This is a genomic window from Allobosea sp. P4_H5 (genome assembly GCF_056400825.1).
In genome coordinates this window covers 111257-168927 of record NZ_JBFUKM010000015.1, presented here as the reverse complement: position 1 = coordinate 168927, position 57671 = coordinate 111257, and the positions used below count along the sequence as shown (strand labels likewise).

Genomic DNA, 57671 nt, shown 5'->3' with positions numbered 1-57671 from the left:
CGAGCTTGGCGGCAGCGTCCGCGACGGCCTTGGCGCCCAGGCCGGCGACCAGGACATGGACGGGCGCGCCGAGATCCTTCGCGGCGGTCAGGGCCTTGCGGGTGGCCTCGTTGAGGCTCTTGTTGTCGTGCTTGGCGAGCAGCAGCGTGGTCATCAGATCACCCCGGCGGTCTTGAGCTTGGAGACGAGTTCGGCGGCATTGGCCACCTTGACGCCGGCGGAGCGTCCGGCCGGCTCGGCCGTCTTCAGCACCTTGAGGCGCGGCGAGACATCGACGCCGAGCGTCTCGGGCGTGGTCTCGTCGAGCGGCTTCTTCTTCGCCTTCATGATGTTGGGCAGCGAGGCATAGCGCGGCTCGTTGAGGCGAAGGTCGGTGGTGACGATCGCCGGCAGCTTGAGCTGCACGGTCTGCAGGCCGCCATCGACCTCGCGGGTGACGTCGGCAGAGCCGCCATCCAGCACCACCTTCGAGGCGAACGTGCCCTGCGGCCAGCCGAGCAGGGCCGCCAGCATCTGGCCTGTCTGGTTGCAGTCGTCGTCGATCGCCTGCTTGCCGAGGATGACGAGTTCGGGCGTCTCCTGCTCGACGATCTTCTTCAGGAGCTTGGCCACCGCCAACGGCTCGACGGGAGCGTCGGTCTTCACCAGGATGCCGCGATCGGCGCCCATGGCGAGGCCCGTGCGGATCGTCTCGGCGGCCTGCGCCGGCCCGACCGAGACCACGATCACTTCCGTGGCCTTGCCCGCTTCCCTGAGCCGCAGCGCCTCTTCGACCGCGATCTCGTCGAACGGATTCATCGACATCTTCACATTGGCCAGCTCGACCCCGGAACCGTCGCCCTTCACGCGAATCTTCACGTTGAAGTCGACCACTCGCTTCACTGGCACAAGTATCTTCATAAGGGCGTCACCGGTTGTGGAGAGATGTGATCTGATGCCGACCCGCCGGCCAAGCGACGGCCAGCATCGCGGCACCCGGCTGAAATGCGGACGGACCGTAGCGACGGGGATTTGCGCTTGTCAACGCCACGAAAGTCACGGCAGCCCCTGCATGCCGCGGCCGAACAAGCGCAGCTCGCGCCGGATCAGCAGCGGTGTCAGCGCCGCGCCGGCGCCGAGCCCGCCGAGATGTGCCCACCAGCCGACGGCGCCCTGCTGGTCGAACAGCGCCGAGAGCAGCTGGAACAGAATCCAGGCGCCGAGCGCGTACATCGCCGGGATGTGCAGGGGAATCCATTTGAAGGCGAGCCCCCAGACGCGCACGCGCGGGTAGAGCATCAGATAGGAAGCGATCACGCCCGAGATCGCGCCGGAGGCGCCGATCAGCGGCTGCTCCGATTCGGGGTTCATCAGCGCATGCAGCAGCGCCCCGGCGATGCCGCAGAGCAGGAAGAAGACGAGGAAGCGCAGATGCCCCATCGCATCCTCGACATTGTCGCCGAAGACGAAGAGGAACAGCATGTTGCCGATCAGATGGGCGAAGCTGGCATGCAGCATGATGCCAGTCATCAGCGTCAGCCAAGGCGGCGCCTTGAGCAGTTCCGGCGGCAACTGCGCCTCGCCGAACAGCACCGCGGGAATCGTGCCGAAGCCGGCCAGGACCGCGACCTCGCTCGCTTCGCTGGTCCAGTACATCAGCATCAGGCGCAGCACGATGCAGAGCGCGATCAGCGCATAGGTGACGTAAGCGACGCGGATGAAGCGCATCGGCACGCCGTCATGCAGCGGCACGAACATGGAACTACCGGTTCTGGCCGGGCGTCCAGAGCACGTCGCCCCCAGCCCTGGCATTGAGGTGGCGCGAGGCGACGAAGAGGAAATCCGAGAGCCGGTTGATGAATTTCAGCGCCGGCTGGGCGACGCTCTCGCCCTCCTCCTGCGACAATTCGACCATCAGCCGTTCGGCCCGGCGGCTGATCGTACGGGCGAGATGCAGATGCGCCGCACCGGGCGTGCCGCCCGGCAGGACGAAGGAGCGCAGCGTCCCGAGCGGCCGGTTGAGCTGGTCGATCTCGGCCTCGAGCCGGTCGACCTGCGCCTGCACGATGCGCAGCGGCTCGAAGGCCAGCTTCTCGCCGGTATCGGGCGAGGCGAGCTCGGCGCCGAGGTCGAAGAGATCGTTCTGGATGCGGCCGAGCATCGCGTCGAGATCGGGATCCTCGCGGGCGCAATGCAAGCGCGCCATGCCGATGCAGGCATTGGTCTCGTCGACCGTGCCATAGGCGGAGACGCGCAGATCGAATTTCGGCCGGCGCGCGCCGGTGGCGAGCGCGGTGGTGCCGTCATCGCCGGTGCGAGTGTAGATGCGGTTGAGAACGACCATGACCGAGTTATAGCGCGCCGCAGCATCGGCGGAAGGGGCAATCTCACCCCATCGCCAAGGGCAAAAGCCCCGGCTCCTTCAGCGTCTCCAGCGCGATCTCGGAGCGCACCCGCGCGACGCTCTCATGCGGCAGCAGCACCTCGTTGACGAGGCGCGCCAGCTCCTTGAGGTCGCCGACCGCGACTTTCAGCATGTAGTCGGCCTCGCCGGTCAGCGCATGCGCTTCCAGCACCGCCGGCGTCAGCTTGACCAGATCGCGGAAGCGCCGGGCATTGTCGCGCGAATGGGTGTTGAGCGCGACATGGATGAAGACCGTCACGGAGAGCCCGATCGCCTCGGGATCGATCAGGGCGCGATAGCCGCGAATCACCCCCGCCCCCTCCAACGCCTGGCGCCGCCGCGAGACCTGGCTGGCGGAGAGGCCGACGCGCTCGGCGAGCGCGCCATTGGTCAGCGAGGCGTCCTGCTGGAGCGCTTCGAGCAGGCGCCAGTCGAAAGCGTCAAGCTGCGGCATTTCGTGAGCTCTTCTGCCATTTCATGCACGATCCGTGCAAATTCAATCCGAGAGCGCGCGACTTTGCAAACCCTTTGCCATCCGGATGCGTGAAGATCGGTCAACTACACATTTCAGGAGGACGCATATGGGACCGTTTCCGCACGACGCCGAGCCGCCGGCCATTTCCGCCGCCAACCCGATGGGCACCGACGGCTTCGAGTTCGTCGAATACGCCCATCCCGAGCCGGAAAAGCTCGGCGCTCTGTTCGAGATCATGGGCTTCACCAAGGTGGCGAAGCATCGCTCGAAGAAGGTGACGCTCTATCGCCAGGGCGACGTCAACTTCATCGTCAATGCCGAGCCGGAGTCCTTCGCTCAGGGCTTCGCCGCCGAGCACGGCCCCTGCGCCTGCGCCATGGCCTTCCGCGTCGTCGACGCCAAGCACGCCTTCGAGCGGGCGGTGTCGCTCGGCGCCGAGCCCTATGAGAGCAAGGTCGGCCCTGGCGAACTGCAGATCCCGGCCGTGAAGGGCATCGGCGGCTCGCTGCTCTATTTCGTCGACCGCTACGGCGAGAAGGGCTCGATCTACGATGTCGACTTCGAATGGCTCGCCGACAAGGACCCGCATCCCGAGCAGGCCGGGATGTATTACCTCGACCACCTCACCCACAACGTCATGCGCGGCCGCATGGACCATTGGGCCGACTGGTACGGCAATCTCTTCAACTTCCGCGAGATCCGCTTCTTCAACATCGAGGGCAAGCTCACCGGCCTGATCTCGCGGGCGCTGACCTCGCCCTGCGGCAAGATCCGCATCCCGATCAACGAATCCCTCGACGACAAGAGCCAGATCGAGGAGTACCTGCGCCAGTACAAGGGCGAAGGCATCCAGCACGTCGCGCTCGGCTCGCGCGACATCTACGCCAGCGTCGAGCAGCTCCGCCAGAACGGCCTGCCCTTCATGCCCTCGCCGCCCGAGACCTATTACGAGAAGGTCGATGGCCGCGTGCCGAACCATGGCGAGCCGGTGCCGCGGCTCAAGCAGAACGGCATCCTGATCGATGGCGAGGGCGCGGTCGCGCTCGGTTCCAAGGAAGGCCGGATGAGCAAGGTGCTGCTGCAGATCTTCTCGGCCACCGTGGTCGGCCCGATCTTCTTCGAGTTCATCCAGCGCAAGGGTGATGACGGCTTCGGCGAGGGCAATTTCCGCGCCTTGTTCGAGTCGATCGAGGAAGACCAGATCCGCCGCGGGGTACTGAAGCCGCAAGCGGCCGAGTAGCGTATTCGCCCTGCAATGACTTGCAGCCTTCTCCCGCGCACATGGGAGGAGGCTCTCGCTTTCAAGTGATCGTCATGGCTTTGACCTGATCTTGCCGCCTCCCGGGAATGGGCGTAGCCCTTTATGGACGCGCCGGCCCGACATGGCGCGCGACAAGGGGAAGCGACCATGGCGACAGCGTCGGCAGAGGTCTTGCGGGGCCATCAGGGCCCATGGTGGACCCATCTTTATGTCCAGGTGCTGACCGCGATCGCCATCGGCGTGCTGCTCGGCCATTTCTACCCCCAGACCGGCGAGGCGATGAAGCCGCTGGGCGACGCCTTCATCAAGGCGATCAAGATGATCATCGCGCCGATCATCTTCCTCACCGTCGTCCACGGCGTCGCCTCGATGGACGACATGAAGAAGGTCGGCCGGGTCGGCCTCAAGGCGCTGATCTATTTCGAGGCCGTCACCACGCTGGCGCTGATCGTCGGCCTCGTCGTGGTCAATCTCTGGAAGCCCGGCACGGGCATGAACGTCGATCCCTCGACGATCAACACCGCCGGCATTTCCGCCTTCACCGCCAAGGCGCATGACCAGAGCACCCTGGCGTTCCTCATGAACATCATCCCCGACACGGTGGTCGGCGCCTTCGCCAATGGCGAGATCCTGCAGGTGCTGTTCTTCGCCCTGCTCTTCGCCTTCGGCCTGCAGATGCTCGGCGAGCGCGGCAAGGCGGTGCTGCACTTCATCGACGACATCGCCCAGATCTTCTTCAAGATCGTCGGCATCATCATGAAGGCCGCCCCGATCGGCGCCTTCGGCGCAATGGCCTTCACCATCGGCAAGTTCGGTGTCGGGACCCTGCTCTCGCTCGGCTCCTTCATGGCGTCGTTCTACACGACCTGCCTGATCTTCATCTTCCTGGTGCTAGGCACGATCGCGCGGCTCGCCGGCTTCTCGATCCTGAAGTTCATCGCCTTCATCAAGGAAGAGCTGCTGATCGTGCTCGGCACCTCCTCTTCCGAGAGCGTGCTGCCGCGCATGATCGCCAAGATGACCCATCTCGGCTGCAAGGAGAGCGTCGTCGGCCTGGTCATCCCGACCGGCTACTCCTTCAATCTCGATGGCACCTGCATCTACCTGACCATGGCTGCCGTCTTCCTGGCGCAGGCGACCAACACCGACCTCTCGCTGTCGCAGGAAATCGGCATCATCGCCGTCTTGCTGCTGACCTCGAAGGGGGCGGCTGGCGTCACCGGCTCGGGCTTCATCGTGCTCGCGGCGACGCTCGCCACGGTCGGCCATATCCCGGTCGCCTCGATCGCGCTGATCCTCGGCATCGACCGCTTCATGTCGGAGGCGCGCGCCCTCACCAACCTGATCGGCAACGGCGTCGCCACCATCGTCGTCTCGAAATGGGAGAACTCACTCGACGAAGCCAGGATGCAGCGCATCCTCGCCAAGGAGACCGGCTTCGACGCCGACGAGCCGGAGCGGATCGCGGTCTGACCCTGCCCCTCAGGCTGCCAGCCGCGGCGACGCCATAGCCTCGCGCAGGGCCTGCGCAAAATGGCGCGCCGCGATGCCCGCTTGCGGCGCGATCACCAGCGCGACCGAAAGCTCGAACAGCGACGGCAGATTCTCGGATGGTTCCAGGCGACGCAAAGAGGCAGGCGCCGCGCTCTCGGTGATCGCGGTGACGCACAGGCCGGCCTCGACCGCCGAGAGCAGCCCGGCCATATGCGACGACGAGAACACCAGCCGGTGTGATCGCTCGGCCGCTTGCAATGCGTTCAGGATGCGCGGACGCGCCCGGCAGCCCTCGTTGAACAGGCCGAGCGGCAGGACCTCGCTGAGTTCCGGCCGATGACCGCGCGCTGCGACCCAGACCAGCGGCTCTCGCCTGAGGCGCTCGCCCTTCGGCCGGCCGGGGTCCTGGGTGATCACCGCAAGGTCGAGCTCGCCGGCGGCCACCGCCGGCTCGATCCGCTTCGAGAGCTCGCAATGCACTTCGATCTCGACGCGCGGATGCTCTTCAGCGAAGCGCACGATCAGCGGCCGCAGGTAAGCATCGACATAGTCGTCCGGCAGGCCGATCCGCAGCCGGCCCACCGCCTTGTCGCCGTCGAGCTCAGCTCTCGCCTCGCGCTCGATCGCGAGCAGGCGGCGCGCCTGGGCGAGCAGGCGCTCGCCGGCCTCGGTCGGCGTGACGCCGCGGCGCGAGCGCTCCAGCAACTGCTTGCCGAGCGCGGCCTCGAGATCCTGGATACGGCCTGAGACCGCCGATTGCGTGCGCCCGAGCTTCTGGCCGGCCGCGGTGAAGCCGCCGGTCTCGGCGACGGCGACGAGCATGGCGAGCGCATCGAGATCGAGATGGGTCGACATCACCAATCCATCGGAAACAGCAATAGATGAATCATGATAATCCGTTTTTCCGATTGCTGGAAGCGGGCTATGTTCGTGCAACAAAACAGCCCTCATCCTGAGGAGCGATCGCAGATCGCAGCTCCTCAGGATGAGGGCTGTGATTTCTCGACCCGAAAGCCTAACCCCATGTCCGCCCCGAGCCTGTCCTTGCCCGACCGTCCTGCCGCTCCTGCGCTCGGCATGTTCCTCGTGCTGATGACCGGCGCGACCTGCATCGGCTTCTCCGGCATCTTCGTGCGCTTCGCCGATGTCGGCCCGGCCGCCGCCGGCTTCTGGCGCATGGCCTTCGCGCTGCCGGTTCTGGCGGCCTGGATGGCGTTAGAGAACCGCCGTGACAGCGCTGGCGGAGTGAAGCCCGGCGCGATGCTGCCGATCGCGCTCGCCGGCCTCGCCTTCGGCGTCGATGTCGTGCTCTACAACGCCTCGCTCGGCTTCACCTCGATCGCCAATGCCTCGCTGCTCGGCAATCTGTCGCCGGTCGGCGTCATCCTCGGCGGCTGGCTGCTGTTCCGCGAGAAGCCGACGCGACGCATCCTCGGCGCCCTGCTGCTCGCCATCGGCGGCGCCGGCCTGCTGGTCCTGCCCAAGCTGTCGGGGAGTGCGGTGACGCCGCTCTCGGGCACCGGCCTGTTCGGCGACGGCCTCGCCATCGGCGCCGCCTTCTCCTACGCCGCCTATATCCTCGCCGTCCGCCGCGCCCGCAACCGCGCTGCCGCCGGCCGCATCGGCCTGATCTCCAGTGCCATCTGCGCCGTGTTCTGCGTCGTCGCTGCACTTGGCCTCGGCGAGACCATTCTGCCGCAGACGCTGACCGGCTGGCTCGCCGTCGCCGCGCTTGGCCTGGTCTCGCATGCGATGGGCCAGGGCCTGATCACGCTGGCGCTCGGCCATTACGGGGCGAACGCCGCCTCGCTGGTCATGGTCTGGCCGGCACTAGTCTCGGTGCTCGCCGCCTGGGCGATCTTCGCCGAGCAGCCCTCCCCTGCCCAGGCCTTCGGCGGCGTCGCGATCCTGGCCGCGGTGCTGATGGTGCGGAAGGGCTGAGTTCGGTTTCGTCGGGCGAGTGGGACCTAACTCATCCTGCGCGGCAGCCGACCAAGACAGCCGCAACCTCCCGACCTGTCGATGCAGGCATATCGAGCCGATTCCGGCGGCATTTGCCTCGGCCTGCCTACCCCCCGGGCCATTGCAGGAGATCGCCAATCCGGGCTGCGGAGTAGAGCCTCACGCCGCCGACCTCGGTGATCCTTCGGACCGCCAGATCGGGGACGACAACGTCGTCGAGCTCGATATGCGAGACCACGAAGACGGTGACGCCACGCGGCAGCCATGCCAGCTCCGCTGCGACATCGGCCAGTGTCTGGGATGTGGCCGGATCGGGTAATTGCGGGAGCTCCGGCGCCCGCTTCGCCCAGAAATTCAGGAAGACCTGCGTCGGCAGGACGTTCCGGCCCGCCAGATGCCTCAGCAGGAGATGGGGGTGCTCGACGAAGACATGCGCTTCGGCGGCAGGAACCGGCTGAAGCGCCGAGGCCAGCCTCGCAAAGCGCCAGGCGCGCTCGATCGCGTCCGGCCTGGTCTCTTCGACCGGCGGGGCGAAGAGCACGATCGCATTCGGAGGAATCTCCTTCGCGATCGCCGCATAGCTCGCATCGAGCCGCGTGAGCGGAGCCCAGAGATAGAACAGAAGCCCGACCTTCGCGGCTATGATGCCCGCAAGAAGCGCGGTCGCGGCCCTCTCCGATCCGGCCGGCTGTGACGGCGGACCCCGCAGGAAGATCGCCGCGATCGTCACGATCGCCGGAACGAGGCGTCGGTCGGCCGCCCCGACGCTCATCAGGTATTTCGGCATGACGAGGAACAGGAGGACGCAGGCGAGCAGCCCGGCCAGCTCATGGCGGCCGGCATTCAGACCCCGCCGCCAGGCCAGCCAGCCGAGCGCGCCCAGGACGAGCGCCGACAGGCCATATTCGAGCGACAGGTTCGTCGTCTTGCCGACCGAGAAGATGCCTGTGATCTTGGTGGCGAGGTGCCACTCGGTCGTCCCCGTCTGGCCGGGCTCCATGACCAGCACCAGTGCGGCCACCATGATCGCTGAAGGCCAATGCGACCTGAGGAGATCGGCGCTGTCGGCGAAGCGCCGCGCGCGCCAGTCGTCGCGAACCGTGACCGCGAACATACCGAGGCAGAAGCACACATAGAGCATCACCGGGAAGATGCTGATCAGGCACATCGCGCCCAGGACAAGAGCCTGGCAGACGCCGAAGCTGCCCGAGGGCGCCTTGCGCTGCTCGATCGCCCTGTGCAGCGCGACGAACATGACGCCGAGCCCGAGGATGTAGTTGAACAGCCCCCAATAGAGCGGCTCGGAATAGACGGCGAGAAGGATGATGAGAAGGATGGAAAGGTCCGTCTTTTGCCCTCGCGCCTGCCGGCACCAGACGGCGGCCGCGATATAGGCGCACACCGCCGTGCAGATGAACAATGTCAGCGCGGCGGACGGCGGCACGACCTTGCCGAGAACGCTGGTGAATACGTCGATGGCGAGATTCGGATAAAGCCTGTCGCCGGCCTGAAAGAATTGGGCGACCGCGTCGTCGGCCAGCAGCATCTCCCACAGGGTCACCCGGAAGAGATGGTTCGGCCCATCGACGAAGAAGGCGCCGCCCGACGCCAGGATGGGCAAGCTCGCCGCCAGCATGACGAGCGCCATCGGTCTGAGAGGTGCGCCCTTTACGGGCAGGGAAACGGCACCGCGACCATCCTGGTCCTGGCTGCTCGGCGCACTCGCTGCGAGGACCTGGTCTTCCATGGCGGGAGTGTAGGACGCCGCCTTCCGCCGACAGCAGCCGTGCAAAATAGGTAGCTCATCGGGACGCGGCACCACGCTCCTAAGCGCTACCAACCTGACCAAAGCGCGCCATAGCATCGGATCGAAAAGTGGGGTCCACTCTTCGATCCGATGCAGCAGCAACGAGATGGATCACCGTTGTCGCGCCTATTGGACGCGCGGTGATCTGGCGCCTCACTCCGCTGCCAGCCGCGGCGGCGGCAGCTTGCCGGCCATCGCCTTGGCGCTGGCTTCGCCCGGCGTCTCCTCCTCGCGGCTCGCTTCCCACTGGCTCTCATCCTCGGCCTTGCCAAGGAAGCGGCCGAAGACCCAGCCGGTCAGCCGTCCGAGATCGTCCATCACCACGTAGAAGGACGGCACGAAGACGAGGGAGAGCACGGTCGAGACGATCAGGCCGCCGATCACCGCGATCGCCATCGGCGCGCGGAACTCGCCGCCATCGCCGACGCCATAGGCGGAGGGCAGCATGCCGGCGGCCATGGCGATGGTGGTCATCACGATCGGCCGCGCCCGCTTGTGGCCGGCTTCGAGCAGCGCCGTCAGCCGGTCCTTGCCGCGCGCGACCTCCTCGACCGCGAAATCGACCAGCATGATCGCGTTCTTGGTGACGATGCCCATCAGCATCAGCAGGCCGATATAGACCGGCATCGAGACCGGGTTGTGGGTGGCAAGCAGCGCGATCACCACGCCGCCGAAGGAGAGCGGCAGCGAGAGCAGGATGGTGATCGGCTGGAAGACCGAGCCGAACAGCAGGATCAGAACGGCGAGCACCAGCATCAGGCCGGTGGTCATCGCGGTGATGAAGCCCTCGACCACCTCGCCCTGGATCTCGGCGTCACCGGTCGCGGCGATGCGCACGCCTTCCGGCAGGCCGACCTCCTTGACGATCTCCTGGAACTTCTCCTGCGCGGTGCCGAGCTCGAAGCCGCGCTTCAGGTCGGCGCCGATGGCGGCGCGCCGCACCCGGTCATAGCGGTCGATCGAGGACGGGCCCTCGCCGAAGCCGATCTCGGCCACGGCCGTGAGCGGGACCGAGACGCCGGACGTGCTGATGACGCGCAGCGCCGCGATATTGCGGATGTCGGTGCGGGCCTGCTCGTCGAGCTGGACGCGGATCGGCACCAGCCGGTCGCCGGCATTGAACTTGGCGAGGTTGGGGCCGATGTCGCCGATGGTGGCGACGCGCAGCGCCTCCGAGATCGCCTCGGGCGTGACGCCGAGATTGGCGGCCTGCTCCAGCTTCGGCGTGACGCGCATCTCCGGCCGGCTCAACGAGCCGGCGGTGGCGACGTTCAGGTAACCGTCGACCTGGCGCATGCGCGCCTCGATCTTCGCCACCGTCTCGTCGAGTGCGTCGCCGTCCTTGGACAGGATCGAGAACGCCATCTCGCGCTCGCCGCGTTCGTTGACGTACCAGGCGCGGACATCGGGCACGCCGGCCAGCTTCTCGGCGATGATGACCTTGAGTTCCTTCTGGGGAACGTCGCGCTCGGCCTTCGGCGTCAGCAGGATGAAGACCGCGGCGCGGCGGACCTCGCGCTGGCCGGTCGGCGATGCCCCGCCAAGCACGAAGACGTTCGTCACCTGCGGGATCTCGCGCAGCTTGTCGACGATCTTGTCGGTCGCGACGGTAGTGTCCTCAAGTGTCGCGCCGGGCGGCAATTCGACCGATGCGACGATGCGGGCGGTATCCTCCTCCGGGAAGAAACCGGTCGGCAGCAGCGCCGTCGCCTGGATCGAGACGAACAGGAAGCCGAAGCCGGCGATCAGCGTGAGATAGGCCGTGTTGAACGGCAGCTTCCGCCATGTCCCCGAACCGTCGAAGCGCGGCAGCACCGGGATGCGGCGCTTCCTGAGCGAGGCCTCGAGCAGCCAGGAATAGCCGCGCATCACGAAGCCGTCCTTGGCGTCGTGGTGCTTCACCGGCCTGAACAAATAGGCTGCCATCATCGGCGTGATCAGGCGCGCGACCAGGAGCGAGAACAGCACCGCGATTGCGACGGTGAGGCCGAACTGGCGGAAATACTGGCCGGCGATGCCGCCCATGAAGGACACCGGCGCAAAGATCGCAACGATGGTCAGCGTGATCGCGATGACCGCAAGGCCGATCTCGTCGGCAGCCTCCATCGCGGCGCGATAGGGCGATTTGCCCATCTTCATATGCCGGACGATGTTCTCGATCTCGACGATCGCGTCGTCGACCAGGATGCCGGTCACCAGGGTGATGCCGAGCAGGCTGACGAGATTGAGCGAGAAGCCGAGCAGCTCCATCGCCCAGAAGGTCGGGATGGCCGAGAGCGGCAATGCGATCGCCGTGATCAGTGTCGCCCGCCAGTTGCGCAGGAAGACGAAGACGACGAGCACGGCCAGCGCCGCGCCCTCCAGCAGCGTCTCCATCGCCGCCTTGTAGTTGCCGTGGGTGTAGGCGACGGCGTCGTCGATCGGCGCAAGCTTGATCGTCGGATAGCGCTTGTTGAGGTCGTCGATCTTGGCCGCGACGACGTCCTTGACCGAAAGCTCGCTCGACCCCTTCGAACGGAACACGGCGAAGGAGACGACCGGCTGCTTGTTCAGCCGGCCGAAGGCGCGCGGCTCGGAGCTGGCGTCCTCGACCCGGCCGAGCTCCTTCAGGCGCACTTCGCGCCCGCCGGTGAGCTGGATCTTGCTGTCGGCGAGCTCCGCGACGGTCTTGGCACTGGCGAGCGTGCGGATCGCCTGCTCCTGGCCGCCGACCTCGCCGCGCCCGCCGGCGAGGTCGACATTGGTGGCGCGGATCTGGCGGTTGACCTCACCGGCGGTGGTGCCGAGCGCCAGCAACCGGTCGGGATCGAGCGAGATACGGATCTCGCGATCGACGCCGCCATAACGCTCGACCCGGCCGACGCCCTTCAGGCCTTGGAGTTCGCGCGAGACGACGTCGTCGACATGCCAGGAGAGCTGCTCCAGCGTCAGGCCGGGCGAGGAAGCGCCATAGGTCAGGATCGACTGACCTTCGACGTCGATGCGCTGGATCACCGGCTCATCGATGGTACGAGGCAGCTCGGCCCGGATCTTGGCGATCGCATCCTTGACGTCGTTGACGGCGCGGTCGGTGTTGGTTTCGAGCCGGAACTCGACCAGCGTCACCGAGGAGCCGTCGGTCAGCGTCGACATCACATGCTTGACGCCCGTGATGTTGGCGACCGCGTCCTCGACGCGTTTCGAGACCTGGCTTTCGAGCTCGGCCGGAGCGGCGCCGGACTGGGTCACCGTCACCGAGACGAAGGGCACGTCGATATTCGGGAAGCGCGTCACCGGCAGCTTCGAGAACGAAAGCAGCCCGAGCACACAGAGCACGACGAAGAGCAGGATCGCCGGAACCGGCTTCCGGATCGACCAGGCGGAGAAATTGACGTTCACGCGAGGCTCCGTCAGTTCGTCGCGATCGGCGTGATCATGTCGCCGTCACGCACGAAGGTGCCGGCGCGGGCCACCACGCTCTCGCCCTCGGCAAGGCCTGACGCGATCTCGGCGCGCCCGCCGCCAATCAGTCCCAGCGTGACCTTCTTGGTCGTCACCTTGCCGTCCTTGACGGACTGGACCATGGCGCCACCGCGCGCATAGGTGATCGCCGAAAGCGGCAACACGATGCTGGTCTTGCGGCCGGTCTCGATCACGCCGCGTGCGAAGGAACCCACGGCGACCGGCGGGTTGCCCGTCAGCGTGATACGCAAGCGACCGAGCCGCGAGGCCTTGTCGACCTCGGGCGAGATCAGCCGGATCTGACCGGCGAGCGGCTTGTCGGAGCCGGCCGGCGTGACCGCGACCGCCTGCCCGATCTTGAGATTGGGAAGCTCGACCTCGGCGACATCGGCTTCGAGCTCGATCGCGCCGTCGGCGATGATCTTGAACAGCGGCTCAGCGGCCGCCATCGTCGCCATCGCGCCGAGCTTGGCGTTGCGGCGGCTGACGATACCAGCCTTTGGCGCCTTGATCTCGGTGCGGGCGAGCTTGACGTCGATGTCGCGTCCCTGGGCCTGGGCCAGCGTCAGGTCGGCGGTGGTGATCGCAAGCGCCTGCTTCATCGAGTTCAACCGCGCCTGCCCGCCCCGGGCCGCGGCGGCGCGCTGGTCGAAGGTCTCAAGGCTGGCATTGCCATTGTCGCGCAGCGCCTTGGTCCGGTCGAAGGCGTTGTTGGCCTGGACGAGATTGGCCTCGGCCTCGACGATCTGCGCCTTGGCCTGGTCGACCGCCGCCTCTGCACGCTTGATCTGCGCCTCGTTCTGGGAACGTTGCACTTCGAGCGTGGTGCGCGACAGTCGCGCCAGCACCTGACCGGCAGCGACGCGGTCGCCCTCCTCGGCGAGCAGCTCGGTGATGACGACGCCGTCGATCTCGGGCGCGACCATGATCTCGTCGCGCGCGATCATCGAGCCGGAGACGACGACGCTCTGCACGATCTCGTCGCGCTTGGCTGATGTCACCGTGATCGCGGGTCCAGCCGAGGGTTTCTGGGCGGTCGCGGCGGAGGCCGGCGCCTGGGCGAAGGCTATCCCGGGCGCGCATGCAAGCGCGACGAGCGGCAGCAGGATCAGTTTTTTGGTCGAGATGGGCATGGTCGGCCTTCTTACGAAGTTTGGCCGTCGGCGGGCGGCAGCAGCATGGTCTGCGCCAATCCCCGCATCGCGGCGAAGAGGGCTTCGGCGCCGGCGGCGGCGTCGAAATTCGGATCGACGGCACGCCGGCAGAAGAAGCCGTCCGCCATCATGAACAGCGCCGTCAGGAAACGCGCTTGATCGAGATTGCTTGGAAGTTCGCCGCTCGCCTTGGCGGCCGCGACGGCAGCACCGAGGCCTTGCTCGACCACCTCGTCAAAACCGGCACAGATCTGCGCCATCTCGGGCGTGCGTGACGCCTCGGCCCAGATCTGCAGCGCGATGATCGCCTTCTCGCGCGGCTTGCGCACCATGTGCTGGCGGCCGAGCTCCTCGAGCTGGTCGAGCAAGCCGCCTTTGCTTGGGTCGAGCTGGGCGAAATCGGCCGCGACCTCGGTCCGGTCGCGCTCGCTGATGCCACCGATGATCGCGTCCTTCGAGGAGAAGTAGCGGTAGAGGTTGCCCGGGCTCATCCCGGCCTCGGCGGCGATATCGTTCATCGTCGCCGCGTGGAAGCCGGCGCGCGCGAAGACGCGCTCGGCCGCATCGAGGATGCGGACATGGCGCTCAGAGAGGCCGCGTTCGGCCGAGAAGGAGGTGATGACCTGCGACATGCTTCTTTGGAATGATGAGAATGAATGTTCATTCTCATGCCTGAGCCTGGCTCGAAAGTCAACCGATGCGGTCACTGGAGGTTGCATTGCCAGAAGACTATTGATGGAAGATTGCACGGAGCATGCACGGCGCTGGCCTCCGCCATGCTGGCCATGGCGCATAATTTGCTTGCCGCGAGGGCCGGCAAACCGCATTTTAAGTGTTGTCCGGTATGGAGAATCCGGTCTCGGGAGCGCAATCGAACGCCGCGATGAACGATCTGTCCTATCGCTTCGAGACCCGTCGCCGGCTCCGCACTCGCCTCGACGCCCTGCCACCGCGCAAACCGGTGCTGATCGTGCTCCATCAGGAGCATTCGACGCCTGGTCGCGTCGGCCGCCTCATCGCCGAGCGCGGCCATACCCTCGATATCCGCAGGCCCCGTTTCGGCGATCCGCTGCCACAGACCATGCAGGGCCATGCCGGCGCGGTGATCTTCGGCGGGCCGATGAGCGCCAACGACCCTGATGATTTCGTCAAGGCGGAGATCGACTGGATCGGGGTCTGCCTCAAGGAGGAAGCACCCTTCCTTGGCCTTTGCCTTGGCGCTCAGATGCTGGCCCGCCATCTCGGCGCGACCGTCTACACTCACGCCGAAGGCCGGGCCGAGATCGGCTACTACCCGCTCAGCCTGACGGAGGCCGGCCGCGCTGATGCCGCCACGACCGGCAGCATCTGGCCTGGAACGGTCTATCAATGGCATCGCGAGGGCTTCGACTGCCCGACCGGCGCCGAATGCCTGGCGACCGGCGGCGATTTCCCGGTCCAGGCGGTCCGCGCCGGCCGCAAGGCCTATGGCCTGCAATTCCATCCCGAGGTGACGCTGGCGATGATGTGCCGCTGGTCGGTGCGCGCCCATGAGCGCACGCTGATGCCGGGCGCGCAGCTCCGCCATCAACATCTCGAGGGCTGGTATCAGTACGATCCGCCGGTGCGGGCCTGGCTCGACGGCTTCCTCGACCATTGGCTCGCCGAGCCGGCCCTCCCCCCGGACCTGTCCAGGTGAGTCGCAGCGTCATCGTCATCGGCGCCGGCATGGTCGGCGTCTCCTGTGCGCTTGCCCTGCAGAAGCGCGGCCTCAAGGTCACGCTGATCGACCGGCGCGAGCCCGGCCGCGAGACCTCCTATGGCAATGCCGGCGTGATCAGCCGCTCCTCGATCATGCCGCTCAACAATCCCGGCCTGTGGAAGAACCTGCCGAAATATCTCGGCAACCGGCACGCGGCGGTGCGCTATCGGCTCGGCCATCTCCTGGCCAATCCCGGCTGGATCCTCAGCTTCCTCAACCAGGCCAGGCCGGAGCGGCTCGGCCACCGCGTCGCGGCGCTGGAAAGCCTGATCATACCCTCCCTGCCGCTGCACAAGCGCCTGATGACCGAGGCCGGCATCGCCTGGCGCCTGCGCGACACCGGCTTCCTCGAGCTCTGGCGCAGCGAGGGCGGCCGGGCCTCCGCCGAAGCGCGCCGAACCTTCCTCGAGGATCACGGCGTCCGCGTCGAGGCGCTCGACCGCCAGGCGCTATCGGCGCTGGAGCCGAGCCTGAACCCGATCTTCTCGGCCGCCCTGCACCACAAGGACAGCGCCTCGGTCGATTGGCCGGGCGCCGTGGTCGAGGCCTATGCGGCCTTGTTCGCCGCCCGCGGCGGCACGGTCCTGCGCGACGAGGTCACCGCCCTGGGAAAGCAGGGCGAAGGCTGGCGCGTCACGGCCAAGGGCGCCCAGCACGACGCCGATCTCGCAGTCGTCGCGCTCGGACCGTGGAGCGCCGATCTGCTGCGACCGCTCGGTCTGAAGGTGCCGCTCAATGTCGAGCGCGGCTATCATCGCCATTACAAACCGGCGCAGGGGCGCTTCCTCAACCGGCCGATCTACGATGTCGAGGCGTCCTACATGCTGGCGCCGATGGAGCTCGGCCTGCGGCTGACCAGCGGCGTCGAGCTCGCCCATCGCGACGCGCCCGACGACCACGCCCAGATCGAGCAGGTATTGCCGCGGGCGCGCGAGGCCTTTCCGCTCACCGAGCCGGCCGAGGACACGACCTGGCGCGGCTCGCGTCCGACCTTGCCGGACTCCTTGCCGATGATCGGCGAGGCGCCGCGCAATCCCGGTCTCTGGCTCGCCTTCGGCAACCAGCATATCGGCTTCTCGACCGGGCCCGTGACGGGGGAGATCTTGGCCGCCCTGGTCTGCGGCGAAGCGGCTCCGGTCGACCCGGCGCCTTTCGCGCCGGGTCGCTATCTCTCCTGAATCTCACGCCGGGGCGCTCGGCTGCGCCGGATCACGGGTGACGCTCTTCGCCACGCCGTCACCAAGGCCGGACCAGTTGACCCTGGCCGTGCCGAGCATCAGTGCCGTCAGCGCAACGAAGGCGCCGATCGCCCCGGCGAGCAGGGCGAAGTCCTCGGATTTCAAGAGCGCGTAGACCAGCCCGTAGCCGGTGGCGAGGATCAGGCCGAGCACCGCACCGCGTGCGAAACTGCGCAGGACGAGGCCGATATAGAGTGCGATCAGCGCGGTCGTCGCCGCGGCTGCCGTGAGATAGGCCGTCAGGAAGCCGAGATGCTCGGCCAGCGACAGCAGCAGCACATAGAACAGCACCAGTGCGAAGCCGACGAGCGTGTACTGGACGGCGTGGAGGTTGTCGCGCGCCACCAGCTCCAGCCCGAACACGGCGAGGAAGACCGCACCGACGAACAGGATGCCGTATTTGATGGCGCGGCCGACGAGTTGGTAGAGATCGACCGGCTGGTAGAAGCGGGCCCCGACGCCGCCGGCGAGGAAGGTCACATCGGCACGCTTGTCGTGGGTGAAGGCGAGCGGCAGGTTGCGCGCCAGGTGAGAGACGCGCCAGGTGGCCGAGAAACCGTTTGCGTCGATCACCCGGTCATCCGGCAGATGTGCGCCGGAAAAGCTCGGATGCTGCCAGTTGGAGCTCATCCGGAGCGCGCTGTTCTTCGCCAGCGGCACGATCGACAGGCTGCGTGAGCCGTTGAGGTCGAGCCCGACCTCGACGGTGAGCGGCTTGGTCAGGTCGATGCCGCGCAAGGTCGCATGGATGCCGTTGCCGTCGCGGATGCCGGCGCCGAGCGTCGGCTCGAACTCGATCGCGGCTCCGTCGCGGATTTGCGCCGTGGCCCGGTTTTTCAGCCCGCGGACATCCGCGACGCCGACGGCGAGCACCGCCTCGTTCCAGAGCGGCAGTACCTCCTCCGAGGTGATCGCCTTGAAATCGGGCGGCAGGAAGCGCGCGGCCAGCGCGACCTTGCTGCGATAGACCGGGACGTCGAAGATCGAGCGCCGCCGGATTTCGGTCTGCGCCTCCGAGCTCGCCTGGAGATCGTCGGGCAGGAAGACCGCGACCTCGCGCGTCGGCGCCGAGACGGCGTTCTTGGGCGGAACCAGATAGGGCACCAGCAAGGCCGGGCCGCCGACGATCTGTTCACGGCCCCAGGCATCGCCGATCTCGCGGGCAGCCTGATTGGCGGTGGCCGAGCGCTCGCTGCGCAAGCTGGAGACGAACGTCAGCGGGATCAGCAGCAGCAGCGCCAGGAAGCCGATGACGAAGAATTTCAGGCCGGGACTGCGCCCGAAGCGCCTTGGGTTGATCCCTAACGGAAACGACGGCGGTTCAGCCTTGCTCTCGTTCTCTTGCTCTTGCGACATGATTCGCCCTCATGCAGTGACTTAGCGTCACTAGGAGAGCGCGGCGTCTTGTCGCGGACATGATCGATTGAGGGCTGAAAACGGCGGAATCGGCGGCGGAATTGCGGAAAGCCGCGCTGTGCGAAACCGACCCGCGCTGAGGCTTGGCGTCATTCTCGGGCGGAGCGAAGCGCAGACCCGAGAATCCCATGACGAGAAGATGCCGACCGGAGCCTCCTCCGGCCTGAGATGCTCGGGTCGAGCCCGAGCATGACGCTCTGCAGGCGGCAGGCTCAGACCTGGCGTGTCACCATCATCTTCTTGACCTCGGCAATCGCCTTGGCCGGATTGAGGCCCTTCGGGCAAGCATTGGCGCAGTTCATGATGGTGTGGCAGCGATAGAGCCGGAACGGGTCCTCGAGATCGTCGAGGCGCTCTCCGGTGGCCTCATCACGGCTGTCGATCAGCCAGCGATAGGCCTGCAGCAGCGCGGCCGGGCCGAGATAGCGGTCGCCGTTCCACCAGTAGCTCGGGCACGAGGTCGAGCAGCAGGCGCACAGGATGCACTCGTAGAGGCCGTCGAGCTTTTCGCGGTCGTCCTTGGCCTGCTTCCACTCTTTTTCGGGCGCCGGCGTGGTGGTCTTGAGCCAGGGCTCGATCGAGGCGTGCTGGGCGTAGAAGCGGGTCAAGTCGGGAACGAGGTCCTTGACCACCGGCATATGCGGCAGCGGATAGATCGCGACCTTGCCCTTACCGCCGCATTCGTCGATGCCGGTGGTGCAGGCGAGGCCGTTCTTGCCGTCCATGTTCATGGCGCAGGAGCCGCAAATGCCCTCGCGGCAGGAGCGCCGGAAGGTCAGCGTCGGATCGACCTTGTTCTTGATCCAGATCAGTGCGTCGAGCACCATCGGCCCGCAATCGTCGCGGTCGACATAATAGGTATCGGTGCGCGGATTGGCGGTGTCGTCGGGGTTCCAGCGGTAGACCTTGAACTCGGTGACCTTCTTGGCACCGGCCGGCTTCGGCCAGGCCTTGCCTTCGGTCAGGCGGGAGTTCTGCGGGAGATTGAATTCAGCCATCGGTCAGATCGTCCTCAGTACACCCGCGCCTTCGGCTTGATGTATTCGATGTCGTTCGAGAGCGTGTAGGTGTGCACCGGACGGTCATCGAGCGTGACGGTGCGCTTCTCGTCGTCGATCCAGGCGAGCGTGTGCTTCATCCAGTCCTTGTCGTCGCGGTCCGGATAGTCCTCGCGGGCATGGGCGCCGCGGCTCTCCGGACGCTGCAGCGCCGAATCCATGGTGACGACCGCCTGGGTGATCAGGTTCTCGAACTCGAGCGTCTCGATCAGGTCGGAATTCCAGATCAGCGAGCGATCGGTGGTGCCGATATCGGTGATGCCGCCCCAGACCTCGTGGATGAGCTTGTGGCCCTCTTCGAGCGTCTCGCCGGTGCGATAGACCGCGCAGTTGCTCTGCATGATCCGCTGCATCTTGTCGCGCAGCACCGCGGTCGGCGTGCCGCCCTTGGCGTTGCGGTACTTGTCGAGGCGGGTGAGCGAGAGGTCGGCCGAGTTCGCCGGCAGTTCCGGCTGCGTCTCGCCGGCCTTGACGGTCTCGGCGCAGCGCAGGCCCGCGGCGCGGCCGAAGACGACGAGGTCGATCAGCGAGTTCGAGCCGAGGCGGTTGGCGCCGTGGACGGAGACGCAAGCCGCTTCGCCGATCGCCATCAGGCCCGGCACGACCCGGTCCGGATCGCCGTCGACCTTGGTCAGCACCTCGCCGTGGAAGTTCGTGGGTATGCCGCCCATGTTGTAGTGCACGGTCGGGATCACCGGGATCGGCTCGCGGGTGACGTCGACGCCGGCGAAGATCTTGGCGCTCTCCGAGATGCCCGGCAGGCGCTCATGCAGGATCTTCGGGTCGAGATGGTCGAGATGCAGGTAGATGTGATCCTTGTCCTTGCCGACGCCGCGGCCGGCCCGGATCTCCATCGTCATCGAACGTGAGACGACGTCGCGCGAGGCGAGGTCCTTGGCGCTGGGGGCATAACGCTCCATGAAGCGCTCGCCCTCGGAATTGGTGAGGTAGCCGCCCTCGCCGCGGGCGCCCTCGGTGATCAGGCAGCCCGAGCCGTAGATGCCGGTCGGGTGGAACTGCACGAACTCCATGTCCTGCATCGGCAGGCCGGCGCGCAGCACCATGCCGCCGCCGTCGCCGGTGCAGGTGTGGGCCGAGGTCGCCGAGAAATAGGCACGGCCATAGCCGCCGGTCGCCAGAATCGTCTGCTGCGAGCGGAAGCGGTGCAGCGTGCCGTCATCGAGCTTGAGCGCGAGCACGCCGCGGCAATGACCGTCCTCGTCCATGATCAGGTCGATGGCGAAGTACTCGATGAAGAACTCGGTGTTGTAGCGCAGCGCCTGGCCATAGAGGGTGTGCAGCATGGCATGGCCGGTGCGGTCGGCGGCGGCGCAGGTGCGCTGGGCCGGCGGGCCGTTGCCGAAATCGGTGGTCATGCCGCCGAAGGGACGCTGGTAGATCTTGCCGTCCTCGGTGCGCGAGAAGGGCACGCCCCAATGCTCGAGCTCGTAGACGGCGGCCGGCGCATTGCGCACGAGATATTCGATCGCGTCCTGGTCGCCGAGCCAGTCCGACCCCTTGACGGTGTCGTACATGTGCCACTGCCAGGTGTCCTTGCCCATATTGCCGAGCGAGGCGGCGACGCCGCCCTGGGCCGCGACGGTGTGCGAGCGGGTCGGGAAGACCTTGCTGATGCAGGCGGTGCGCAGGCCGGCCTGCGAGCAGCCGACGGTGGCACGCAGACCCGCGCCGCCAGCGCCAACGACGACGACGTCGAAGGTATGGTCGGTGATGGCGTAGGCCTGGCCGGTATAGGCCGGGACGGGGCGGGCGCGGGTGATCGCCATGATCAGCCTCCGAACGAGATCTTCAGGAGCGCGAAGGCGCAGGCGGCGCCGACCGCGATCGCAAAGAAGGTGTTGGCCATCACGGCGAGGATCTTGAGCCCCTCATGATGGACATAGTCCTCGATGACGACCTGCATGCCCAGGCGCATGTGGACGACGCCGGAGACCACGAAGAGCAACATCAGGATCGCGACCTGCGGCTTGGCCAGCGTCGCGATCGCGGCGCCATAGGGCTTGCCGATCAGCGAGAGCACGACGCAGAGGAAGCCGATCGCCAGGATGAGGTTGGCGACGGCGGTGAGGCGCTGCAGCCAGAAATGGCCGGTGCCGGACCTGGCGGAGCCGAGGCCCCGGACGCGGCCGAGCGGAGTGCGCATCGAGGAGTTTGAGAGCATCGGCTTAGTTCCTCAGCGCGTCAGGGCGATGATCCAGACGAGCACGGTGAGCCCGCCGGAGACGACGACACTGTACTTCGCCAGGTTCGTGCGGGTCTGCGGGTCGAAGCCGTGGCCGAGATCCCAGACGAAATGGCGAAGGCCGCCGATCATGTGATGCAGCAGCACGAAGGTATAGCCGAACAGCACGAGCCGGCCGAGGAAGGAGCCGGCGATCCACTGCGCCGTCTCGTAGGCGGCCGGGCCGGAGGCGGCAGCGATCAGCCAGAGCGCGATCAGCAGGGTGCCGCCATAAAGCGCCGAGCCGGTGGCGCGGTGGGCGATCGACATCGCCATGGTCCAGGACCAGCGATAAATCTGCAGATGCGGTGAAAGCGGGCGTGCCGCCGGTCTGGACTCGGCCAAGTCTTGAACTCCCGACCCTTCAAGCTCACGAAGCGAAGATCGCTTGGTATCGTTCTAGAGTGAATGGTTGTCTAACGAAACCGCCCCCGTGCTGCAATGCGGCAGGCAATGGTGCGGTTACAGAAATCGAAATCTGTAACTTTCCTTGATCCGGGCGCCACCGGAGCGCGGTCTGCGAAAACCGCTTTAAGCCGGACAAGCGCTGCTCGCCACCCTTTCCTCAGGGCCGTACCGCAGGGCGAGAACATCCATGAAACTGGGCATGAGCCTCTCGCAGTTCGAAGCCGAACTGAACACGGACACTTGCGACCCCTACAACAATGCCGAATTGACGCTGACGCTGAAGCTCGGCTTCCGGCAGATCAATCCCGCCGCCGGCGCCGCCGATGGCACCTATCACGACTATGGCGACGCCGCCGAGACGAGCCGCAAGATCGTCAAATGGACCACCGGCAGCTGGAATCTCTGGAAAAAGAATTTCGTCGATACCGCGACCCGGTTTTGGAACGGCAAATTCTGGCTCTCCAACAATTTCCCGCTCTACGAGTTCGAGAAGAACGGCACGAAGTACCGGCCCAACATCTGGTGCCTGCTCAAGATCGAGGACCGCGACATCGCGCTTGGCGGCCACCATCATGTGATCGACGTGGTCAGGCTGCACAGAAGCGAAACCTGGTTCGGCTCGCATGCCAAGCTCTATGACAGCCTCGACACCAACCTGGTGAAGAAAGGTAAAGACAGCAAAGGCAAGCCGATCATGCAGCGCGCCCATGTCCACGAGGTCGGCCATCTGCTTGGCCTCGGCCATGTCGATATCGGCAAGGCGCATTGCCCGCCTGGCGGCAACACCAACGCCTCGAACTGCTACGGCGTCGCCGATGTCGACAAGTACTCGGTGATGGGGCAAGGCATGCAATTGCGCCTGACCCACGCTACCCCCTGGCGCAAGGCGATGGTGTCGCTCTCGGGCAAGGGCAATGTCCTGACGGCGACCGACTGGGAGGCCAAGACGCAGCGCATCTATCCGCGCATCCCGACAGAGGTCGCCTCGAACGCCATGCTCACGCACCGGCCCTTGCGCAAGTGATCTTCATCCAGCCACACCGGACAGCGATGATGCGCCGCCCTACCGCGCGAAACCTTCCCATGCTCATTCTCGTTCTCAGCGGGATGGCCGGCCTGCTCGGCCCCGCCCACGCCACAGGAAAGCGCTGCCAGATGAACGCGATCGAACGCTCCAAATGCATCATCGAGGCGATCCTCGCCGATATCAGCCGCAGCTACAGCCAGGTCGGCGGCGGCGGCATCAGCGCGATCAAGCAGAACTCGACGACCTCCTTCACCGTGTCGATCTCGCAGGAAGAGCGTGTCGACCTCCTGACCTATGAGGCGACGATCGACGCCAAGGGCAAGGTCAGCGTCAAGAAGACCGGCGAGGACACGAAGTCGCGCTGACGCGGCCTCAGCGCGGCAGCAGCGCCCAGTAGTCGAAGTCGAGGATCACCCCGTCGGCATACTGGTCGGCGTGCTTCAGCGGGTGCTCGTTGCAGGGCAGGTTCTTGGTCGCGACGAGGCGAAGCCTGAGCGCGCCGACATCCTCGCGTCCGGGCACTTCCGCCGCCTCGAGCACCTCGCTCCAGGCAAAGACGGTGTCGCCGGCAAACAGCGGCGAGACATGGCGACCCGCGTTGATCGCGGCGATATGGAAGGCGTTGCCGAGGCCGTTGAAGGACAGCGCCCGTGCCAGGCTGATGACGTGGCCGCCATAGATCAGGCGCTTGCCGAAGCGGGTCTCGCGGGCGCCATAGCCGTCGAAATGCACTTTTGCGGTGTTCTGGTAGAGCCGCGTCGCGATCTGATGCTCGGCCTCCTCGACGGTCATCCCGTCGACATGGTCGATGCGCTCGCCCGCCCGGTAGTCGCCCCAGCGGAAGGGCGAGCCCGAAAGCGCATCGTCATAGGCGGCAGGGTGCAGCGGCGGGCAGCCCTCGCCCAGCGCCTCCGGGGCGACGCTCTTCGGCAATTCCGGCACCAGCTCGACCTCCGCCGGCGTGCCGGGCCGACGCTTGCGCACCAGCACCCAGCGGGCATAGCTCAGCACGATCTCATTATGCTGGTTTCGGCCGATCGAGCGGACATAGACGATGCCGGCATCGCCGCCCGAGGTCTGCTTCAGTCCGATCACCTCCGACGTCGTCGAGAGCGTGTCACCCGGGAAGACCGGCCTGAGGAAGCGGCCATCGGCATAGCCGAGATTGGCGACGGCATTGAGCGAGATGTCCGGCACCGTCTTGCCGAAGACGATGTGGAAGACGAGGAGGTCGTCGACCGGCGCGACCGGATAGCCGATCGCCCTGGCGAAGGCATCCGAGGATTGCACGGCGAAGCGCGTCCCGTAGAGCGCGGTGTAGAGCGAGACGTCGCCGACCGTGACCGTGCGCGGCGTCGCGTGGACGATGGTCTCGCCGAGCCGGAAATCCTCGAAGAAGCGGCCGGTGTTGGTCTTGCTGATAATCTCGGACATCGGCTCGGCTCTCGCGGCGGGCCTTCATTGTGCGCTGCGGCGCGGCCCGCCGTAAAGCTGGCCCAATGGTGGAGAGCTAGCGGAAGTCGCGTGGCCGCAGGCCGGCATGGAACCAGGTAATCATCGAATAGATGTCGTAGACCGGTAAGCCCGTCGCCGCCTGCACCGCAGCCGCATAAGGCGGCATGTTGGTGCATTCGAGCACGATGGCGCCGACCTCGGGATGTTCTTTGACCAGCCGCAGCGCCGCCTCGACCACATCCTGTTCGGCGAGATCGATGTCCATCTCCTCTTTCTCGGCCTTGATCAGCACGCGGAAGAACTCGCGGCCGTTCTCGGTGCCGGTCACTGGGGTGTCGGCGGGGACGCCCACCGCCGCAAGGTGCTGCGGCGTCAGCGTCGCCGCCGAGACGGTGACGAGGCCGACGCGCTTGCCGGGCGGCAAGGTCGCCTGCACCCAGGGCACCTGCATCAGTGAGGAGGTCGCGACCGGCACGCCGACAGCCGCCGCGAGCTCCTGCTGAAACAATGAGAGGAAGCCGCAATTGGTGGTGATCGCCTCGGCGCCGAGCCGGACCAGCTCCTGCGCCGCCGTAACGAAATCCGGGAGCAGCCCGGCCGCTCCCTTCAGCACCACCATCTCCGGGCTCGCCCCGGAGACGACGCGGTAGAGCACCGGGAAAGGCCAGGTCGTGGCATTGCCCATATCGCCGAAGATGCGCGGAAAGCGCGCCTCCAGCATCAGCACGCCGAGCGGCGCGCCATAGAGCGCCTTGCCGCCCTTCGCGATGCCCCGCCGGCTCACGCGGTGATCTCGATCAGCTTGGCGAGATCGACATTGGCGCCGCAGACGAGGACGCCGAGGCGCTCGCCGGGCTGGGGCTTGTAGGTGCCGGCGATCAGCGCGCCCAGTGCCGCCGCACCACCGGGCTCGACCGCCAGACGGAAATCGCGCCAGAGCAGCGCTTGAGCCTCGGTGATCGCCGCATCCGGCACCAGCACGACATGGTCGACCGTGTCCTTGCAGACGTCATAGACCAGCTGGCCGACATTGCGGGCCCCCAGCGAATCGGCTGCGACCGAGGCGACGGTTACCGTCACCGGTCCCTTCGCCTCGAAGGCGGCCTGCAGCGAGCGCGAGCCTTCCGGCTCGACGCCGACGACCTTGACGCTGGTGCCGGCGAACCAGGCGGCGATGCCCGAGATCAACCCGCCGCCGCCGACTGCGACGAGGACGGTGTCGAGGTCAGGCTCCTGGCTTTGCCATTCGCGGCCGAGCGTGCCCTGGCCGGCGATCGTCTCCTTGGCCGAGAAGGGGTGGATCTTCAGCGCGCCGGTTTCGGCCACGAACTTGTCGCAGGCAGCCTGGGCGTCGTCATATTGCGCGCCGCCGATCCGGACCTCGGCGCCGAAGCGGCGGATCGCCTCGACCTTGGCGGCCGGCGAAATCTCCGGCACAAAGATCGTCGCCTTCACGCCGCGCTTGCCGGCGGCATAGGCGACGGCAGCCCCGTGATTGCCGCCCGAGGCCGCGGCGACGCCAGCGGCCGGCACATCGAACGAGAGCAGATTGTTGAAGGCGCCGCGCGTCTTGAACGAGCCGGCATGCTGCAGGCATTCGAGCTTGAGCGAAACATCGGCGCGCGAGCCGAAGGCCCCGGTGCCGAGCCGCATCACCGGAGTGGTGCGGGCATGGCCGGCAATGCGGTCAGCCGCAGCCTCGATCATCGAGCGCGGCACAGGCTTGTCTGTCATGGCTGGATCCTGGACGAGGGAGCGATCCGCGACATAGGTCCAGATCGCGATAGGTAGACCGTGGCTATCGCGTCCCGGCGGATCGGGAAAGGGCTTCCCGCGCCCGGCGGCAATGTGTCCGGCGACGACCAGCGCCGCGAGCGCATCGAGCGCATCATCGGCGGCGGCACCGCGCGGCGGTTTCGCATGGACGATGGCCTCCGGCAGTCCCGCGGCCAGCAGCAAAGCGCGGCGCTCGGCCATTCCCGCCGGGTTGACCACGCCCTTGATCTTCTTCGGGTGCACCAGCGGCGCCCCGCGCATGGTCGCGAAGGCAAGCTCCGGATGCGTCTCGAAGATGCGCTCGCGCCAATCCGGCTCGGCCCGCAGCAAGGCGTCGATCTCGCGGATGCGCGGAAAGAGATGAAAGCCCTGCTTCGAGACCTTGCGTGGCGGCTCCGAGGTCGCAAGCGCCAATAGACAGGCTTCAGCATAGTCGATTGCGTGCACCGCGCTGCGCGAGGGGATCGAGAACACCGAGGATTGCCGCTCGCCGAGCAAGGCACGCACCGCCTGCTCCGGGCCCCGTCCCGAGCCGATGATCCGGTCCGGCAAGCCGATCGGCATGTCGACCGCGATCAGATCCGGCATAAGCGGGCCGGCAAGCAGATCGCTCCAGCGCGGAATGACCCGGAAGAATGGCGCTTCCTGTCCTGTAAGATCGGCGAAGGCCGCGATCCAGCCGGCCTTGCAGCCATCGACACCCGCAATCCAGCCCTTCACAGTCTGTCATCCGTCTTTCGCAGAACTGACATTGCATTGCGGCGCAGCTTAGTGTGCACTGCAGCGAACCCGGCGACCCTCAATCCGGAGAGACACTATGACCGACATCCGTCCGCGCCGCAGCGTCCTCTATATGCCGGGCTCCAATGCCCGTGCCTTGGAGAAGGCCCGCGAGATCGCCGCCGACGCGCTGATCCTCGATCTCGAGGACGCGGTCGCTCCGGACGCCAAAGACCTGGCGCGCGAACAGGTCTGCGCCGCGGTGAAGGCCGGCGGCTATGGCCGGCGCGAGCTGGTCATCCGCACCAACGGCATCGACACGCCCTGGTTCGACGCCGATCTCGCCGCCGCGACGGAGGCCGCGCCCGACGCGATCCTGATCCCCAAGGTCTCTTCGCCGGAAACGTTGGTCGAGATCGGCCATCGCCTGACCGGGCTCTGGGCCAAGCCGGAAACGCAGATCTGGGCGATGATCGAGACGCCGCTCGCCATCCTCGATTGCGAGAGGATCGCGCGCGCCGCCCGCGATCCCTCGACGCGCCTCGCCTGCTTCATCCTCGGCACCAACGATCTTGCCAAGGAAACGCGCGCCCGCTTCGTGCCGGGTCGTGCGCCGATGCTGCCCTGGCTGACCACGGCGATCCTCGCCGCCCGCGCCCATGGCATCGACGTCGTCGACGGCGTCTACAACGACCTCAAGGATGAGGCCGGCTTCCGCGCCGAATGCGAGCAGGCCCGCGATCTCGGCTTCGACGGCAAGACCCTGATCCATCCGAACCAGGTCGCGCTGGCGAACGGCGTCTTCGCGCCGGAGGAGACGGAGCTCGCGCGTGCCCGCGCCATCATCTCGGCCTTCGACGAGCCGGCGAACGCCGACAAGGGCGCGATCCAGCTCGACGGGCGCATGGTCGAGCGCCTGCATGCCGAGATGGCCAAGCGCGTCGTCGCATTGGCCGAGGCGATCGCGGCTTGAGTTCACCTTGCTGGCCATGACGTGGTAGCGGGAGGCGCCATGGTGCCTTCCCTCCCCTACCGCCCCAATGTCGGCATCGCCCTGTTCAACGCCGAGGGCCGCGTCTTCGCCGGTCGCTCGCACAGCGCCGGACCCGAGATCGTCCTGCCGGGCTTCGACTGGCAGATGCCGCAGGGCGGCATCGACGCGAACGAGGATATCGTCGCGGCCGCCCGCCGCGAGCTGGCCGAGGAAACCGGGGTGACCAGCGCCGCATTCCTCGCCGCCACGCAGGAATGGTGGGCTTACGACTTCCCCGCCTATGCCGGCCCGCCGCACAAGTTGACCGCCTTCCGCGGTCAGCGTCAGCGCTGGATCGCCTTCCGCTTCGCCGGCGACGAGGCCGAGTTCGACATCACCCGGCCGAACGGCGACGAGCCGGCGGAGTTCTCGGAATGGGCCTGGCTGCGGCTGGCGCAGATGCCGGAGCGCGTCGTGCCGTTCAAGCGGGCGGTCTACGAGAAAGTGGTCGCGGCTTTTGCCGAGTTCGCCAAGCCGATGACCTGACCCTCGCCTTCAGACCCAACGAAAAAGGGCCGCTTGCGCGGCCCCTTGCATCGCGTCACGCGTCGCGAGGCGGCCTCAGGCAGCCTTACGCTGCTCGAACACGCCCTTGAACTCGCGTAGCTGCACGAGCTGGTCGTGCAGGCGCTTCTTCTCGGCTTCGTCATGCGAACCGGCATGGCGGGTCTCGGCAGTCAGGATCTCCGCATCGAGGACAGCGTTGTCGACGTCCTCGAGGAAGCGGGCCTGCTCGGCCAGGATGGTGACGCTCGTCGCGTTGATCTCGGCGAGGCCGCCGGAGACGAAGAATTCCTTGCCATTGCTCGAGTCGGTCTGGACCAGGACGATGCCGGGCTTCAGCACGGCAACGACCGGCGCGTGACCGGCGAGCACGGTCATCTCGCCCTCGACCGACGGCACGATGACGCTGACGGCATCGCCTGAGAACAGGATGCGTTCCGGCGAGACGAGTTCGAATGTGAAGGTGGCCATCGCAAAATCTCTCCAGGCTCGTCATGGTCGGGGCGGGCCCGGCCATCTCTGAAACCAGTGTCTTCCCGTCCAGAGATTCCCGGGCCAGGCTCGAGAATGACGTTCGTCGGATCTTCCGGTCGGCCAAGGCCGACCGGAACGGCCCGTGAAGCTTACGCCGCCTCGGCAGCCAGGCGCTGGGCCTTCTCGACCGCTTCCTCGATCGAACCGACCATGTAGAAGGCGGCTTCCGGCAGGTGGTCGTACTTGCCCTCGACCAGGCCCTTGAAGCCCTTGATCGTATCTTCGAGCGCGACGAGCTTGCCCGGCGAACCGGTGAAGACTTCCGCGACGAAGAAGGGCTGCGACAGGAAGCGCTCGATCTTGCGGGCGCGGGCGACGGCGAGCTTGTCCTCTTCCGAGAGCTCGTCCATGCCCAGGATCGCGATGATGTCCTGCAGCGCCTTGTAGCGCTGGAGAATCTGCTGGACCTGGCGGGCGATCGAGTAGTGCTCCTCGCCGACGATCGCCGCAGAGAGCATGCGCGAGGTCGAATCGAGCGGGTCGACCGCCGGGTAGATGCCCTTTTCCGCGATCGAGCGCGAGAGCACCGTCGTGGCGTCCAGGTGGGCGAAGGAGGTCGCCGGCGCCGGGTCGGTCAGGTCGTCGGCGGGCACGTAGATCGCCTGCACCGAGGTGATCGAGCCCTTGTTAGTGGTGGTGATCCGCTCCTGCAGGTTGCCCATGTCGGTGGCGAGCGTCGGCTGATAGCCCACCGCCGACGGGATGCGGCCGAGCAGCGCCGACACTTCCGAGCCGGCCTGGGTGAAGCGGAAGATGTTGTCGACGAAGAACAACACGTCCTGGCCACGGTCACGGAAGTCTTCCGCCACGGTCAGGCCCGACAGGGCGACGCGCATGCGGGCGCCCGGGGGCTCGTTCATCTGGCCGTAGACGAGGGCGCACTTGGAGCCTTCGCCGCCGCCCTTCTTGTTCACGCCCGACTCGATCATCTCGTGATAGAGGTCGTTGCCCTCGCGGGTACGCTCGCCGACGCCGGCGAACACCGAGTAGCCGCCATGGGCCTTCGCGACGTTGTTGATCAGCTCCATGATCAGCACGGTCTTGCCGACGCCGGCGCCGCCGAACAGGCCGATCTTGCCGCCCTTGGCGTAAGGCGCCAGCAGGTCGACGACCTTGATGCCGGTGACCAGGATCTGCGCTTCCGTCGCCTGATCGGCATAGGACGGAGCCGGCTGGTGGATGGCGCGAGTGCCGGAGGTCTTGATCGGGCCGGCCTCGTCGACCGGCTCGCCGATGACGTTCATGATGCGGCCGAGGCACTCGTCACCGACCGGAACCGCGATCGGGGCGCCGGTGTCGGTGACCGCCTGGCCGCGGACCAGACCTTCGGTCGAGTCCATGGCGATGGTGCGGACCGTATTCTCGCCCAGATGCTGGGCGACCTCAAGGACGAGACGGTTGCCGAGATTGTCGGTCTCGAGCGCGTTCAGGATCTCGGGCAGGACGCCGTCGAACTGCACGTCGACGACGGCGCCGATGACCTGCGCGACGCGGCCGGTGCCGGTGTTGGCGGGCTTGTCGGTCTTGGTCTTGGTAGCGGCTTTGGCCATGGTTCGAACCTCGGATTCGCGTTCAGCGTGTCGGATGGCCGGCACGCCGGCCTGAAGTTAGGCGGTTAGAGCGCTTCCGCGCCGGAGATGATCTCGATCAGTTCCTTGGTGATCATCGCCTGACGCGAGCGGTTGTACAGCTGCGTCTGCTTCTTGATCATCTCGCCGGCGTTGCGCGTGGCGGAGTCCATCGCCGACATGCGCGCGCCCTGCTCGGAGGCGGCGTTCTCCAGGATCGCCCGGAGCACCTGCACCGTCAGATTGCGCGGCAGCAGGGTCTCGAGGATCTCGCTTTCCTCCGGCTCGTAGTCGTAGACCGCGGCCATCGTCTTGGTGCCGGCCGGGATTTCGGCCGGGATGATGCGCTGCGCCGTCGGGATCTGCGAGATCACCGACTTGAACTTCGAGAAGAACAGCGTCGCGACGTCGAACTCCCCGGCGGCAAAGCGCGCCAGGATGTTCTGCGCGATCGTCTCGGCATTGGCGAAGCCGAGCTGCTTGAAGGCGCGCAGGTCGATCACTTCGAGGATGTCGGCTGCAAACTGCCTGCGCAGGATGTCGAAGCCCTTCTTGCCGACGCAGACGAACTTGACCGTCTTGCCCTCGGCCTTCAGCGCGTTCGCCTTGTCACGGGCGAGACGTGCGATCGAGGAGTTGAAGGCGCCGCAGAGACCGCGCTCGGCCGTGCAGACCACGAGCAGGTGCACCTTGTCGGAGCCCGTCCCGCCGATCAGCTTCGGGGCGCCCGGCCCAGAGATGCCAGAGGCGAGGTTCGCCAGCACCGTCTCCATGCGCTCGGCATAGGGACGCGCCGCCTCGGCCGCGCTCTGGGCGCGACGCAGCTTGGCTGCCGCGACCATCTGCATGGCCTTGGTGATCTTCTGCGTCGCCTTCACCGAGGCGATGCGGTTGCGTAGGTCCTTAAGGGACGGCATCCGGTCTTGATCCCCTATCCGTCATTGCGAGGGCGCAACGACGAAGCAATCCAGAACTGGCGCAGCGGGGCTGGATTGCCTCGCTGCGCTCGCAAAGATCAGGCGAAGGACTTGGCGTAGCCCTCGACGATCCCCTTCAGCTTCGCGGCGTTCGCGTCCGAAAGGTCCTTCGAGGAGCCGATCTCGCTCAACAGGTCGGCGTGCTTGCCGCGCACCAGCGAGAGCAGCCCGTCCTCGAAGGCGCGAACCTTGTTGACCGGCAGCGGATCGAGATAGCCGTTGACGCCGGCATAGATCACGACCGTCTGCTCTTCCATCTTCAGCGGCGAGAACTGGCCCTGCTTCAGCAGCTCGGTCAGGCGGGCGCCGCGGTTGAGCAGGCGCTGCGTGACGGCGTCGAGGTCGGAGCCGAACTGGGCGAAGGCCGCCATCTCGCGATACTGGGCGAGCTCGCCCTTGATCTTGCCCGCGACCTTCTTGGTCGCCTTGGTCTGGGCGGCCGAGCCGACGCGCGACACCGAGAGGCCGACGTTCACCGCCGGGCGGATGCCCTGGTAGAACAGGTCGGTCTCCAAGAAGATCTGGCCGTCGGTGATCGAGATCACGTTGGTCGGGATGTAGGCCGAGACGTCGTTGGCCTGCGTCTCGATGACCGGCAGCGCCGTCAGCGAGCCGAGACCAGCGGCCTCGCCCATCTTGGCGGCGCGCTCGAGCAGGCGGGAGTGCAGGTAGAACACGTCGCCGGGATAAGCCTCGCGGCCCGGCGGGCGGCGCAGCAGCAGCGACATCTGGCGGTAGGCGACGGCCTGCTTCGACAGGTCGTCATAGATGATCACGGCGTGCATGCCGTTGTCGCGGAAATACTCGCCCATCGAGCAGCCGGCGAAGGGCGCCAGGAACTGCATCGGGGCCGGGTCGGAGGCGGTGGCCGCCACGACGATGGAATACTCCATCGCGCCGCGCTCCTCGAGCACCTTCACGAGCTGGGCGACGGTCGAACGCTTCTGGCCGACGGCGACGTAGACGCAGTAGAGCTTCTGGCTCTCCGGCGCGCCTTCGACGTTGAGCGGCTTCTGGTTGAGGATCGTGTCGAGCGCCACGGCGGTCTTGCCGGTCTGGCGGTCGCCGATGATCAGCTCGCGCTGGCCGCGGCCGATCGGGATCAGGGCGTCGATCGCCTTGAGGCCGGTCGCCATCGGCTCGTGCACCGACTTGCGCGGGATGATGCCGGGGGCCTTGACGTCGACGCGGGCACGCTGGGCCGCCTTGATCGGGCCCTTGCCGTCGATCGGGTTGCCGAGCGCGTCGACGACGCGGCCGAGCAGCTCCTTGCCGACCGGCACGTCGACGATGGCGCCGGTGCGCTTGACGGTCTGGCCTTCCTTGATCTCGCGGTCGGAACCGAAAATGACGACGCCGACATTGTCGCTCTCGAGGTTGAGGGCCATGCCGCGCACGCCGGACTCGAACTCGACCATCTCGCCGGCCTGGACCTTGTCGAGACCGTAGACCCGGGCGATGCCGTCACCGACGGAGAGAACCTGACCGACCTCGGTGACCGAGGCTTCCGAGCCGAAGTTCGAGATCTGCGACTTCAGGATAGCGGAGATTTCAGCGGCGCGGATGTCCATCAGCCGACCTCTTTCATGGCAAGACGAATAGAATTGAGCTTGGTTTTCAGGGACGCATCGACCATGCGCGAGCCCATCTTGACGATGAGACCGCCGATGATGGCCGGGTCGACCTTGAGCGAAACGTCGACATCCTTGCCCGCGACCTCCTTGAGGGCGGCAGTGATGTCCTTGAGCTGGGCGGCCGAGGGCTGCTCGGCGAGCGTGACCTCGGCGCTGACCACGCCCTTGGCCTCGGCGACCTTGGCACGGAAGGCGCGGATCATGCCCGGCAGCGCGAACAGGCGGCGCTTGCTGGCGACGAAGCCGATGAAGTTGGCGGCAAGCCCGGCAATGCCGGCCTTGGCGGTGAGCGCGGTGATGGCGGAGACCTGATCCTGCGCCGAGAAAGCCGGGCTCTCGATCAGGCGCTTGAGATCGTCGCTCTCGGCGATCATCGCCGCGAAGCCGTCGAGGTCCTTGGCGACGGCATCGACCGTCTTGGCCTCGCTGGCCAGTTCGAACAGAGCCGTCGCATAGCGCTCGGCCACGCCCGAGACTGGGGACTGTTCCTGCGATCCGCCCTCGGCCACGCTCTCGCTCTCTCTTCCAGGGGACCGCTCCGGCGACCTTCTGACGAAGGTGGAGTGCACGGCCCCGACACTGCGATGATCAAGCGCGCGACAAACCTGTTCCAGGGCTTGCGGCGCTTGGATTGCGGCGGTGCGATAGCATGGGGTTTCGGGGGGCGCAACCGACGAAATACCCGCCCCACATGCTTTGGATGCGGTCGAAAGAAGCAGCCGGCGCAGGGCGCGGCCACATGCGCGGCTACGCAGCGGGAATCCGGCTAAAGAAAGCTCTGCGGATCGACGTCGACTGCGACCCTGACCGAACCCTTCGGCCGCGGCGCCCGTTTGAGCCAAGCACGCAGGTAGTCCTGCAGGTTGATCTCGCGCGCCGTCCTGACGATCAGTCGCATGCGATGGCGCCCACGCAGGATGGCCAGCGGCGCCTCGGCCGGGCCGAGCACGGCGACGCCGGCCGGCGCTTCTGCGCAGCGCGCCAATGCCCGCGCATGCGTCTCGGCCTCTCCTTGCGAGTTGGCCGAGACGATCAGCCCGGCGAGCCGGCCGAAGGGCGGCAGGCCGGCAGCCTCGCGCGCGGCCGTCTCCGCCGCATAGAAGCGCTCTGGATCGCCGGAGATCAGCGCCTTCAGCACGGGATGATTGGGGTCATGGGTCTGGAGGAGCGCCCGCCCCGGCTTCTCGCCACGCCCGGCCCGGCCGGTGACCTGCCTGAGCACCTGGAAGGTGCGCTCGGCCGCGCGCGGATCGCCCGAGGTCAGGCCGAGATCGGCATCGATGACGCCGACCAGCGTCATTCCCGGGAAATTATGGCCCTTGGCGACGAGCTGCGTGCCGATGACGATGTCGAACTCGCCTTCGGCAACCGCCATCAGCTCCTGCTTCAGGCGTTCGGTGCCGCCCGGAAAGTCGCTCGACAGCACGATCGAGCGCGCCTGCGGGAACAGGGTCGCGACCTCCTCGGCCAGGCGCTCGACGCCCGGCCCGCAGGCGACGAGGCTCTCCGGCTGATGACAGGCCGGGCATTCATGCGGCCTGCGCTCGACATGGCCGCAATGATGGCAGACCAGCGCCCGCCGGAAGCGATGGTCGACCAGCCAGGCCGAGCAGTTCGGGCACTGGAAGCGGTGGCCGCAATCGCGGCACAGCGTCAACGGCGCATAGCCGCGCCGGTTGAGGAAGAGCAGCGACTGCTCCTTCGCCTCGAGATTGGTCTCGACCGCCTTGATCAGTTGCGACGAGAGCCAGCGCCCGCGCTCGGGCTTGTCCTTGCGCAGGTCGACCAGGCCGAGCGTCGGCAGCTCACGCCCGCCAAAGCGCTCGGGCAGCTTGAGATGGAGGTAGCGGCCGCGCTCGGCATTGACCCGTGTCTCCAGCGAAGGGGTCGCCGAGGCCAGCACGACCGGCGCATTCTCGATCTTGCCGCGCACCACCGCCATGTCGCGGGCGTGGTAGGCGACGCCGTCCTCCTGCTTGTAGGCGGCCTCGTGCTCCTCATCGATGACGATCAGGCCGAGATCGCGGTAGGGCAGGAACAGCGCCGAGCGCGCGCCCGCCACCACCAGCGCTTCGCCCTTGGCGATCGCCGCCTGCAGGCGCTCGCGCCGTCGCCCGCTCACCGCCGAATGCCACAGTCCCGGCCGGACGCCGAAGCGCGCCTCGAAACGGTCGATGAACTGCGCGGTGAGCGCGATCTCAGGCATCAGGATGACGCTCTGGCGCCCGAGCCGGATCGCCTCGGCCACCGCCTCGAAATAAACCTCGGTCTTGCCCGAACCGGTGACGCCCTCGAGCAGCGCGACCTGCCAGGCCTGCTTGCGCACGAGCTCGACGAGCGCATCGCCGACGGCGCGCTGGTCGTCGGAGAGCTGCGGCTTGGCGTGATCGGGATCGGGCCTGGCCGCGATCGCCTCCTGCGGCAACGGCTCGACGGAGAAAGTGCCGGCATCGACGAGGGAATCGATCACCGCCGTGCTGACCGAGGCCGCCTCGGCCAGCGCCGATTTGCCGATCAGGAGCCCGCCCTCGGCGGCAGCGATGGCGCGAGCCCTGGCCGGCGTCATCCGCGCTGGCGGCGCGCCGACCAGCCTGACGCCAAGCTTCGGCCGCTCCGGCGTATCGTCGGGCGGGCGGCGGAGTGCCAGCGCCAGCACCGAGCCCTTGGCGGCGAGCGTATACCAGGCGACCCAGTCGACCAGCTTGCGCAAGGCCGGGTCGAGCGGCGGCATGTCGAGCTTGGCCACGACCTTCTTCAGGTTGCCGCCGCGGCCCGAGCCGGCCTCCCAGACGACCCCGACCGTCTCGCGCGGGCCGAGCGGCACCTGCACGACATCGCCCGGCGCGAGCGTGAGCCCCGGCGGCACGGCATAGCTATAGGCCTGGTCGAGGCCGAGCGGGATCAGCACCTCGACCGTGGTGGCTCCATCCTGAGGCTGCGAGGTGTCCGAATCCATCCCGCCGGGTTTAACATCGTTCATCATAAGAGGCAGTCGTGATGTCGGAACTAGAGAGTACCAAGGCGGCCAGCCGCATTGTCATGTTGGATACGGAGTATCATCGCGTTCGTTTGGCGATCGAGCGGTCGTATGCCGTGTTTGCGACTTACTCTGCCCCTCGGAGTCTCAAAGTTTCGCCTATTCACGACCGCGACAAGATGCTTCGGCAGCTGACAGATCGGCCCTTGTCAGCACTCTCTGGAGACGACCTGGGGGCATACGCGTTCAGCGCGTTGACCACGGCCGGCAACGATCGCGATTATCGCCATTTTCTCCCCCGCATTCTCGATCTGGCTCTGAGACCGAACGGCCAACCAGGATTGAGCCCAGTCGTCATCGCGGGAAAGCTCGACTATTGCGGTTGGCGAGCTTGGCCCTCGAACGAGATCGATTGCATCGAATCCTTCTTCGCCCTCGCCTGGGTCTTCGCGCTCTCTTCCCCACCCGACCTCACCGAGGCTCCCGATTGGCTCGCGGGCATAGCGAGAGCCCAGATGGATCTCGGCGGCGCATTGAAGACATGGGAAGTGGCCAAATCTCAGTGGGCCTGGCTGAATTTGGCGCGTTTCGTCTTGGACCGCCCGAAAAGGTTCCGCGAGACAGGTTTAGTCTGCGGCGGCTACTGGAGCGAGGTGGATCAGGCCGCAGTCGAGAAGGTCAGTTTATGGCTGCGCTCCCCAACGCGGACCACCGGCCTGCTCAGGATGGGCATTGAATCGAATTGGCCCGATGACGCCAGCCCGGAACTGCTCGCTGCAGCTGCTGATCTGCTCAATGAGTTGAGAGATCGCTTCAACGATCCCCCAGCCCGTCTCTAGCACTGATTCGGCCCTGGAGCCGGCAGCAACCTCAAGCCGCCGCCGGCCGCCGCATCCTGAGCCTGTTCATCGTCCAGACGAGGACCGGCCAGAGCAGCGCGCCGAAGGTCAGCGCTGCCAGCACCGAGGAGACCGGGCGGCTGAAGAAGGGCAGGATCGAGCCGTCCGACTTGATCAGCGAGGTCACGAAGCTCTGCTCCACCATCGTGCCCATGACGATGCCGAGCACCATCGCCGCGACCGGATAACCGTTCTTCTCCATCACGAAGCCGATCAGGCCGAAGATGGCGACGCACCAGACCGCGAACAGGTTGTTGCCCGCCGTGGCGAAGGCGCCGACCGCGCAGAAGACCATGATCACCGGCATCACCGCCGAGCGCGGCGCCCCGACGACCTTGCTCGCCAGCCGGATCATGATGATACCGAGCGGGATCATGATGATGTTGCCGATGATGAAGATGATGTAGAGCGCGTACATGCTCGACGCCTGCGAGGTGAACAGCGTCGGGCCTGGGTTGAGCCCCTTCATGTAGAGCACGCCGATCGCGATCGCGGTGATGGTGTCGCCGGGGATGCCGAAGAGCAGCGCCGGCACCCAGCCCGAGGCTAGCGAGGCGTTGTTGGAGGCACCGGCCTCGATCAGCCCCTCGGGGTGGCCGGTGCCGAACTTCTCCGGCGTCTTGGAGAAGCGCTTGGCCATGGCGTAGCTGACCCAGGCCGCCATGTCGGCGCCAGCGCCCGGCAGCACGCCAATGATGATGCCGATCAGGTTCCCGCGCGCCTGCTGCTTGGGGTATTTCTTGGTCAGCGCCCACTGGCCCTTCAGGATCGAGCCGAGCCGGCGGTTCTCCAGCTTCGGCGGCTCGCGCTCGGTCAGGGCCCGCATCACCTCGGCCAGTGCGAAGACGCCGACCAGCGCCGGGATCGGCTCGATACCGCCCAGCAGATCGGTCGAACCGAAGGTGAAGCGCGCCACGCCGCCGGGATTGTCGATGCCGATGCAGGTGATCAAGAGGCCGAGCAACATCGCCGCGATCGCCTTGATCGGCGAGGAGCGCGCCACCAGCGTCGAGCACATCAGGCCGAGCATGGCGAGCCAGAAGTTCTCATAGGTCGAGAAGGACAGCGCCATCTCGGCCAGCAGTGGTGCGATCAGCATCAGCGAGAGCGTGCCGGCGATGCCGCCGAGCGCCGAGAACCACAGGCAGATGCCGAGCGCGGTCTCCGCCTCGCCCTTGCGCGTCATCGCATAGGCTTCGTCGGTATAGGCGGCCGAGGCCGGCGTGCCGGGAATGCGCAGCAGGCAGCCCGGGATGTCGCCGGAGAAGATCGCCATCGCCGACGCCGTGATGATGGTGGCGACCGCCGCGATCGGCGAGAGATAGAAGGTGACGGGCACGAGCAGCGCCGTCGCCATCGTCGCCGACAGGCCGGGCAGCGCTCCGACGGTGAGGCCGTAAAAGGCGGATGCGATGATCGCGATCATCACATCCCATTGGAAGACGAGGCCGAAGGCCTGGATGACGGTGTTCATCGCGGCCTCACCAGGGGAAGGGCAGCAGGCCGTCGGGCAACGGCACGCGCAGCAGTTTCAGGAAGATCAGGTTGATGACGAAGGGCGCGATCAGCGCGAGCGGCACCGCAAGCTTGGGCCTGGCGCCGAAGGCGAGACTCGCGACCAGTACCATGATCGCCGCCGTCGGCAGGAAACCGAGCGCCTCCGAGGCAAAGGCATAGAACATCAGCAGCGCCGGCGGCAGCAGCGCCAGCCAGTTGCGCCAGGCCGGCAGCGGTTCGAGCTCTTCCGGCGTGCTGTGGCTCACGACATCGGCCTCTGCGACCTCCTCGAAACGGCGGCCGATGCCGAGCACGATCATGACGCCGCAGAGCACGAGCCCGGCGCCGACGACCATCGGGAAGGCCGAGGGGCCGACCTGCTGACCGGGCACCGGCGGCAATTTCGATCCGTAGAAGAAGGCGGCAGCGCCGAGCGTCGCGATGGCGCCGCCCGTCACGCGGTCTGACAACAACATGCTGCGGATTCTCGTCGAACTGTGATTGCGCCATGCCGGCGCCGACTGGAACGGAGGAGCGGACGGGCCTCGCGCCCGTCCGCTCTGTCTGCAGGTGATCAGGCCTTGGTCAGGCCCGCCGCCTTCATCGCGGTAGCCATCGAGGCATCGCTGTCGGCCATGAACTTGGCGAAGCCCGGTCCGTCGGCGAACTTCATGCCGAAGCCGCGCGAGTTCATGAAGTCCTGATAGTCCTTCGAGTCGAAGGCCTTCTTCAGCGCTCCTGTCAGCTTGGCCTGGATATCGGCCGGCACCGCCTTGGGCGCGCCGATGCCGCGCCAGGCACCGACCGAGTAGTTGATGCCGAGCGACTCGTTCAGGGTCGGCACGTCCTTAAACTGCGGGTTGCGTGCATTCGCCATGATCGCCAGCGCCTTGGCCTTGCCGGCGTCGATCATCGCGCGCGCTTCCGGCACCGAGCAGGTGACGATGTCGATGCCGCCAGCCGCCAGGTCCTGCATGCCGGGCGCGGCGCCGTTCGAGGGCACCCAGGCGACATGGTCCGGCTTCAGCCCCATCGCGACCAGCCAGCCGACCAGGGCGAGATGCCAGATGCCGCCCTGCCCGGTGCCGGAGGCCTTGAGCTTGCCGTGAGGGGCCACCTTGATCGCCGCGGCCAGCTCCTTGATATCCTTGTAGGGGCTGGAGGCCGAGACCTGCACGCCCGGCGGGTCCTCGTTCATCAGGCCGAGCGCGGCATAGTCGCTCGATTTCAGCTCGGTCAGGCCCTGATGGCGCATCATCGCGATCTCGACCGTCAGCATGCCGATCGTGTAGCCATCCGCCGGGGCCGAGGCGATCGCCTGGTGCCCGACGACGCCCGAGCCGCCGGTGCGGTTCACCACGTTGACGGGCTGGCCGAGGTCCTTCTCCAGCAATTGCGCGACGATGCGTGCCGTCGCGTCGGTGCCGCCACCCGCGCCCCACGGGCAGATCATCGTCATCGGCCGGCTTGGATACTGCGCCTGGCCGATCGCCGGGCGTGCGATCAATCCCGTCGCGCCGGCCGCTGCCGCGCCAGCCAGGACCGAACGTCTGCTGATTCTGCTCATTTCAATGTCCCTCCCGTTCAATCGATTTAAATTTTGAAAGCTTCTTCGCCTGGCGGCGCGGCCTTCTTGATGTTCTCGCTATCAGAGCCGATTGCCGCTGGCGAGGCAACAGTCTTTGTATGCTGTATGCACGATCACACCAGCAGGCTCAGAGCCCGCAGGCGACGGGCACGACGCTCTTGCCCGCGGCCTCGGCGATGGCGCCTGTGCTCAGCTCGCCGGTCGCTGCAGCTGCCGCCGGCCTGGCATCGGCCTTCTCCAGCATCGCCTTGAGCTGCGCAATGCCTGCAATGGCGTAATTGCGCTGCGGCGCCACCCCGGCGATCAGGGCCTTGTCGGAGGGATTGGCAGTGACCAACCCGGCGAGCCGGCCCTGCCGGTCGAAGACGGGGCTGCCGGCGCCACCCGGCTGCAGGGGCGCGAGCACGGCGTCGCTCGTCACCTCTCCGGGCAGTGCGACCGCAGTGCGCGCGGCGGCGGTTCCGTCATAGGCAAGCACCACCACCGCCTCTTTCGCGGCGGGCGCAGCATCGCGCAGCCCCGGCGCGGCGCCCGACGTCAGCCCGGGCACATCGAGCAGCGCCAGCCCGCTCGCCTGATCCTGCGCCCGCAGCTTCGCCGGGCGCGTACCGACCTTAAGCCCCCTGCAGGGATCGACGGCGGCACGCGCCGTCAGCACCAGTTCCTTGCCGACGACGAGTCCGACGCCGAAGCGCTCGGTCGCCGGCTGCGCCGGAGCGCTCGCGACCGCAGGAGCACCGGGAGCCGCCGGAGCGGGAGCCGGTGCCGCTCCGCTTGGGAACGGCTCGAAACTGTCGGCGATCGCGGTCACCACCTTGTCGAAGGTCGCGGAGACGCCCTTGTCATAGCCGACCGAGAAGCCGCGCAGGCCCGACGGCCCGAGTGCCTGCCGCCGGAAGAACTTTCCGGTCGGCGTCTCGCCGGCGACAACGAAGAAAGTCGGCTGCAGCAGCTTGTAGGTGACCTTGCGCTGGATGTTCGGGTTGACCGCGATGGCGCGCTCGAAGATCGCCTGCAGCGGCTCGCTCGCAGGACCGGCGCTGACGTCGAGCGTGATCTTGCCGTCGCCGCTCTGCCAGCGGCTGCCGCCGGCTGCGGTCGCCTCGCGTTTGGGCAGGAGCTTTTGCGGTATGCCGATGCGTACACCGGTCGGCTGGTCGGTGATGACGGCAAAGCCTGCGGCATCGCGCGCCGTCCTGGCGAGCCGCGCCAGCTCCTGCCGCTCGGGCGGGGTCAGTTGCCCATTCGGCTCGCCGCGCCCGGCCTTGAAGCTATTCACGGCGCGGAAGGTCAGCGCCCCGAAATTGCCGGTGGCCGCGCTGTTGAGATGGCCGGTCCAGATCAGATCAGCCTGGATCGCCTTGCGCTCGGTTTCTGGCAGGGCGGTGTAGGCCTGGGTCGCCGCGGCGAGCCGCGGATCGGCCGGCTGCTGCGCCTGTGCGGCGCCAAGGCACGCAACAACGCCGGCGATACCGATCCAAGAGGAAACCTTGAGCACGACCATCTCCTCATTCCAGACCGCGCCGCGACGCGGCGCCATTCAGCGTCAGGCTTACCGCAGAGGCAAGAGGCGAGAAGGGCTCAATCGATCGCAAGCCGAGTTGCGCCCGACGCGCCCGGTGCTAGCTTCGCGCAGCGCAATGCGATGACCCGTCATCGCGTCGACGCCTGCCGCGGCCAGTATCCTGCCGCCCGCCTTTTCGGAGACCGAGCCATGCGCCATCTCGTCCGTCTCGCCCTCCTGCTCGGCCTGACTGTCGCCGCCGGACCCGCTTTCGCCCAGAAGGCCTATGTCCGGCCCGATCTCGCCAGCGACGGCCAGCGCCTGGAAGAGCGCCTGAAGCGCGAGGTCTCGGTCGGCCAGCGCCCCTTCGCCACTCTGCTGCGCGACGGCACCGCCGCCCTCGGCCGTGGCGACGCCCGCGCCGCCCTGCCGCTGGCCAATGCCGCGGCGGTCGCCGATCCCACCAATCCCGGCGGCTGGCGTCTGATGGCGCAGGCGGCGAGCGGCATCGAGCCACGCGATTATCGCGAGCGCTACGAATTGCGCGAGCGCGCCGTCAGCGCTGCCTATCTCGCCTATCAGCGCTCGACCTCGCGCCCGGATGAGGCCTCCTCGCTCGGCGTGCTCGCCCGCGTCTTCGAGAAGCACGAGCTCTGGCGCCCGGCACTGACGACCTATCGCCTCAGCCTCGACCTCGCCGACAACGCCTCATTGCGCACCGATTACGAGGCGCTGCGGGCCCAGCGTGGCTTCCGCCTGACCTCCAACAAGGTCGATTCCGACGCGGCGAGCCCGCGCGCCTGTTTCGAGTTTTCCGAGCCGCTCTCGCGCGGCCGTGTCGACTTCACGCCTTACGTCGCCATCACCGGCAAGGGCGATTTCGCCGTCACCGGCGAAGAACGCCAGCTCTGCGTCGACGGATTGCGCCATGGCGAGCGCTACAGCTTCGTCATCCGCCAGGGCGTGCCTTCGGCCATCCCGGACGAGAAGCTGCTGAAATCGGCCGATTACGAGGTCTATGTCCGTGATCGCGCCCCATCCGTGCGCTTCACCGGCAAGAATTACGTGCTGCCGCGCACCGGCCAGCAGGGCGTGCCGGTGGTCTCGGTCAACGCCGACAGCCTCGACCTCGAAGTCATGCGCATCGGCGACCGCAACCTGATCGGCTCGGTCCACTCCGACGACTTCCTCAGCCAGCTCGGCAGCTACAATGCGGGCCAGATCGCCTCCGACAAGGGTTCGAGCGTCTGGAAGGGCACGATGGCGGTGAAGTCCGAGCTCAACAAGGACGTCACCACCGCCTTCCCGGTGCTGGAAGCGGTCGGCCGGCTCCAGCCCGGCGTCTACGTCATGTTCGCCAAGCCGACCGGCAGCACGCGGACCGCGAGCTCGTCGGACAGCGACGGCGATTATGACGACGGCACCACGCGCGCGACGCAATGGTTCGTCGTCTCCGATCTCGGCCTGACCTCGTTCTCCGGGCCGGATGGCGTGCATGTGCTGGTGCGCTCGCTCGCCGACGCCTCGCCCGTCGCCAATGCCGAACTGCGCCTGATCGCCCGCAACAACGAGGTGCTGGCGACCGTCCGCTCCGATCGCGACGGCTATGCCCGCTTCGACGCCGCCCTCGGCAAGGGCCAGGGCGGCAATGCGCCCGGCCTCGTCACCGCCAGCGTCGGCGAGGATTACGGCTTCCTCGACCTGAAGCAGACCGCGTTCGACCTCTCCGATCGCGGCGTGAAAGGCCGCGTCGCCCCGGCCGGGCTCGACGCCTTCCTCTACACCGAGCGCGGCGTCTACCGCTCCGGCGAGACCGTCTACCTGACCACGCTGCTGCGCGACGCCAAGGGCGCCGCCGTCTCCGGCCTGCCGCTGACGCTCGTCGTCAGGCGGCCCGATGGCGTCGAATATCGTCGCCGCCAGGTCGAGGATCAGGGCGCCGGCGGGCGCGCCCATTCGATCCCGCTGATCTCCGGCGCCCAGATCGGCACCTGGCGCGTCCAGGCCTATTCCGATCCGAAGGGCGCTGCGATCGGCGAAATCTCCTTCCTGGTCGAGGATTACGTCCCCGAGCGGCTGGAGCTGACGCTTTCGCCGAAGAAACAGGTTCTGCAGGCCGGCGAGCCGGCGGAGATCGACGTCAACGCGCGCTATCTCTACGGCGCGCCCGGCTCTGATCTCGACGTCACCGGCTCGATGACCGTGCGCTCGGCGGTGCAGACCGCGATCCCCGGTTTCGCCGGCTACGAGGTCGGCCTGACCGACGAGGCTTTCGAGCCGCAGCAGGCCGAGTTCGAGGATGCCGCCAAGACCGGCGCCGACGGCAAGGTCACGATCGCCAACCCGGTCGCCCAGCCCGAGACCAACCGCCCGCTCGAGGTCGAACTGACCGTGCGCGTCGGCGAGCCCGGCGGGCGCGCCATCGCCCGCTCCGTCACCCTACCGATCGTGCCGAAGGGCGCCGCCATCGGCGTGCGCAAGGCCTTCAAGGAAGGCGAGCTCGGCAATGGCCAGACCGCCACCTTCGATGTAATCATGGCCCAGGGCGACGGGCGCCGCCTCGCCCGCCAGGGCGTGAAATGGACACTGTCCAAGGTCAGCCGCAATTATCAGTGGTTCTACCAGGATGGCCGCTGGAACTATGAGGGGGTGAAGACAACCCGCCGCGTCGCCGATGGCGAGATCGCCGTCGCCGAGAACGCCCCGGCCCGCATCTCCGCTCCCGTGCAATGGGGCAATTACCGGCTCGACGTCAGTGCCGACGGCGCCGAAGCGACCGAGACCAGCGTCTCCTTCAATGTCGGCTACGAGACCGACAAGACCGCCGACCAGCCCGATGTGCTCGACGTCGCCCTCGACAAGCCGTCCTACGCCAATGGCGAGAGCATGCAGGTGCGCCTGACGCCGCGCTTTGCCGGCAAGGCGACGCTGGCGGTGATGAGCGACCGCGTCGCCGAGATCCGCACCGTCGACGTGCCGGCCAATGGTACGACCGTGACCATCCCCGCCAAGTCCGACTGGGGCGCCAGCGCCTATCTCGTCGTGCTCGCCCATCGCCCGATGGACACCCAGGCCCAGCGCATGCCCGGCCGCGCCATCGGCCTCGCCTGGTTCAGCGTCGGCAAGGAGGAACGCAACCTCGCCATCGATCTCGGCGCGCCCAATCTCGTGCGCCCGCTCTCGACGCTGTCACTTCCCGTCAAGGTCACGGGTGCGAAAGCAGGCGAAGACGCCTTCATCACCGTGGCTGCCGTCGATATCGGCATCCTCAACCTCACCCGCTTCGAGAGCCCCGATCCGAGCAAGTACTTCTTCGGCCAGCGTCAGCTCGGTCATGAATTGCGCGACCTCTACGGCTATCTGATCGACGGCATGCAGGGCGTGCGCGGCGCGATCCGCTCCGGTGGCGACGCCGCCCCGCAGCTCAATGGCGAGGCGCCAACGCAGGAACCGCTGGCGCGCTATTCCGGCGTGGTCAAGCTCGGGCCGGACGGCACTGCCAAGGTCGACTTCGAGATGCCCGCCTTCAACGGCTCGGTCCGCGTCATGGCCGTGGCCTGGAGCGCCGGCCGCACCGGCCAGGCCAGCGCAGACGTCTTCGTGCGCGACCAGATTGTGGCGCAGGCAACGCTGCCGCGCTTCCTGGCGCTCGGCGACCAGTCGCGCTTCCACATGCAGATCGACAATGTCGAAGGGCCAGCCGGCTCCTATCTCGTCGATCTCGACGTCAAGGGCCCGGTCGTCGTCGCGGCCGACGCAACCCGCCGCAGCATGACCATGGCCGCCGGCGCCAAGAGCTCGCTGACGATCCCGGTGACCGCCGCCGGGCTCGGCCGCGCCAGCTTCGACGTCAGGATCACCGGCCCGAACGGTATCGGCACGGTGCAGAACCTCGCCGTGCGGGTGCAGCCTTCGACCCAAACGATCGCGCGCCGGATCGTCCGCCCGATCCCGGGCGGCGGCTCGCTCACCGTCTCCTCCGATCTGATGGCCGACCTCGTGCCCGATTCCGGCGCGGTCTCCGTCTCGGTCTCGCCGGTCGCGGCGCTCGACGTCGCTTCGGTGCTGAAGGCGCTCGACCGCTACCCCTATGGCTGCACCGAGCAGACGATCAGCCGAGCGCTGCCGCTGCTGGTCGTCAACCGGCTCGCTTCGATGGAGCAGCTGGCGCTCGACGGTAACGCAGACGAGCGTGTCAACGCCGCGATCGAGCGCGTGCTCGCTCGCCAGGGCAACAACGGCTCCTTCGGCCTCTGGGGCGTCGGCGGCGAGGATCTCTGGCTCGACGCCTTCGTCACCGACTTCCTGACCCGCGCCCGCGAGCGCCAGTTCGCGGTGCCGCAGACCGCGTTCAACATGGCGCTCGACCGCCTGCGCAACCAGGTCGTCAACACCAGCGAGATCAACAAGGAGGAAGCGGCCGGCATCGCCTACGCGCTCTATGTGCTCGCCCGCAACGGCCGGCCGGTGATGGGCGATCTGCGCTATCTCGCCGACAACAAGCTCGGCGATTTCGGCTCAGCCTTGGCCCGCGCCCAGATCGGCGCGGCGCTCTCGCTGCTCGGCGACCGCACCCGCGGCCGCGCGGCTTTCAGCAGCGCGCTGGGAACGCTGCAGCAGGCCAGCGATGACGGCCTGTCCCGCGCCGATTACGGCTCGCGGCTGCGCGACGGCGCCGGCATCCTGACGCTGATCGCCGAGAGCAATGGCGAGCGCGCCGACCTCTCCCGCGCCGCCGACGTCGTCCAGAATGCCCGCCAGAACGCGCGCTACACCTCGACGCAGGAGAACATGTGGATGGCGATGGCCGCCGCGGCGATGGCCAAGGACGCGGAAGGCATGGCGCTGACCGTGGATGGCACCGAGCGCAAGGGCGCCTTCTATCGGACGGTCCCTCAGGCGACGCTGGAGGCGAAGCCTCTCGTCATTGGCAATCCCGGTACGGCCTCGGCCAATGCGGTGATCACCGTCTCCGGCATCCCGTCGACGCCGGAACCGGCGCTGAACCAGGGTTTTGGGCTGGAGCGCACACTCTTCACCATGAAGGGCGAGCGGGTCGATCCCTCGCGCCTGCGCCAGAACGAGCGCTATGTCGTCGCGCTCAAGGTGACCGAGCCGACGGCGCGCTATGGCCGCCTGCTGCTGGTCGATCCCGTCCCGGCCGGCCTGGAGATCGAGAACGCCAAGCTCACGGAGGGCGCCTCGGTCGAGGGCTTGAACTGGCTGAAGCAGGAGGTTTCGCCGGTGCATACCGAAGCGCGTGACGATCGCTTCGTCGCCGCCTTCGAGCGCAGCGGCGGCAAGAACGATCAGCTTGGCTACACGGTCGCCTATATCGCCCGGGCCGTCTCGCCCGGCCGCTATGTGGCGCCGGCGGCGGTGATCGAGGACATGTACCGGCCCGACCGCTTCGGCCGGACGGGCTTCGGCACGATCGAGATCACGTCGGCGCGGTGACGGCGCAATGGACGCGAAGTCCGAAAGACCGCGTGCTACGGAGCCCCCTCTCCCCTCGGGGGAGAGGGATGGGGTGAGGGCCGGCGCGACAATCGGTGGACTTGTCGCAAGCTGGACTGCCCTCATCCGTCAGCGCTTCGCGCTGCCACCTTCTCCCCCGAGGGGAGAAGGAAGGCGCCCTTGGCTTCGCCGGCTCGCCTATGCAGGCATAGGCGCCGCTGCACTGGCAGGCACTGGTGTCGGCTCCCTCTTCTGGTACGCTTCAACCCTGCCGCCAATCGACTTCGCCGCCGCCCGCGACCGCTCGACCGTGGTGCTCGACCGCGAGGGCAAGCTGCTGCGCCCCTTCGTCACCAATGACGGACGCTGGAAGCTGCCGGTCGGCGCCGATGACGTCGACCCGCGCTATCTTTCCATGCTCAAGGCCTTCGAAGACAAGCGCTTCGACGACCATGCCGGCATCGACCCTCTCGGCACCTTGCGTGCGGCGGGGCAGATGCTGGCGAATGGCCGCATCGTCTCCGGCGGCTCGACCCTGACCATGCAGGTCGCCCGCCTGCTCGAACCACGCCAGGAGCGCTCGCTCTCGGCTAAACTCAAGCAGGCTGTGCGCGCGATCGAGCTGGAGCGCCGCTTCAACAAGACGCAGATTCTCGACCTCTATCTCACCCTCGCCCCGTTCGGCGGCAATCTCGAGGGAGTGCGCGCCGCGAGCTTCGCCTATTTCGGCAAGGAGCCGAAGCGGCTTTCGACCGCGGAAGCTGCTCTGCTCGTCGCCCTGCCGCAATCGCCGGAGACGCGCCGGCCCGACCGTTTCCCGGAAGCGGCGCGCAAGGCGCGCGAGCGCGTGCTCGCCCGCATCGAGGCGGCCAGACTCGCGACCTCCGACGAGGTCGCCGCCGCGCGCGAAGAGCCGATCCCGATCGCGCGAAAACCCTTCCCCAACCTCGCCCCGCACACCGCCGAGCAGGTCGTCGCCGAGGCTCCCGAACAACGCAGCCAGCGCCTGACCATCGATGCGCGCTGGCAGGCCAGCCTGGAACAACTCGCCCGCGAGCGGGCCATCGGCCAGGGGCCGCAACTCTCGATCGCGATCCTCGTCGCCGACAACGAGACCGGCGAGATCCGCGCCTCGGTCGGCGGCGTCGATTATTTCGACGCCGGGCGCGCCGGCTCGCTCGACCTGACGCAGGCGCTGCGCTCGCCCGGCTCGGCGCTGAAGCCCTTCATCTACGCGCTCGCCTTCGACAACGGCCTCGCCCATCCCGAGACGATGCTGGAGGATCGGCCGACCCGTTACGGCCTCTATGTCCCCGAGAATTTCGACCTCGGCTTCCAGGGCATGGTCAGCGCCCGCAAGGCGCTGCAGCTCTCGCTCAATCTGCCGGCGGTGGAACTGCTTTCGGCCGTCGGTCCGCAGCGCTTCCTGTCGCGCTTGAAGGATGCCGGCGCGGCGATCGCCATGCCCAGGGATGGCGGCGCGCCCGGCCTCGCCATCGGCCTGGGCGGCCTCGGCATCACGCTCGCCGACCTGACGCGGCTCTATGTCGGCCTCGCCCGTGGCGGCGAGGTCGTGCCGCTGCATGTGAAGCCGGCGAGCGGCGTAGCCGAGCCGCCGCTACGCCTCGTCGAGCCGGTCGCCGCCTGGTATGTCGCCGATACCTTGCTCGGCGCTCCGCCGCCGCTCAACGCTCCGCCCGGCAGGATCGCCTACAAGACCGGCACCTCCTATGGCTATCGCGACGCCTGGGCCGTCGGCTTCGACCGCAAGCATACGATCGGCGTCTGGGTTGGCCGGCCCGACAACGGCGCGGTGCCCGGCCTCGTCGGGCGTGTGGTCGCGGCGCCGATCCTGTTCGACGCGTTTGCCCGCATCGGCTTCGATCCCCATCCCTTCGTCCAGCCGCCCGGCACGATCGCCGCCAGCAGCGCGACCCTGCCGCCGCCGCTCCGGCACTTGCGCCAGGACGTGCCGAAGACCATCGCCGCATTGGCGACGCCGGGCCTCAAGCTCGCCTTCCCGCCCGAGGGTGCCAAAATCGATCTCGCCACCTCGGCCCTCGATGGCAGCCCTCAGCTCAACCTCAAGGTTTCCGGCGGCGTTGCGCCCTTCACCTGGCTGGTCGACGGTGCTCCTGTGATGTCGGCGGTGAAGCGCCGGGAAGCCGCCTGGCAGCCACCGGGCAAGGGCTTTGTCCGGATCTCGGTGATCGATGCCTCCGGCGCCAGCGAGAGCGTCTCGGTCAGGCTGCAGTAGCCAGAGCATTTTCGAGCGAAGTGGATACCGGTTCGCGTGAAGAAAATGCGATAATCAAGCAGTCTTACTCGATCTTGACGCCGCTCGCCTTGATGATCGGAGCCCAGCGCTCGATCTCGGCGCCGACGAAGCTGCGCAGACCGGCGGGCTCCTGCAATTCGGCCGAGGGGATTTCGGCGCCGAGCTCGTTGAGCTTGGCCTTGACCGTCGCATCGGCCAAGGCTGCTTTCAACGCTCCGTTCAGCTTGGTGACGACCGGCGCCGGCGTGTCCTTCGGTGCGAACATCGCGTTCCAGACCTCGACCTTGAAGCCGGGCACGCCGGCTTCCGTGCTGGTCGGCACATCCGGCAGCGCCGTCGCCCGAGCGACCGAGGCAACGGCGAGCGTCTTGATCGTGCCGGCGCGGTGCTGCGGGGCGACATTCACCGCCTGGTCGCAGAGATAGTCGACCTGGCCGGCGACGAGGTCGTTCATCGCCGGGCCGGTACCGCGATAGGGCACGCCGTTCGGCTTGACCCTGACGACGGTGTTGAACAGCAGGCAGGTGGTGTGACTGACCGAGCCGATGCCGGCATGGGCGTTACTCGCAGCCTTCTCGTTCGCCTTCACCCAGGTGACGAACTCGGCGAGCGTCGCGCTCGGATGGGTCTTGCGGACGGTCAGGAAGATCGGGTTGGTGTTGACCAGCCCGACCGGAGCGAAATCCTCGACCGGCCGGTATTTCAGGTTCGGATTGAGCGAGACCGCCGCGGCATGCGTGCCGGTATGGCCGATCAGGATGACATGGCCGTCGGCGGGCGCGGCCATCAGGCGCTGCCCGGCGAGCGTACCGGCGGCGCCGACTGCGTTCTCGATGATCACCGGCTGGCCGAGCGTGCGGCTCATATGCTCGCCGACAAGGCGCCCGACCACGTCGGTCGGCCCACCCGCGGCGAACGGGATCAGCATGGTGACCGGCTTGCTTGGGAAATTCTGCGCCTGCGCGATCGAACTTGCCATGCAGGCAGCGAGCGCCGCAGCCTTGAGCCAGAAGCCAAATCTCATGCCGTTCCTCCCGTTCAAGTCACGGGCGGCTGCCTGAGTTCTCGCTCATTGGGCACCGCCGCCGCGACGGTTAGCGTCGGGCGGCGGCGAAAGCGAATAGACGTTTCCGCTAAGGGCTATCCGGATATCCTCTACCCGGATCGCCGGTCACTCCGCCGGCTGCGGATGCGCCTCGGCCGGCGCATGGCGCGAGCCGTGCTTGCTGCGCGCCATGTAGCTGTAGGCCACCGGCACGACATAGAGCGTGAGCAGCGTGCCGAAGGTCATGCCGCCGACGATGACCCAGCCGATTTGCGAGCGGCTCTCGGCGCCAGCGCCTTCCGCCAAGGCCAGCGGCACGGCGCCGAGCACCATCGCACCGGTGGTCATCAGGATCGGGCGCAGGCGCAGCTCCGCCGCCTCGACCAGGGCGTCGACGAGCTCCCGGCCCTCCTCGCGCAGCTGGTTGGTGAATTCGAGGATCAGGATGCCGTGCTTGGTGATCAGCCCGACCAGCGTGATCAGGCCGATCTGGCTGTAGACGTTGAGCGTGCCGCCGGAGAAATAGAGCGCGGCGAGCGCACCGGTGAGCGAAAGCGGCACCGAGACCATAATCACGACAGGATCGACGAAGCTCTCGAACTGCGCCGCCAGCACCAGATAGATGAAGCCGAGCGCCAGCAGGAAGACCAGCAGGATCGAGGAACCCGACTGCTTGAACTCGCGGCTCTGGCCGGAATAGTCGGTCTGGAACGAGGTCGGCAGCACCTTCGCCGCGCCCTGCTCCAGCACGCTCAGCGCATCGCCGAGCGAGTAGCCTGCGCCCGGCACCGCCGTGATCGTCGCCGAGCGCAGCTGGTTGAAGCGGATCAGCTCCTTGGGCGCGACGTTCTCCTCGACCTGGACCAGGCTGGAGAGCTGCACGACCTGGCCGCCGCGGCCGATCAGATAGATCGACTGCAGGGCCTGCGGCGTGTTGCGATCCTGGCCGGCGACCTGCAGCATCACGTCGTACTGCTTGCTGTTCATGTTGAAGCGGGTGACCTGGCGCCCGCCCAGCAGCGTCTCCATGGTGCGGCCGATCACATCGACGCCGACGCCGAGATCGGCGGCGCGCTGGCGATCGATCGAGACCTTGATCTGCGGCTTGTCGAGGATGAGATTGCTCTCGATGTTCGTCAGCGCCGGATTGCCCTGTACCTCGGCGATCAGGCGGTCGACGTTCTGCTTGATCTCGGCATAGCTGTCGGAAGAGCGCAGCACGAACTCGACCGGCTTGCTGTTGGCGCCGCCCTGGCCAAGCGAGGGCGGGTTGGTCGCGAACAGGCGGATACCGGGGATCTGCGACAGCCCCTTGTTGATCTGCGCGACCAGGTCCTGCTGCTTGCGGTGGCGCTCTTCCCAGGGCTTGAGGCGCGCGAAGGCGATCGCCCGCGTCACATCGGGGAAGCCGACGATGACGAGGTAGCTGTCGACCTCCTGGATCTTGCTGAAATAGTCCTCGACCCGCCGGGCATAATCGGCGGTGAAGGCCATGGTCGCGCCTTCGGGCGCGACGCCGATCGCGGTGATGGTGCCGCGATCCTCGACCGGCGCCAGTTCGGAGCGCAGGTTGGTGAAGAAGAAATAGCTGCCGCCGGCGACGCCGAGCGCCAGCAGCACGATCACCGGCCGGATCGACAGCGCAAAGCGCAGCGAGCGGCGATAGCCGCTCGACAGCGCCTCGAAGAAGCGTTCCAGGGCGTTGTAGAGGAAGTTGTGCTTGTTCTCGTGGCGCAGCAGCTTGGCGCACATCATCGGCGTCAGCGTCAGCGCGACGAAGCCGGAGACCAGCACGGCGCCGGCGAGCGTCAGCGCAAACTCGACGAAGAGCTTGCCGGTGCGCCCGGTCGAGAACGCCATCGGCGCGTAGACCGCGACCAGCGTCAGCGTCATCGCAACGACCGCGAAGGCGATCTCGTTGATGCCCTTGATCGCCGCCTTGGTCGGCTCCACCCCGTCCTCGATATGGCGGTGGACGTTCTCGAGCACGACGATGGCGTCGTCGACGACGAGGCCGATGGCGAGCACCATCGACAGCAGGGTCAGCGTGTTGACCGTGAAACCCATCGCATACATCAGCGCGAAGGCGCCGATCAGCGAGACCGGAATGGTGACGAGCGGGATCAGCGTCGCGCGCATCGAGCGCAGGAACAGGAAGATGATCAGCACGACGAGGACGACCGCCTCGCCGATCGTCGAGTAGACCGCCTTGATCGAGCGGTCGATGAAGATCGAGGTGTCGTAGGAGGTCGCGATCGACATGCCGTCGGGCAGGTCCTCGCGAATGCCCGGCAGCGCCGCGACGACGCCGGCGGAGACGTCGAGTGGATTGGCGGTCGCCTGCTTGACGATGCCAATCGTCACCGAAGGCTCGCCGCCGAACCAGGCTGCGTTGCGCTCCTCGCGTGCGCCGAGCTCGACCTTGGCGAGATCGCGCAGCTTGACCGGGAAGCCGCTAGCGTCCTTGACCGTGATCTCGCGGAACTGCTCCGGCGTGATCAGGCTGGTCTGCGAGAGCACGGTGAATTCGCGGTCGTTGCTCTCGATCCGGCCGGACGGGATCTCGACGTTCTGGGAGCGCAGCGCCGCCTCGATCTCCTGCACGGTGATGGCATAGGCGGCCATGCGGGCGCGATCGAGCCAGATGCGCATGGCGAACTGGCGCTGGCCGAGAATACGGACCTCGGCGACGCCGGTGATGTTCTGGACCCGGTCGGAGATGAAGCGGTCGGCGAAGTCGGTCAGCTCCAACGGCGAATGGCGCTTGCTGGTCAGCGACAGATACATCACCGGCTGGGCGTCGGCCTCGACCTTGGCGATGATCGGCTCGTCGATCTCGTCGGGCATGCGGCCGCGCACGCGGCTGACACGGTCGCGCACGTCGGAAGCCGCGACGTCGGGATCGACGTCCGGGCGGAAGCGCACCGAGATCTGGCTGCGCTCCTGGCGGCTGGTCGAGTTGATGATCTCGATGCCCTCGATGCCGGCGATCGAGTTCTCCAGGATCTGCGTGACCTGCGTCTCGATGATCTCGGCGCTGGCGCCGCGATAGACCGTCTGGACCGAGACGATCGGCTCATCGATGTTCGGATATTCGCGCACCGTCAGGCGCGTATAGGAGACGAAGCCGATCAGGACGACGAGCAGGCTGAGGACGGTCGAGAGGACCGGCCGGCGGACGAAGAGCTCGAACAGGCTCATTGCTGCGCGACACCTGGCTGCACGGCGCCCGGCAGCGAGCTGGTCTGGACCGAGGCCTTTTCCTTGATCGCCACGGTCGAGCCGTCACGCAGGCGCATCTGGCCGGCGGTGACGATCTGCATGCCGGCTTTCAGCCCCTTCACCACCTCGACCTTGCCGAGCAGGCGCTTGCCGAGCTCGACCGGCATGCGCCGGGCCTTGCCGCCCTCGATGATGAAGACCGCCTTGCCGACGCCGTCGGGCACCACCGCGGTCTCCGGCACGAGCAGCGCGTTGTCGCGCTTGTCGACCACCACGGTGACACGGGCGAACAGGCCGGGCTTCAGCACGAGGTCGCCATTGGGAATGGTGGCGCGCAAGCGAACCGCGCGGCCGTTGACGTCGACGACGGGATCGATCGCGAAGACCTGGCCGGTGAAGGGCCGGTCGGGCACCGCATCGACCTTGAGCTGGATCGGCTGGCCGACCTTGACCTGGGTCAGGAAGATCTCGGGCACGCGGAAGTCGACCTTGATCGGATCGATATTGGTCAGCGTGATCAACTGCTTGCCGACCGAGACGTAATCGCCGACGCCGACCGCGCGCAGGCCGACCACGCCGGTGAACGGCGCCTTGATCGTCGCCAGAGCGAGCTTGGCCTGGACGAGCTGGATCTTCGCTTCCTGCGAGGCGAGCTGCGCCGTCGCCTGCTCCAGCGCGACCTGCGTGCCGGAGCCGCGCTGCACCAGCGAGCGATTGCGGTCATGCGTGTCGCGGGCGAGCGAGAGATCGGCCTGGGCCTGCTTCAGCTCGGCGTCGAGCATGGCAGTGTCGAGCATGACCAGCTTCTGGTCCTTGGCGACCTTCTCGCCCTCCTTGAAGCCGAGCGCGACGACGCGGCCAGCCATTTCGGGAGCGATCACCACGGATTCGTCGGCGGCGAGCGTGCCGAGCGCCTCGACTTCCTCGTTGACCGAAGAGAGCTCGATCGCGCCGACCTCGACCGGCACGCCGGCGGCCTGCCCGGGGCCGGTCGCCTGTGCCTGCGCCTGCTGGCCGCTGCCCTTGAAGTGGTTGCGGTAGCCGTAATATCCGCCGCCCGCCAGCCCGGCGACCAGGATAAGGAGGAGAAAACGCTTCATCAGGCTGGACGCTCCGGGAGTACGGACATATTCTAGACTGGACGGTCTAGTTTGATAAGCACCCTTTAAGGGCGGAAGCGTGACGGAATGATCAATGCACGGACGCGGTAGCGCCACCGCTGCAGAAGCAAGACCGATGCCGGCCGAAAAATCACGGCCGGATAAACATGACGCGATCACCAAGGCCGCTTCGGAAACGTTCCTGGCCGAGGGCTTCGACCGCGCCAGCCTGGACCAGATCGCCCAGCGCGCCTGCGTCTCCAAGCAGACCATCTACAGCCATTTCGCCGACAAGCAGGCGCTGTTCCTGGCGATCTGCTCCGAACTCACTGAAAAGCTGACGATTCCGCTGCGCCGGCCGCCGAGCGAAACCGGCGATCTGCGCACCATCCTGCTGCGTCTCGGCAAAGATGCGCTGGCGATGATGCTGCACCCGGCCTCGCTCGACCTGCACCGCCTGATCATCGGGGCAGCCTCTCGCTTTCCCGAATTGGGACAGGCTGCCTACGAGGCTGGCGCCGGGCGTATGATCACGGAGCTCTCCGCCTTGCTCGAGCAGCGGTCACGATCCGGTGATGGCCTGCCGCGGGCACTCGCCCGCGAGGAAGCCGACAGGCTCGCCGAGCAATTCATCGGCATGCTGCGCGGCTTCCATCAGGTCCGCGGCCTGCTCGGAATCGATCCGGTTCCCGATGTGGCGCGCAAGGCTTATGTCGCCGCCTGCGTCGACCTGCTGCTGCGGGCGGGCTGACATTCTGGCTTCGCCTGCGAGTGCGGGCGATATGGTTGACGGTCGATGACCGGCCCTCCGCCTTGACCGTCCCGGAATGCTCCGCCTCCTGTCACGGCGCTGTCATCTGCCCCCGATACCGCATCATCCCGCAATCGCGGGAGAGTGTTGATGCTGCGTATCGAGGGTCTGACCAAGCGTTTCGGCGGTAAAGCCGCCGTCGACAACGTCACCCTGTCGATTCCACGCGGCGAGATGGTCGGCATCATCGGCCGCTCGGGCGCCGGCAAGTCGACGCTGCTGCGCATGCTCAACCGCCTCGCCGACGCCAGCGAAGGCCGCATCCTCAGCGAGGAGCGCGACGTCACCGCCCTGCGCGGCGCGGCGCTGCGGGCCTGGCGACGCGATACCGCAATGATCTTCCAGCAGTTCAACCTGGTCGGCCGCCTGGACGTGCTGACCAATGTCCTGCTCGGCCGCCTCAACCATCGCTCCGCTGCGCTGACGCTGGTCAAGAGCTTCTCGCAGGACGACAAGGTCCGCGCCATCGCCGCGCTCGAGCGGCTCGACATGGGCCATCTGCTCGCCCAGCGCGCCGAAACATTGTCCGGCGGCCAGCAGCAGCGCGTCGCCATCGCTCGCGCCCTGGTGCAGGAGCCGAAGATCATCCTCGCCGACGAGCCGATCGCCTCGCTCGACCCGCGCAACACCCAGGTCGTCATGGACGCGCTGTTCCGCATCAATCGCGAGGACGGCATCACCGTGGTCTGCAACCTCCACCATCTCGACATCGCCGCGAAGTATTGCGACCGGCTGATCGGCATGGCCGGCGGCAAGGTCGTCTTCGACGGCCCGCCGCACGCGCTGACCAGCGAGCTCGCCGCCGAGCTCTACGGCATCGAGGCCAAGGACGCCGGCGCCGAGGCGCTCGACGCGCTCGACGCCATCGCCAGCCAGGAAGCCAAACGCGCCAAGCAGAACGCCGCCTGAGACAGCCGGCGGCGTGCCCGCGGGCCTGCCCTTACGCCTGACTATTCACCATCGACTTTTCCAAAGGAGCACCACCATGCTGACCCGTCGTCATACCCTTACGCTCGCCGCGGCCGGCCTCGCCGCGACGCTCGCCGCCCCGGCTTTCGCCCAGGACTGGAAGGCGAAGTATCCCGAGCTGGTCTTCGCCATCATTCCCTCCGAGAACGCCTCGGGCGTCGTCGAGCGCTACACCCCCTTCGTGAACTATCTCGCCAAGGAGCTCGGCACCAAGGTCACGCTGCGCATCGCCAACGACTACGCCGCGATCATCGAGGGCCAGCGCACCGGCAACATTCATATCGGCATGTATGGCCCGGCCTCCTTCGCCCGCGCCTTGATGACCGGCGCCAAGATCGACGCCTTCGCGATCGAGACCAATATCGACGGCACCAAGGGCTATTACTCGGTCTTCTACGTGAAGAAGGACTCGCCCTATCAGAAGATCGAAGACCTGAAGGGCAAGAATCTCGGCCTGGTCGACCCGAACTCGACCTCCGGCAACAACGTGCCGCGCTTTGCGCTCGACGGCATGAAGATCGAGCCGGAGAGCTTCTTCGGCAAGGTCGTCTACACCGGCAGCCACGAGAACGCGGTCATCGCCCTGCAGCAGGGCACCGTCGACATCGCCGCCAACTGGTGGAACGACGAGCAGGAATCGAACCTGCTGCGCATGGACCGCAAGAAGATGGTCAAGGCGGACGATTTCCGCATCATCTACAAGTCCGAGCAGATCGTGAACTCGCCGATGGCCTACCTCACCGAGCTGCCGGAAGAGCTGAAGGCCAAGATCCGCGACACGGTGCTGAACCTCGCCACCAAGGACAAGGCCGCCTTCGACAAGATCTATGAAGGCAAGCAGGGCCCGCTCGTCGCCGTCGACAACAAGGCCTACGACCCGATCATCGAGCTGAACAAGTTCGTCGACGCGCTCCGCAAGAAGAAGTCGTCGTAAGTCTGACAGCCGTCATGCTCGGGCTTGACCCGAGCATCTCCTGATCGAGATTCCCGGGTCTGCGCTTCGCTTCGCCCGGGAG

46 protein-coding genes (1 of these 46 cut by a window edge) are annotated in these 57671 nt (G+C 67.1%); 15 read left to right on the top strand and 31 right to left on the bottom strand.

Annotated elements, in window-relative coordinates:
- From AC1DS0_RS26520 to AC1DS0_RS26500, 5 genes are all read right to left on the bottom strand, one after another.
- Positions 1–154: the 5' portion of an electron transfer flavoprotein subunit alpha/FixB family protein gene (locus AC1DS0_RS26520; RefSeq protein WP_476817214.1), read on the bottom strand. It extends 794 nt beyond the left edge of the window; only the first 154 of its 948 coding nucleotides appear in the window; its start codon is at positions 152–154; its stop codon lies beyond the left edge, outside the window.
- A complete protein-coding gene (locus tag AC1DS0_RS26515) occupies positions 154–900 on the bottom strand; it encodes an electron transfer flavoprotein subunit beta/FixA family protein (RefSeq protein ID WP_476817213.1) in 747 nt (248 codons plus the stop codon). Before AC1DS0_RS26515 ends, AC1DS0_RS26520 begins: the two co-directional genes overlap by 1 nt.
- Before the next feature lie 135 nt (positions 901–1035).
- Entirely contained in the window at positions 1036–1737 is a 702-nt protein-coding gene (locus tag AC1DS0_RS26510) for a rhomboid family intramembrane serine protease (protein WP_476817212.1), read from the bottom strand.
- A gap of 4 nt (positions 1738–1741) precedes the next feature.
- Positions 1742–2323, bottom strand: coding sequence for a cob(I)yrinic acid a,c-diamide adenosyltransferase (locus AC1DS0_RS26505; RefSeq protein WP_476817211.1), 582 nt, complete (start codon positions 2321–2323; stop codon positions 1742–1744).
- 43 nt (positions 2324–2366) lie between these two features.
- A complete protein-coding gene (locus tag AC1DS0_RS26500) occupies positions 2367–2837 on the bottom strand; it encodes an Lrp/AsnC family transcriptional regulator (protein WP_346359934.1) in 471 nt (156 codons plus the stop codon).
- A 127-nt stretch (positions 2838–2964) separates the two neighbouring features.
- On the opposite strand from AC1DS0_RS26500, the gene hppD reads away from it, so the two are divergent.
- Together hppD and AC1DS0_RS26490 are read left to right on the top strand one after the other, a co-directional pair.
- Positions 2965–4098: a 4-hydroxyphenylpyruvate dioxygenase gene (gene hppD / locus AC1DS0_RS26495; protein ID WP_476817210.1), complete on the top strand. Its 1134-nt coding sequence runs from the start codon at positions 2965–2967 to the stop codon at positions 4096–4098.
- Positions 4099–4266: 168 nt separating this feature from the next.
- The gene (locus tag AC1DS0_RS26490) at positions 4267–5592 is read left to right on the top strand and encodes a dicarboxylate/amino acid:cation symporter (RefSeq protein WP_476817209.1); all 1326 of its coding nucleotides are present in this window, start codon (positions 4267–4269) and stop codon (positions 5590–5592) included.
- Between the two features lie 9 nt (positions 5593–5601).
- On the opposite strand, the gene AC1DS0_RS26485 is transcribed toward AC1DS0_RS26490, so the two are convergent.
- Positions 5602–6468, bottom strand: a complete 867-nt coding sequence (locus AC1DS0_RS26485; protein WP_476817208.1) for a LysR family transcriptional regulator — start codon at positions 6466–6468, stop codon at positions 5602–5604.
- A gap of 168 nt (positions 6469–6636) precedes the next feature.
- Here AC1DS0_RS26485 and AC1DS0_RS26480 point away from each other — a divergent pair, with 168 nt between their 5' ends.
- Positions 6637–7554, top strand: coding sequence for a DMT family transporter (locus tag AC1DS0_RS26480; protein WP_476817207.1), 918 nt, complete (start codon positions 6637–6639; stop codon positions 7552–7554).
- Positions 7555–7681: 127 nt separating this feature from the next.
- Here AC1DS0_RS26480 and AC1DS0_RS26475 read toward each other — a convergent pair whose 3' ends face one another.
- From AC1DS0_RS26475 to AC1DS0_RS26460, 4 genes are all read right to left on the bottom strand, one after another.
- A complete protein-coding gene (locus tag AC1DS0_RS26475) occupies positions 7682–9223 on the bottom strand; it encodes a hypothetical protein (protein ID WP_476817206.1) in 1542 nt (513 codons plus the stop codon).
- Between the two features lie 312 nt (positions 9224–9535).
- Positions 9536–12760 (bottom strand): efflux RND transporter permease subunit, encoded by a 3225-nt coding sequence (locus AC1DS0_RS26470; RefSeq protein WP_476817205.1) that lies wholly within the window; start codon positions 12758–12760, stop codon positions 9536–9538.
- A gap of 11 nt (positions 12761–12771) precedes the next feature.
- A complete protein-coding gene (locus AC1DS0_RS26465) occupies positions 12772–13956 on the bottom strand; it encodes an efflux RND transporter periplasmic adaptor subunit (RefSeq protein WP_476817204.1) in 1185 nt (394 codons plus the stop codon).
- A gap of 11 nt (positions 13957–13967) precedes the next feature.
- Positions 13968–14609 carry a TetR/AcrR family transcriptional regulator gene (locus AC1DS0_RS26460; protein ID WP_476817203.1) on the bottom strand — a complete coding sequence of 214 codons (642 nt, stop codon included), beginning with the start codon at positions 14607–14609 and terminating at the stop codon, positions 13968–13970.
- Between the two features lie 251 nt (positions 14610–14860).
- On the opposite strand from AC1DS0_RS26460, the gene AC1DS0_RS26455 reads away from it, so the two are divergent.
- A complete protein-coding gene (locus AC1DS0_RS26455; protein WP_476817202.1) occupies positions 14861–15655 on the top strand; it encodes a glutamine amidotransferase in 795 nt (264 codons plus the stop codon).
- Complete coding sequence (locus tag AC1DS0_RS26450) at positions 15652–16896, top strand: NAD(P)/FAD-dependent oxidoreductase (protein WP_476817201.1); 1245 nt, start codon at positions 15652–15654, stop codon at positions 16894–16896. The genes AC1DS0_RS26455 and AC1DS0_RS26450 overlap by 4 nt, the downstream gene beginning before the upstream one ends.
- Positions 16897–16899: 3 nt before the next feature.
- Here the strand turns inward: AC1DS0_RS26450 and creD are convergent, their stop codons facing one another.
- The 5 genes from creD to sdhC all read right to left on the bottom strand — a co-directional run bounded on the left by creD (position 16900) and on the right by sdhC (position 22017).
- Positions 16900–18312 (bottom strand): cell envelope integrity protein CreD, encoded by a 1413-nt coding sequence (gene creD / locus AC1DS0_RS26445; protein ID WP_476817200.1) that lies wholly within the window; start codon positions 18310–18312, stop codon positions 16900–16902.
- Positions 18313–18584: 272 nt separating this feature from the next.
- Positions 18585–19370 (bottom strand): succinate dehydrogenase iron-sulfur subunit, encoded by a 786-nt coding sequence (locus AC1DS0_RS26440; protein WP_476817199.1) that lies wholly within the window; start codon positions 19368–19370, stop codon positions 18585–18587.
- A 14-nt stretch (positions 19371–19384) separates the two neighbouring features.
- Positions 19385–21217, bottom strand: coding sequence for a succinate dehydrogenase flavoprotein subunit (gene sdhA, locus AC1DS0_RS26435; RefSeq protein WP_476817198.1), 1833 nt, complete (start codon positions 21215–21217; stop codon positions 19385–19387).
- Positions 21218–21219: 2 nt separating this feature from the next.
- On the bottom strand, positions 21220–21612 hold the full coding sequence (gene sdhD, locus AC1DS0_RS26430) for a succinate dehydrogenase, hydrophobic membrane anchor protein (protein ID WP_476817197.1): 393 nt from the start codon (positions 21610–21612) through the stop codon (positions 21220–21222).
- 12 nt (positions 21613–21624) lie between these two features.
- Positions 21625–22017 (bottom strand): succinate dehydrogenase, cytochrome b556 subunit, encoded by a 393-nt coding sequence (gene sdhC / locus AC1DS0_RS26425; protein WP_476817196.1) that lies wholly within the window; start codon positions 22015–22017, stop codon positions 21625–21627.
- Between the two features lie 250 nt (positions 22018–22267).
- Here sdhC and AC1DS0_RS26420 point away from each other — a divergent pair, with 250 nt between their 5' ends.
- Together AC1DS0_RS26420 and AC1DS0_RS26415 are read left to right on the top strand one after the other, a co-directional pair.
- Positions 22268–23104, top strand: a complete 837-nt coding sequence (locus AC1DS0_RS26420) for a hypothetical protein (protein ID WP_476817195.1) — start codon at positions 22268–22270, stop codon at positions 23102–23104.
- Positions 23105–23163: 59 nt separating this feature from the next.
- Positions 23164–23472: a hypothetical protein gene (locus AC1DS0_RS26415; protein WP_476817194.1), complete on the top strand. Its 309-nt coding sequence runs from the start codon at positions 23164–23166 to the stop codon at positions 23470–23472.
- Between the two features lie 7 nt (positions 23473–23479).
- On the opposite strand, the gene AC1DS0_RS26410 is transcribed toward AC1DS0_RS26415, so the two are convergent.
- The 3 genes from AC1DS0_RS26410 to AC1DS0_RS26400 form a co-directional block, all read right to left on the bottom strand.
- Positions 23480–24541, bottom strand: coding sequence for a MaoC family dehydratase (locus AC1DS0_RS26410; RefSeq protein ID WP_476817193.1), 1062 nt, complete (start codon positions 24539–24541; stop codon positions 23480–23482).
- 76 nt (positions 24542–24617) lie between these two features.
- Complete coding sequence (locus AC1DS0_RS26405; RefSeq protein WP_476817192.1) at positions 24618–25346, bottom strand: aspartate/glutamate racemase family protein; 729 nt, start codon at positions 25344–25346, stop codon at positions 24618–24620.
- Positions 25343–27058: a serine/threonine dehydratase gene (locus AC1DS0_RS26400; RefSeq protein ID WP_476817191.1), complete on the bottom strand. Its 1716-nt coding sequence runs from the start codon at positions 27056–27058 to the stop codon at positions 25343–25345. Before AC1DS0_RS26400 ends, AC1DS0_RS26405 begins: the two co-directional genes overlap by 4 nt.
- A gap of 97 nt (positions 27059–27155) precedes the next feature.
- Between AC1DS0_RS26400 and AC1DS0_RS26395 the strand changes: the two genes are divergently transcribed.
- On the top strand, positions 27156–28031 hold the full coding sequence (locus tag AC1DS0_RS26395; RefSeq protein ID WP_476817190.1) for an HpcH/HpaI aldolase/citrate lyase family protein: 876 nt from the start codon (positions 27156–27158) through the stop codon (positions 28029–28031).
- A gap of 39 nt (positions 28032–28070) precedes the next feature.
- A complete protein-coding gene (locus AC1DS0_RS26390) occupies positions 28071–28577 on the top strand; it encodes an RNA pyrophosphohydrolase (RefSeq protein ID WP_476817189.1) in 507 nt (168 codons plus the stop codon).
- 75 nt (positions 28578–28652) lie between these two features.
- Here AC1DS0_RS26390 and AC1DS0_RS26385 read toward each other — a convergent pair whose 3' ends face one another.
- The 6 genes from AC1DS0_RS26385 to AC1DS0_RS26360 all read right to left on the bottom strand — a co-directional run bounded on the left by AC1DS0_RS26385 (position 28653) and on the right by AC1DS0_RS26360 (position 36264).
- Positions 28653–29066 carry a F0F1 ATP synthase subunit epsilon gene (locus AC1DS0_RS26385; protein WP_152013432.1) on the bottom strand — a complete coding sequence of 138 codons (414 nt, stop codon included), beginning with the start codon at positions 29064–29066 and terminating at the stop codon, positions 28653–28655.
- 152 nt (positions 29067–29218) lie between these two features.
- A complete protein-coding gene (gene atpD, locus AC1DS0_RS26380) occupies positions 29219–30679 on the bottom strand; it encodes a F0F1 ATP synthase subunit beta (RefSeq protein WP_152013433.1) in 1461 nt (486 codons plus the stop codon).
- A 65-nt stretch (positions 30680–30744) separates the two neighbouring features.
- On the bottom strand, positions 30745–31614 hold the full coding sequence (locus tag AC1DS0_RS26375; RefSeq protein WP_476817188.1) for a F0F1 ATP synthase subunit gamma: 870 nt from the start codon (positions 31612–31614) through the stop codon (positions 30745–30747).
- 98 nt (positions 31615–31712) lie between these two features.
- Positions 31713–33245 carry a F0F1 ATP synthase subunit alpha gene (gene atpA, locus AC1DS0_RS26370; protein WP_476817187.1) on the bottom strand — a complete coding sequence of 511 codons (1533 nt, stop codon included), beginning with the start codon at positions 33243–33245 and terminating at the stop codon, positions 31713–31715.
- Entirely contained in the window at positions 33245–33817 is a 573-nt protein-coding gene (locus AC1DS0_RS26365) for a F0F1 ATP synthase subunit delta (protein WP_476817186.1), read from the bottom strand. Before AC1DS0_RS26365 ends, atpA begins: the two co-directional genes overlap by 1 nt.
- A 257-nt stretch (positions 33818–34074) precedes the next feature.
- Entirely contained in the window at positions 34075–36264 is a 2190-nt protein-coding gene (locus AC1DS0_RS26360; RefSeq protein ID WP_476817185.1) for a primosomal protein N', read from the bottom strand.
- A 41-nt stretch (positions 36265–36305) separates the two neighbouring features.
- Between AC1DS0_RS26360 and AC1DS0_RS26355 the strand changes: the two genes are divergently transcribed.
- Entirely contained in the window at positions 36306–37124 is an 819-nt protein-coding gene (locus AC1DS0_RS26355) for a hypothetical protein (RefSeq protein ID WP_476817184.1), read from the top strand.
- A gap of 31 nt (positions 37125–37155) precedes the next feature.
- On the opposite strand, the gene AC1DS0_RS26350 is transcribed toward AC1DS0_RS26355, so the two are convergent.
- The 4 genes from AC1DS0_RS26350 to AC1DS0_RS26335 all read right to left on the bottom strand — a co-directional run bounded on the left by AC1DS0_RS26350 (position 37156) and on the right by AC1DS0_RS26335 (position 41767).
- Positions 37156–38658 (bottom strand): tripartite tricarboxylate transporter permease, encoded by a 1503-nt coding sequence (locus tag AC1DS0_RS26350; protein WP_476817183.1) that lies wholly within the window; start codon positions 38656–38658, stop codon positions 37156–37158.
- Positions 38659–38665: 7 nt separating this feature from the next.
- The gene (locus tag AC1DS0_RS26345; RefSeq protein WP_476817182.1) at positions 38666–39157 is read right to left on the bottom strand and encodes a tripartite tricarboxylate transporter TctB family protein; all 492 of its coding nucleotides are present in this window, start codon (positions 39155–39157) and stop codon (positions 38666–38668) included.
- 98 nt (positions 39158–39255) lie between these two features.
- A complete protein-coding gene (locus AC1DS0_RS26340; RefSeq protein ID WP_476817181.1) occupies positions 39256–40248 on the bottom strand; it encodes a tripartite tricarboxylate transporter substrate binding protein in 993 nt (330 codons plus the stop codon).
- A gap of 148 nt (positions 40249–40396) precedes the next feature.
- Positions 40397–41767 carry a S1 family peptidase gene (locus AC1DS0_RS26335; protein WP_476817180.1) on the bottom strand — a complete coding sequence of 457 codons (1371 nt, stop codon included), beginning with the start codon at positions 41765–41767 and terminating at the stop codon, positions 40397–40399.
- A 216-nt stretch (positions 41768–41983) separates the two neighbouring features.
- Between AC1DS0_RS26335 and AC1DS0_RS26330 the strand changes: the two genes are divergently transcribed.
- The gene (locus AC1DS0_RS26330; protein WP_476817179.1) at positions 41984–47230 is read left to right on the top strand and encodes an alpha-2-macroglobulin family protein; all 5247 of its coding nucleotides are present in this window, start codon (positions 41984–41986) and stop codon (positions 47228–47230) included.
- Between the two features lie 7 nt (positions 47231–47237).
- Positions 47238–49487, top strand: coding sequence for a penicillin-binding protein 1C (gene pbpC / locus AC1DS0_RS26325; protein WP_476817178.1), 2250 nt, complete (start codon positions 47238–47240; stop codon positions 49485–49487).
- Between the two features lie 64 nt (positions 49488–49551).
- Here pbpC and AC1DS0_RS26320 read toward each other — a convergent pair whose 3' ends face one another.
- The 3 genes from AC1DS0_RS26320 to AC1DS0_RS26310 form a co-directional block, all read right to left on the bottom strand.
- Positions 49552–50532, bottom strand: a complete 981-nt coding sequence (locus AC1DS0_RS26320; protein WP_476817177.1) for a tripartite tricarboxylate transporter substrate-binding protein — start codon at positions 50530–50532, stop codon at positions 49552–49554.
- A 147-nt stretch (positions 50533–50679) separates the two neighbouring features.
- The gene (locus AC1DS0_RS26315; RefSeq protein WP_476817176.1) at positions 50680–53754 is read right to left on the bottom strand and encodes an efflux RND transporter permease subunit; all 3075 of its coding nucleotides are present in this window, start codon (positions 53752–53754) and stop codon (positions 50680–50682) included.
- Positions 53751–54875 carry an efflux RND transporter periplasmic adaptor subunit gene (locus AC1DS0_RS26310; protein WP_476817175.1) on the bottom strand — a complete coding sequence of 375 codons (1125 nt, stop codon included), beginning with the start codon at positions 54873–54875 and terminating at the stop codon, positions 53751–53753. The genes AC1DS0_RS26315 and AC1DS0_RS26310 overlap by 4 nt, the downstream gene beginning before the upstream one ends.
- 136 nt (positions 54876–55011) lie before the next feature.
- Here AC1DS0_RS26310 and AC1DS0_RS26305 point away from each other — a divergent pair, with 136 nt between their 5' ends.
- The 3 genes from AC1DS0_RS26305 (at position 55012) to phnD (ending at position 57589) form a co-directional block, all read left to right on the top strand.
- The gene (locus tag AC1DS0_RS26305; RefSeq protein WP_476817174.1) at positions 55012–55626 is read left to right on the top strand and encodes a TetR/AcrR family transcriptional regulator; all 615 of its coding nucleotides are present in this window, start codon (positions 55012–55014) and stop codon (positions 55624–55626) included.
- 150 nt (positions 55627–55776) lie between these two features.
- The gene (gene phnC, locus AC1DS0_RS26300; protein WP_476817173.1) at positions 55777–56595 is read left to right on the top strand and encodes a phosphonate ABC transporter ATP-binding protein; all 819 of its coding nucleotides are present in this window, start codon (positions 55777–55779) and stop codon (positions 56593–56595) included.
- 76 nt (positions 56596–56671) lie between these two features.
- Entirely contained in the window at positions 56672–57589 is a 918-nt protein-coding gene (gene phnD / locus AC1DS0_RS26295) for a phosphonate ABC transporter substrate-binding protein (RefSeq protein ID WP_476817172.1), read from the top strand.
- Positions 57590–57671 lie beyond the last annotated feature (82 nt).

What these genes read in the sequence shown, in the direction of transcription:
- AC1DS0_RS26515 (WP_476817213.1), bottom strand. Translation starts at nt 900, where the DNA reads ATGAAGATACTTGTGCCAGTGAAGCGAGTGGTCGACTTCAACGTGAAG.
- AC1DS0_RS26510 (WP_476817212.1), bottom strand. Translation starts at nt 1,737, where the DNA reads ATGTTCGTGCCGCTGCATGACGGCGTGCCGATGCGCTTCATCCGCGTC.
- AC1DS0_RS26505 (WP_476817211.1), bottom strand. Translation starts at nt 2,323, where the DNA reads ATGGTCGTTCTCAACCGCATCTACACTCGCACCGGCGATGACGGCACC.
- AC1DS0_RS26500 (WP_346359934.1), bottom strand. Translation starts at nt 2,837, where the DNA reads ATGCCGCAGCTTGACGCTTTCGACTGGCGCCTGCTCGAAGCGCTCCAG.
- hppD (WP_476817210.1), top strand. Translation starts at nt 2,965, where the DNA reads ATGGGACCGTTTCCGCACGACGCCGAGCCGCCGGCCATTTCCGCCGCC.
- AC1DS0_RS26490 (WP_476817209.1), top strand. Translation starts at nt 4,267, where the DNA reads ATGGCGACAGCGTCGGCAGAGGTCTTGCGGGGCCATCAGGGCCCATGG.
- AC1DS0_RS26485 (WP_476817208.1), bottom strand. Translation starts at nt 6,468, where the DNA reads ATGTCGACCCATCTCGATCTCGATGCGCTCGCCATGCTCGTCGCCGTC.
- AC1DS0_RS26480 (WP_476817207.1), top strand. Translation starts at nt 6,637, where the DNA reads ATGTCCGCCCCGAGCCTGTCCTTGCCCGACCGTCCTGCCGCTCCTGCG.
- AC1DS0_RS26475 (WP_476817206.1), bottom strand. Translation starts at nt 9,223, where the DNA reads ATGGCGCTCGTCATGCTGGCGGCGAGCTTGCCCATCCTGGCGTCGGGC.
- AC1DS0_RS26465 (WP_476817204.1), bottom strand. Translation starts at nt 13,956, where the DNA reads ATGCCCATCTCGACCAAAAAACTGATCCTGCTGCCGCTCGTCGCGCTT.
- AC1DS0_RS26460 (WP_476817203.1), bottom strand. Translation starts at nt 14,609, where the DNA reads ATGTCGCAGGTCATCACCTCCTTCTCGGCCGAACGCGGCCTCTCTGAG.
- AC1DS0_RS26455 (WP_476817202.1), top strand. Translation starts at nt 14,861, where the DNA reads ATGAACGATCTGTCCTATCGCTTCGAGACCCGTCGCCGGCTCCGCACT.
- creD (WP_476817200.1), bottom strand. Translation starts at nt 18,312, where the DNA reads ATGTCGCAAGAGCAAGAGAACGAGAGCAAGGCTGAACCGCCGTCGTTT.
- AC1DS0_RS26440 (WP_476817199.1), bottom strand. Translation starts at nt 19,370, where the DNA reads ATGGCTGAATTCAATCTCCCGCAGAACTCCCGCCTGACCGAAGGCAAG.
- sdhA (WP_476817198.1), bottom strand. Translation starts at nt 21,217, where the DNA reads ATGGCGATCACCCGCGCCCGCCCCGTCCCGGCCTATACCGGCCAGGCC.
- sdhD (WP_476817197.1), bottom strand. Translation starts at nt 21,612, where the DNA reads ATGCTCTCAAACTCCTCGATGCGCACTCCGCTCGGCCGCGTCCGGGGC.
- AC1DS0_RS26420 (WP_476817195.1), top strand. Translation starts at nt 22,268, where the DNA reads ATGAAACTGGGCATGAGCCTCTCGCAGTTCGAAGCCGAACTGAACACG.
- AC1DS0_RS26415 (WP_476817194.1), top strand. Translation starts at nt 23,164, where the DNA reads ATGCTCATTCTCGTTCTCAGCGGGATGGCCGGCCTGCTCGGCCCCGCC.
- AC1DS0_RS26410 (WP_476817193.1), bottom strand. Translation starts at nt 24,541, where the DNA reads ATGTCCGAGATTATCAGCAAGACCAACACCGGCCGCTTCTTCGAGGAT.
- AC1DS0_RS26395 (WP_476817190.1), top strand. Translation starts at nt 27,156, where the DNA reads ATGACCGACATCCGTCCGCGCCGCAGCGTCCTCTATATGCCGGGCTCC.
- AC1DS0_RS26390 (WP_476817189.1), top strand. Translation starts at nt 28,071, where the DNA reads ATGGTGCCTTCCCTCCCCTACCGCCCCAATGTCGGCATCGCCCTGTTC.
- AC1DS0_RS26385 (WP_152013432.1), bottom strand. Translation starts at nt 29,066, where the DNA reads ATGGCCACCTTCACATTCGAACTCGTCTCGCCGGAACGCATCCTGTTC.
- atpD (WP_152013433.1), bottom strand. Translation starts at nt 30,679, where the DNA reads ATGGCCAAAGCCGCTACCAAGACCAAGACCGACAAGCCCGCCAACACC.
- AC1DS0_RS26375 (WP_476817188.1), bottom strand. Translation starts at nt 31,614, where the DNA reads ATGCCGTCCCTTAAGGACCTACGCAACCGCATCGCCTCGGTGAAGGCG.
- atpA (WP_476817187.1), bottom strand. Translation starts at nt 33,245, where the DNA reads ATGGACATCCGCGCCGCTGAAATCTCCGCTATCCTGAAGTCGCAGATC.
- AC1DS0_RS26360 (WP_476817185.1), bottom strand. Translation starts at nt 36,264, where the DNA reads ATGGATTCGGACACCTCGCAGCCTCAGGATGGAGCCACCACGGTCGAG.
- AC1DS0_RS26355 (WP_476817184.1), top strand. Translation starts at nt 36,306, where the DNA reads ATGTCGGAACTAGAGAGTACCAAGGCGGCCAGCCGCATTGTCATGTTG.
- AC1DS0_RS26350 (WP_476817183.1), bottom strand. Translation starts at nt 38,658, where the DNA reads ATGAACACCGTCATCCAGGCCTTCGGCCTCGTCTTCCAATGGGATGTG.
- AC1DS0_RS26345 (WP_476817182.1), bottom strand. Translation starts at nt 39,157, where the DNA reads ATGTTGTTGTCAGACCGCGTGACGGGCGGCGCCATCGCGACGCTCGGC.
- AC1DS0_RS26340 (WP_476817181.1), bottom strand. Translation starts at nt 40,248, where the DNA reads ATGAGCAGAATCAGCAGACGTTCGGTCCTGGCTGGCGCGGCAGCGGCC.
- AC1DS0_RS26330 (WP_476817179.1), top strand. Translation starts at nt 41,984, where the DNA reads ATGCGCCATCTCGTCCGTCTCGCCCTCCTGCTCGGCCTGACTGTCGCC.
- pbpC (WP_476817178.1), top strand. Translation starts at nt 47,238, where the DNA reads ATGGACGCGAAGTCCGAAAGACCGCGTGCTACGGAGCCCCCTCTCCCC.
- AC1DS0_RS26320 (WP_476817177.1), bottom strand. Translation starts at nt 50,532, where the DNA reads ATGAGATTTGGCTTCTGGCTCAAGGCTGCGGCGCTCGCTGCCTGCATG.
- AC1DS0_RS26315 (WP_476817176.1), bottom strand. Translation starts at nt 53,754, where the DNA reads ATGAGCCTGTTCGAGCTCTTCGTCCGCCGGCCGGTCCTCTCGACCGTC.
- AC1DS0_RS26310 (WP_476817175.1), bottom strand. Translation starts at nt 54,875, where the DNA reads ATGAAGCGTTTTCTCCTCCTTATCCTGGTCGCCGGGCTGGCGGGCGGC.
- AC1DS0_RS26305 (WP_476817174.1), top strand. Translation starts at nt 55,012, where the DNA reads ATGCCGGCCGAAAAATCACGGCCGGATAAACATGACGCGATCACCAAG.
- phnC (WP_476817173.1), top strand. Translation starts at nt 55,777, where the DNA reads ATGCTGCGTATCGAGGGTCTGACCAAGCGTTTCGGCGGTAAAGCCGCC.
- phnD (WP_476817172.1), top strand. Translation starts at nt 56,672, where the DNA reads ATGCTGACCCGTCGTCATACCCTTACGCTCGCCGCGGCCGGCCTCGCC.